Genomic DNA, 56,097 nt, shown 5'->3' with positions numbered 1-56,097 from the left:
AGCGCCGACGGCGGCAGCCAGGTCACGATGGCCATGGCAGTTCGGCCGATGCCTTGGCAGGACCCGGCAACCGCAAGCCGCATCGACCTGCTCGGTACGCAGATGGAACAGGCTGCCCAGGAAACCCTCGACAACCTCTGCCACTGAGCTGATTGCACAGCCGGGAGTTGAGGGAGGTCTTCCCACCGTGAACGCGGCAACCTCAGCCAGAGGCCGCTCGGCACGAGGGCCTATCCCATCCCAACAATCCCAGCCCAGGCGCCACTCGCGCCGGTTCCGCCACCGCCACGGTCATCGTCCTTACCGCAACGCCTGCAGCGCGGCGATCCGCCAGTTCTGCTCCCGCGGAAGCGCCGCCGAGTAGCCAGTGGAATGCTCCGCCGGTTCGAAATTAGCAATTGCTACGTTACTGAATATCTCGAAAAGGAATTGTTAATCTACGGACATACTGGACAACCAGACCATTGGTCCGAACTAGGCCAGCGGGACCATCAGCAGCAAAGACAGAAAAGTGAATTCCACCACCGCGCTCCCCCGCTCAGAGCCGTTGTCCCCGATGGCATCGTCAGGGCCGGATGGCTGTTTGCCCTCAGTGGAAGACTTCTGACTGGACGAGGAAGAGTGCACCCACATAGGTCGGGACGGGTTCTTCCACTTACGCGCCATCTCACCTGAGGCGCCAGATTCGGACCAAGTTGCACCGAGGTCAGGTTGACCAGAATTGGTCCAACTTGGTCCGAAAGAAATCAACTAGCTCCGAATTTCACACACACCGCCAACTAGGCCAGTCTTCGTGTCAAGACTAGAAGTCCCAGTCGTCATCCTCAGTGTTGACAGCCTTGCCAATCACATACGACGAACCCGAACCCGAGAAGAAGTCGTGGTTCTCGTCAGCGTTGGGCGACAAGGCCGAGAGGATGGCCGGGTTCACGTCGGTGACGGAAGCCGGGAACATGGCCTCGTAGCCCAGGTTCATCAGGGCCTTGTTGGCGTTGTAGTGCAGGAACTTCTTGACGTCCTCGGCCAGGCCGACGGAGTCGTAGAGGTCGTGCGTGTACTGGACCTCGTTCTCGTACAGCTCGAAGAGCAGCTCGAAGGTGTAGTCCTTGATTTCCTGCCGGCGTTCCTCGGAGACCTTCTCCAGGCCCTTCTGGAACTTGTAGCCGATGTAGTACCCGTGGACGGCCTCGTCGCGGATGATCAGGCGGATCAGGTCGGCCGTGTTCGTCAGCTTGGCCCGGGAGGACCAGTACATCGGGAGGTAGAAGCCCGAGTAGAACAGGAAGCTCTCCAGCAGCGTGGAGGCCACCTTGCGCTTGAGGGGGTCATCGCCCTGGTAGTAGTCCATGACGATCTGGGCCTTCTTCTGAAGGTTCTCGTTCTCGGTGGACCAGCGGAACGCCTCGTCGATCTCCTTGGTGGAGGCCAGCGTGGAGAAGATGGAGGAGTAGCTCTTGGCGTGCACAGACTCCATGAACGCGATGTTCGTGTAGACAGCCTCTTCATGCGGGGTGAGCGCGTCCGGAATCAGCGAGACGGCGCCGACGGTGCCCTGGATGGTGTCCAGCAGGGTCAGGCCCGTGAACACGCGCATGGTGAGCTGCTGCTCGTCCGGGGTCAGCGTCGCCCACGACTGCACGTCGTTGGACAGCGGCACCTTTTCCGGCAGCCAGAAGTTGTTGACCAGGCGGTTCCAGACATCCACGTCCTTGTCGTCCTGGATGCGGTTCCAGTTGATCGCCTCGACGTGGCTAAGCAGCTTGACCTTCTCGGTCATGTCATCCCCTAAATGTTGGGTTTAGTTCTTAGTAAAAGCGTACGACGGCGGGCGGGCGCCCGCCGTCGTACTGTCACGATTTAGTTGAAGCTACAGCATGCAGCTGACGCAGCCCTCTACCTCGGTGCCTTCCAGCGCAAGCTGGCGGAGACGGATGTAGTAGATGGTCTTGATGCCCTTCTTCCAGGCGTAAATCTGGGCCTTGTTGATGTCGCGCGTGGTGGCGGTGTCCTTGAAGAACAGCGTCAGGGACAGGCCCTGGTCCACGTGCTGCGTAGCGGCCGCGTACGTGTCGATGACCTTCTCGTAGCCGATCTCGTACGCGTCCTGGTAGTACTCCAGGTTGTCGTTCGTCAGGTACGGCGCCGGGTAGTACACGCGGCCCAACTTGCCTTCCTTGCGGATCTCGATCTTGGACGCCACCGGGTGGATCGAGGAGGTGGAGTTGTTGATGTACGAGATTGAGCCGGTGGGCGGCACAGCCTGCAGGTTCTGGTTGTAGATGCCGTGCTCCATGACGGAGGCCTTCAGCTCGCGCCAGTCATCCTGGGTGGGGATGTGGATGTTCTTGAACAGCTCCGCGACCTTCTCGGTCTGCGGGACCCATTCCTGCTCGGTGTACTTGTCGAAGAACTCGCCGGAGGCGTACTTGGACTTCTCGAAGCCGCCGAAGGTCTGGCCGGTCTGGATGGCCAGCAGGTTCGAGGCGCGGACCGCATGGAACACCACGGAGTAGAAGTAGATGTTGGTGAAGTCCAGGCCCTCTTCGGAGCCGTAGTGGACCCGCTCGCGGGCCAGGTAGCCGTGCAGGTTCATCTGGCCGAGGCCGATGGCGTGGCTCTGGTCGTTGCCGCGGGCAATCGAGGGCACCGAGGTGATGTTGGACATGTCCGAGACGGCCGAGAGCGACCGGATGGCCGTCTCGATGGTCAGGCCGAAGTCCGGCGAGTCCATGGTCTTGGCGATGTTCAGCGAGCCCAGGTTGCAGGAGATGTCCTTGCCGGTCTGGTCGTAGGACAGGTCATCGTGGTACGTGGTGGGCTGGGAGACCTGGAGGATCTCCGAGCACAGGTTGGACATGATGATCTTGCCGTCGATCGGGTTTTCCCGGTTCACGGTGTCCTCGAACATGATGTACGGGTAGCCGGATTCGAACTGGATCTCGGCGAGGGTCTGGAAGAACTCGCGCGCCTTGATCTTGGTCTTCTTGATCCGGGAATCGTCCACCATCTCGTAGTACTTCTCGGTGACCGAGACGTCGGAGAACGGCATGCCGTAGACCTTTTCGACGTCGTACGGGGAGAACAGGTACATGTCCTCGTCCCGCTTGGCGAGCTCAAAGGTGATGTCCGGGATGACGACGCCGAGCGAGAGAGTCTTGATGCGGATCTTCTCGTCCGCGTTCTCGCGCTTGGTGTCCAGGAAACGGTAGATGTCCGGGTGGTGCGCGTGCAGGTACACGGCACCGGCGCCCTGGCGGGCACCGAGCTGGTTGGCGTAGGAGAAGCTGTCCTCAAGGAGCTTCATCACGGGGATGACGCCGGAGGACTGGTTCTCGATCTGCTTGATCGGCGCGCCAACCTCGCGGATGTTGGTCAGCGCGAAGGCCACGCCGCCGCCGCGCTTGGAGAGCTGCAGCGCGGAGTTGATGGACCGGCCGATCGACTCCATGTTGTCTTCGATGCGGAGCAGGAAGCAGGAGACCAGCTCGCCGCGCTGGCGCTTGCCGGCGTTCAGGAACGTCGGGGTGGCCGGCTGGAAGCGGCCTTCGATGATCTCGTCGACCATCTGGGTGGCGAGCTTCTCGTCGCCGCGGGCCAGGTGCAGGGCCACCATGCAGACGCGGTCCTCGTAGCGCTCCAGGAAGCGCTTTCCGTCGAACGTCTTCAGCGTGTAGGAGGTGTAAAACTTGAACGCGCCGAGGAAGGTCTCGAAGCGGAACTTCTTCTTGTATGCGCGGTTGTAGAGCTCGCGGATGAAGTTCATCGTGTACTGGTCGAGGGTTTCGCGCTCGTAGTACTCGTTCTTGACGAGGTAGTCGAGCTTTTCCTCGAGGTCGTGGAAGAACACGGTGTTGTTGTTCACGTGCTGCAGAAAGTACTGGTGCGCGGCCTCGCGGTCGGCCTCGAACTGGATTTCTCCGTTGGGGCCGTAGAGGTTCAGCATGGCGTTCAGCTCGTGGTAGCCCAGGCCCTTGTAGGCGGCCGGCATCTCGTGCTTCTTCTCAACAGCGGCGGCGCCGGTGCCCGTGTTCAGGCCTGCGCCTTCAGTTACTGCTTTGTCTGCGACAGTCGTGTCCAAAACTCTTCCAATCCTTGTTGTACGCGGTTGACGTCTTCCGGCGTCCCCATGAGTTCGAAGCGATATAGGTGCGGGACCTTGCACTTGGCGGCGATGATGTCCCCTGCCATGCAGTAGTTGTCCCCGAAATTGGTGTTTCCCGCGCCGATTACTCCGCGGATCAGCTTCCGGTTGCCCGGATCGTTCAAAAACCTGATGACCTGCTTTGGAACAGATCCCTCTCCCCCGGTGCCGCCATAGGTCGGGAGCAACAAAACGTAGGGCTCCCGGGCCACCAGCGGAGCGTCCCTTGGGTAAAGGGGGATCCTGGCGGCGTCGACGCCCAGCTTCGCAACGAAGCGTGCGGTGTTTTCGGAGGTGGAGGAAAAGTAGATGAGCCGGCAGTGCGTTGTGGTGGCCGGTGCTGCCGTGCTGACCGCTTCCCCGCCGTCAGCCGTGGCAGCCACCTGATCTTCAGTTGTTACAGCCACGGTGGTCACCTCATCTACCGTGAATTCTTGCCTGGTAGCGGCGTCCTGGGCTTTTCAGGCGACAGGGCGTTTCAGGCTACAGCGACGGCGGCAGCCTGCGCCAGTTCTTCGATCTTGTCCGGGCGGAAACCTGACCAGTGGTCCTGGTCGGTGACGACAACGGGAGCCTGCATGTAGCCCAGGGACTTCAGGCGCTCAAGGGCTTCCGCGTCCTGGGAAATGTCGACGCTCTGGTAGGCGATGCCCTTCTTGTCCAGCGCGCGGTAGGTCGCGTTGCACTGAACGCAGGCCGGCTTCGTGTAAACCGTAACGGTCATGGTCCTGTCCCCTTTGTTGAAGTCTTCTGTGGAGCGCAATCCCGGCTCCGGATGTCCCGCGCTGATTCTCTGCTGGAACTGTATGTCGATACTACATGTAGTGCAAGAGTCTCATGTGGACCCCAAGATGATGTATTACAAGTATGTCATTTAACCCACCTTTAATCCACAGGAGGGGGCCCGCCAAATGTCCGGATTTCCGCCATTTTGGCGGACGAAATCCACACCCTGTGGAGTAGTTAGCCACATTAATCACGCCCGCGTGTCGCACCGCAGACGGCGTGTCGCGCGCCGCCGCGGGGACCCGGATCGGTGGCGCCGGCCACTACATCTGGTGTCCGGGCACACGAAAGAGGCGGGCACCGTGGTGCCCGCCTCAAGCGATTCGTGATTGTTCTAACACCGGCGCTAGGAGGCGGAGTCGAGCACGATCTGCTGCACGTCGAGGTAGCCCGTTTCAAACCCGGCCCGGCAGTAGCAGAGGTAGAACAGCCACATCCGCTGGAAGACCGCGTCGAAGCCCATGGCCCCCACCTCGTCTTCGCGGGCCATGAACCGTTCCTCCCAGAGCCGCAGGGTCTGGGCGTAATGCTCGCCCATGGCGAGGCGTTCGCGGACGCGCAGTCCAGTCTGCTTCGCGGTGATGTCCTCGATGGCGCGGACGGACGGAATGACCCCGCCCGGGAAGATGTACTTGTGCACCCAGGTGTAGCTGGTGCGGGTGGCCATGAGCCGGTCGTGGGCGATCGTGATGGCCTGGATGGCCACCTTGCCACCCGGGGCCAGGACCCGCTCGATGGTCTGGAAGTAGGTGGCCCAGTATTCGAAGCCGACTGCCTCGATCATTTCGACCGAGACGACGGCGTCGTACTCGCCCTCCACGGCGCGGTAGTCCTTGAGCTCGATCGTGACGGCGTCGGCGTAGCCGGCCTCGGCCACGCGCTGGCGGGCCAGTTCCTGCTGCTCGCTGGAGAGCGTCACGGAGTAGACGGTGGCGCCGCGGGCGGCGGCGCGCAGGGCGAGCTCCCCCCAGCCGGTGCCGATTTCCAGGACCCGGGTGCCTTCCTTCACGCCGGCTTTGTCCAGCAACCGGTCAATCTTGGCCTGCTGCGCGGCGGCCAGCCCGTCCCAGGCCACGTGCCGCAGGGCGTCGCCGCTTTCCGGGAAGAGGGCGCTGGAGTACGTCATGGTGCTGTCCAGGAACGAGGCGAAGAGCTCGTTGGAGAGGTCGTAGTGCCGGGAGATGTTGGAGCGGGTGTTCTTCTCCGTGTTCCGTTCCCTGCGCGGCTGGCGCGGCAGGTACAGCCCGCGCAGCTTCTGCAGCGGCCCGGGAACGAGCGTGCCGACGCGGGAGGCAAAGACCTCCATGACGGCTGTGAGGTCATCGGCGTCCCAGTCGCCGGCCATGAAGGACTCGCCCAGGCCGATCAGGCCGCCGTCGCCGAGGCGGGTGGCGAAGGCAACGGGTCGGTTGATGGTCATGACGGGGTAGGCGGCGGCAGGCTCATCAGACGCGGTGCCGGCGGGTACCTGGTCGGAGGGAGCCGTGCCCAGTGCTGCTTTGCCCAACACTGTGCCGTCCGGGTACCGGACTTCCAGCGGCAGCCTGCGCACGGCCGCCTTGAAGATGGCGTCCGCAGCGCGTCCGGCCACACGGGCCTTGAGGCTCGAGGGCACCGTGGCGATGCTGGGCCAGATGGCGGCGTCGATGCTGGCGGGAGGCTGGGGAACGGTGTACGGCACCCTGCCGGTGACGAGCCCGCTGTCGACGGCGCTGCTGGCAACTGCGCTGCTGTGAGTGGTGCCCTGTGCCCGTCCCGTACCGGATCCGGTCGCTTCGGTCGTTGTCACTGAACTGCCTCCTGTGAAGGGTGGTGTGGTTTTTTGATGATGGGCAGGCGGCGCGCCCACAGTTTGATGCCCTGCCAGCGGATCTGGGCCGCGACACGCAGCGGGGCCGCGGGTACGGCGAGCGCCGCGGCCACGATGGTCCGCACGCTTGCTTCGTGCCGGACGCCGTCCATGGTGGCGATGAAGGGCTGCTGTCCCTCCCGTTCCAGGACGATCGATACAGCGAGCCGTTCGCCGGGTTCGGGGAGCTTCATGCGGTACTCGCCGTCGACGTCGTTGAACGGGGAGACGTAGAACGCCTTCGGGACGCTCGCCCTGTCCGTGGCGTCGGTTTCGAGGAGGTAGCAGTGCCGCTCCCCGTACGTGTTGTGGACCTCGGCGACGACGCAGCGCAACTCACCGGAGGCACTATGGCACCAGAACACGCTCAGCGGGTTGAACACGTGCCCGAACACCCGGGCGCTGGCAAGCATGGTGATGCGTCCGCCGTCGAGCTTTATCCCCTGGGTGGCAAGGTAGCTTTCCACGTTGCCGCGCAGGGTGCCGTCCGGATCGCCGAGGTGGTCCTCCACCCGGAATCCCGCCAGCGGCCGCAGCAGGCGCGGCAGCTGCGGGAGATGGTCGACGTCGACATACCAGCTGTAGCTGCGGTAGGTAAACGCGTTGCGCAGCGGAGTCCGCCGCACATGGGCGATGGCAGTGCGGTAGATGGCAGCGCCGTGGAGTGCGGCCGGATGGATGGTGGCCGGCGCGCTCATGGCACCTCCACCGTGGCCGGCTGAACTGCGGCCGGCTGGACTGTGGCCGGGGCGGGGTCCGGGTCCACGGCCCCTGCGCCGATGTTGACCGTGCCGATGTTAACAGCGTCGCTGTTGACCGGGTCCCAGTCGCGGCCGAGCCGGGCGGCGGCCTTGAGGCCGGACAGGGCGCCGTCCTCGTGGAATCCCCAGCCGTGGTACGAGCCGGCGAAGGCCAGCCGCCCGTCGCCGAGTCCGAGGATCCGCTGCTGCGCCACCAGCGACTCCGGGGTGTACTGCGGGTGTTCGTAGACCATCCGGTCCAGGACCGTGGCGTCGTCGATCAGCTCGGATTCGCCGAGGCTGACGATGTACCGGCCGCCGTCGACGGGTTCCAGCCGTTGCAGCCGCGTCATGTCGTAGCTGACCAGGACCTTGTCCGGCCGGGCGTCGCAGGACGGCAGCCGGTAGTTCCAGGAGGCCTGGGCGTTGGGGCTGGCCGGCAGCACGGCCTCGTCACGGTGGAAGAGCGTCTGGTTCACCGAATACGGCATGCCGCCAAGGGCGGCCCTCTCGGCAGCCGAGGCGTCGGTGAGCATGCGCAGGGCCTGCGCCGGGTGGGTGGCGATGACGACGGCGTCAAAGGTCTCGCGCACGGTCCCGGCACCGAGCGCGGACGTGACGTCGACGCCGTCGGCGTGCCGGTGCACCGTGGTGACCGGGTTGGCGAGCCGGATGTCCGGGAGGGTCGCGGCGACTTTGTCGACGTAGCTGCGCGAGCCGCCGGTGACGGTCCGCCATTGCGGGGAGCCCTTGACGCCGAGCAGGCCGTGGTGGCCCAGGAAGGTGAACAGGTAGCGGGCCGGGTAGGCCAGCGCGGTGGTGGGGTCGCAGGACCAAACGGCGCTGACCACGGGGGTCATGAAGTGCGAGATGAAGTAGCTGCTGAACTTCTCCTGGGCCAGGAACTCCCCCAGGGTGAGCTCGTGTCCGGCGGCTGCCGTGCCTGCGGCGGGTTCGGCCAGCAGGGCGCGGGCCCGGCGGTGGAACCGGGTGACTTCCAGCAGCATCCGCAGGTAGCGGCCACGCAGCAGGGTGGATGGCCGGGGAATGATGCCGCGCCCCTTGGCCCGTGCGCCGGCGTATTCCAGCCCGCAGCCGTCGCAGCGGACGGACATGCTCATTTCGGAGTCCTGGGTTTCGACGCCGAGCTCGGCGAACAGGCGCAGGAGCGTGGGATACGTCCGTTCGTTGTGGACGATGAAGCCGGTGTCCACGCCCAGCGGGGGTCCGTTCTGCTGCGGCACATCGTGGGTGTGGGCGTGGCCGCCGAGCCGGGAGTCGGCCTCAAAGAGCGTTACCCGGTCCTGCCCGTTCAGCACGTACGCGGCGGTCAGCCCCGCCACTCCGCTGCCGATGACGGCGACGCGCCGGCCTGCCGGAATCCCTGCTGCTTGCGACACTGATCTGCTCCTGTTGTCTGGCCCGAAGTCTCTTATGGGCAATTCGAGGCTGTCGGGTGGCCGGATGAGTATGAATGTGGAATTTTTCAGTTCTGCTGTCAGACCGTCGCCAGTGACGCCGTCATCTGCCACGTGAGCTGGGTTCCTCGGATTCTCCTGCATGGGCCCGGCCGCGCAGCGCAGACTTTCCGTGCGGACATTCCGCCAGACACATCAGCACGCAGACCGGCACGGCCGCGGGAGGGCCGGATATGCCACAATGAAGCGGGAATTCCGGTCCTGTCTCCGTGGACCCGCAACCAGGCGAAGGGCAGCCCTTGATCAACCCCGTCCATCTCCGGACCCTTGTGGAAGTGATCCGGCTTGGCTCGTTTGCGGCCGCCGCCACCCGGTTGGGCTACACGGCTTCGGCCGTCTCCCAGCAAATGTCGGCACTGGAACGCGACACCGGCGTCACTTTGTTCCAGCGGGCGGCCCGCAGCATCCAGCCGACGGATGCCGCCGTCGTCATGACCCGGCACGCCGCCAAGGTCCTGACGGACATCGAGACGCTGATGGCCGCCGCCTCCCGGGCGCAGGAGAGTCCCAGCCAGGAGCTGCGGCTGGGCATCTTCCCGAGCCTCGCCACCTATGTGCTGCCGCCGATCCTGCGGAACCCGGCCTGGAAGAAGCTCGGCATCGACCTGCGTGTCTCGGTCGCGGAACCGGCCCAGACCATCCAGGGGCTGCGGACCGGCGGCGAACTCGACGTCGCCCTGGTGTACCAGGTGGGACAGTCCGGCCTGGCCTGGCCGCACACCGTGGACCGGCAGTGGATCGGCGACGACGACTTCCGCGTGGTGCTGCCGGCGGCCTGGGGCATCGGCACGGATTCCAAGGTGGCCGCGCCGCACCTATCGGACATGCCGTGGATCATGCACCACCCCGGCACGTCCGACGCCACGGTGATTGAACGGCTCTTCGCGAGCTGCAACCTGCACCCCCGCGTGGTGGCCTACAGCGATGACTTCCACGCGAGCCTGGAGATGGCCGCCGCCGGGCTCGGCGCCGCTCTGGTCCCCGACCTCGCCCTGCGGCACCGGCCTGCCGGCGTGGTGGTCCTCGATGTGCCGGAGATCCGGCTGGCACGGAATGTTTTCGCCCTGCTGATCAACGAGAAGCGGACGGCCCAGGTCCAGCTCTTCGTGGAGCTGCTGGCCGAGACGATGCACCGGTCCGGGACCGCGCGAAAGGACTGAGCTGAAGCCCCCGTTAGCCCGGCGGGCGTTCAGCGCTTCCTGGCCCGCTTCCCGACCGGCGCCACCAGCGCGTCGATGATCCGGTGCTTGGTCCGGGTGTACGGCGGATAGATCAGTTCCAGCGTGTCCGGCCACAGCGGCTTGTCCAGGGTGGGGCGCTCATGCGAGAACGTCCGCACCGAATGTTCCCCGTGATATGCCCCCATGCCGCTGCCGCCGACCCCGCCGAACGGCAGCCCGGGGACTGACAGGTGGGCCGCCGGAACATCAAAGCACAGGGCCCCCGACGAGGTCCGCCCGGCGAAGGCGCGGCGCGTCTGCGGATCGTTGCTGAAGACGTAGAGTGCCAGCGGCTTGGCGCGCCCGTTGACCTCTTCGATGGCCTCGTCGAGCCCGTCCACGGGCACCAGTGGCAGCAGCGGTCCGAAGATTTCTTCCGCCATGACGGCGTCGCCGGGCGCCGGGCGCAGCAGGGTCGGCGCAAAGTAGCGGCTGGCGGCGTCGCGCTGTCCGCCGTGCACCACGGTGCTGGCGTCGGCGAGGGCAGCGAGCCGTGCGAAGTGGCGGTCATCGACTATCCGGCCGTACGACGGGCTCGCCGCCGGGTCCGGTCCGAAGAGCGCCGTAACGGCCTTGATCAGCTCGGCCTGCAGCGGCTCCAGGATCTCCTTCCGGGCCAGGACGTAGTCGGGTGCGACGCACGTCTGCCCGGCGTTCTTGAACCGGCCCCAGGCGATGCGTTTGGCCGCCGTGGCCAGGTCCGTGGATGCATCGACGTAGGCCGGGGACTTGCCGCCGAGCTCCAGCGTCACCGGGGTCAGGTGCTCGGCCGCCGCGCGCATGACCACCTTGGCCGCGGCTTCTCCCCCGGTGAAGAAGATGTGGTCGAAGCGTTCCGCCAGGAGGGCGGTGGTCTCCGGGATGCCGCCCTCAACCACTTCGGCGGCGCCGGCCAGGTATTCGGGAATCCAGCGGGCCAGTACGGCCGAGGTGGCCGGGGCATGTTCGCTCGGCTTGAGGACCACGGTGTTTCCCGCGGCCAGGGCGCCGGCGAGCGGGGCGAGCAGCAGTTGCAGCGGGTAGTTCCACGGCCCGATCACCAGCACCACGCCCAGCGGGGTGAGTTCGGTCCAGGCGCGGGCCGGCCGCACTGCCAGCGGCGCCGGCACGCGGCGGGGCCGCAGCCAGCCTTCGAGGTGCCGCTCCAGGTGCGCCGCCTCGGCGTCCACGAACCCGATCTCCGCGAGCTGCGCCTCGGTGTGGTGCTTGCCCAGGTCGCGGGCGAGGGCTTCGGCGAAGTCCGCGTGCCGCTCCGCGAGCATGCGCCGAAGCCGGCGCAGCTGATCCAGCCGCCAGGCGAGCGGGCGGGTGGTCCCGGCGTCGAACGCGGCCCGGGCACGGCCGACGGGTGAGACTACATGCTGCATCCGATCAATGTACAGTCATGCGGCCGTCCGCCGGTCCGGTACCGGATATTGCTCCGGCAGGGAAAACTCTTCAACGCTGGAATGGTCCGGTTTTCAGGACTATGTTGAAGATATGAACAAGGTAGCGAGCAAGCACTTCGGAGAGGTCGAGCTCAACCACGGACGGGAGCATAATCTCACCGCCACGCATGAGCTGGCGGGCCAGACCGTGGAGCTTGACCTGAACGTCAACGCGCATGACCATTTCGATGAAGCGGCCATGCATAAAGTTGACTACCGCCTGCGCTTTCTGCCCGAACTCGTGGACCAGGTCCGCGAAATGATCGCCGAGGAACTGGACCAGGAAGGCACCAGTCCCCAGGAGTACCGCCACTTCCATTGCAACGCGATCAAGGACGAACACCTCAAGAAGGTCTTCGGCGTCGAGGACAAGAGCCAGCTGACCGACGAGGTCTTCCTCAAGGCGCTCAAGCTCGGCCACGTGGGCATCTACCCCGGCCAGCCGGAACGCTACTTCGTCCTGGACTTCACGCTGGGCCAGCATTTCACCGACGAGGTCCTCGTCGCCTCCGCGGATGAGGACGGCGTCGTCGACGACGAAATCCTCTGGGAGTCCTGACCCGGGAATCCCGAGTCGCTGGTAGTCCTGCATCGACTGCTCCGCAGGCGCCGTTTTGGGCGCTCAAAACGGCGGCTGCTCAGCAATCGATGACTAAGAACGTACGACGCCGGCCGGTCACCTTGTGAGGTGACCGGCCGGCGTCGTTTGTGTGTGGAGCGGGCTCCCTGTCGGCTGCTTGCCTGGTGGCCTGTTACTTGGCGGCTGAGAGCAGTTCGGCGCGGACCGTCCTGGTGGCCGTGACGAGGTTGCGCAGGGACTCTTCAGTCTCGGCGTAGCCGCGGGTCTTCAGGCCGCAGTCGGGGTTGACCCAGAGCTGGCGGGACGGGACGTGCTTGACGGCGGTGCTGAGCAGTTCGGTGACTTCCTGTTCGCCCGGGACGCGGGGCGAGTGGATGTCGTAGACGCCCGGGCCAACGCCGCGGCCGAAGCCGTGGGACTCGAGGTCGTGGACGACCTCCATGCGGGAGCGGGCGGCCTCGATCGAGGTGACGTCGGCGTCGAGGCCGTCGATCGCGTCGATGATGGCGCCGAACTCGGAGTAGCACAGGTGTGTGTGGACCTGGGTGGCGTCCGCGGCACCTGCGGTGGAGAGCCGGAAGGACTTCACGGACCAGTCCAGGTACCTGGCCTGGTCGGCCTTGCGCAGCGGCAGGAGCTCGCGCAGGGCGGGCTCGTCCACCTGGATGACCTTGATGCCGGCCGCCTCGAGGTCGGCGATCTCGTCGCGGAGGGCCAGTGCCACCTGGTTGGCGGTCTCGCCAAGCGGCTGGTCATCGCGGACGAAGGACCAGGCCAGGATGGTGACCGGGCCGGTGAGCATGCCCTTCATCGGCTTGCTGGTCAGGGACTGCGCGTACTCGGCCCACTTCACCGTGATCGGGGCGCTGCGGGTGACGTCGCCCCACAGGATGGACGGTCGGGTGCAGCGCGAGCCGTAGGACTGGACCCAGCCGTGGACGGTGACGTCGAAGCCTTCGAGGTTCTCGGCGAAGTACTGGACCATGTCGTTGCGTTCGGGCTCGCCGTGGACCAGGACGTCGAAGCCGAGCTCTTCCTGCAGCTCCACGACGCGCTTGATCTCGTCCTTCATGAGCTGCTCGTACTGCTCCGTGGTGAGGTCGCCGCGGTTGGCGCGGGCCCGGGCGGTGCGGATTTCGCCGGTCTGCGGGAAGGAGCCGATCGTCGTGGTGGGCAGCGGCGGCAGGTGCAGCGCCTTGTCCTGGGCTGCCTCGCGGACGGCGTAGGCGGAGCGGTTGAAGTCGGCGCCGGTCAGGGCGGCGGTGCGGGCCCGGACGTCGCCGCGGCGGACGCCTTCGGCCTCGGCGCGGGAGGCGATGACGCGGGTGGCCTCGTCGATTGCGGGCTGGACGGCTGCCTCGTCGGTCAGCAGACCGGCGAGGGTGACGACTTCAACGGCCTTCTGGTCGGCGAAGGCCAGCCAGCTGCGAAGCTGCTCGGAGAGCTGGACTTCCTCGTCGACGTCGTGCGGGACGTGCTGGGTGGAGGTGGAGGTGCTGATGGCCAGCTTGGCCACCGACTTCTTCAGTTCGGCGATCTTCTTCGCGGAGGCGGCGAGGTCGTTGCGCCAGATGTTGTGGCCGTCCACGACGCCGGCGACGAGGGTCTTGTTGCCCAGCGCGGCCAGGGCCGCTGCGGACGGGACCGCGCCCTTGAAGACGTCCAGGTGCAGGGCGTCGATGCCGGTGGCGGCGAGGGTTCCGAGCTGGCCGTTGAGCGCGCCGTACGGGGTGGAGACGAAAAGCTGCGGGCGCTGGGCCGCGGCGGCCAGAGCCTCGTAGGTGCGGGCGACGGCGGCCTGGATTTCCACGGCCGGGGTGTCCTGGTCCACCACAAGGGCGGGCTCGTCGAGCTGGACCCAGCTGGCGCCGGCGGCGGCGAGCTTCTGAAGCAGCGCCGTGTAGACGGGGAGGATGTCCTCCAGGCGGGACAGCGGGCTGAAGCCGGCCTGGGCGTCGTCGGAGGCCTTGCTCAGCAGCAGGAACGTGACCGGGCCGACGATGTACGGGCGCGTCTCGACGCCGTTGGCGAGGGCGTACTCGAATTCCTCGACGATCCGGTTCGAGGTCAGCGCAAAGTTGGTTTCCGGCCCAATTTCCGGCACGAGGTAGTGGTAGTTGGTGTCGAACCACTTGGTCATTTCCAGCGGCTGCTGGTCCTTGTTGCCGCGGGCCAGGGTGAAGTAGCCGTCGATGTCGAGCTGGCCCTGCGCGTTGAGGAGGTTCCCGAAGCGGGCCGGCACGGCGCCGAGGTGGGCGGCGGCGTCGAGCACCTGGTCGTAGTAGGAGAAGGTGCCGGGCACCGCGGCGGCTTCGGTCAGGCCCAGGCCCTGGAGCCGCTTGGCGGTGCCGAGCTGGATTTCCTTGGCGGCCGCGTCCAGGGCTGCGGCGTCGATCTTGCCGGCCCAGTAGGCCTCGACGGCCTTCTTGAGTTCGCGGCGGCGGCCGATGCGCGGGTAGCCCAGGATCGAGGCAGCCGGGAACGGAGTGGGGTTGGGGGTGTTCAGTGCAGTCATGGGAAGTCCTAAGTGTTGGTGGTGTGGTGCGGAGGGAAGTTGTGTTGTCCTGGCGCGGTCAGCTGGCGAGCTGGCGGCGGCTGGCCGTGTGCCGGTTGCCACTGTGCCGGTTGCCGCGGTGCGGGCGGGGCAGCGCGAGTTTGTCCAGCACATCCAGGGCCGCGGCGTGCTCATTGAACGTGTAGAGGTGGATGCCGGGGGCTCCGGCGTCCAGGGCTGCGTTGGCGAGATCAACGGTGGCGCTGACCCCGATCCGGGTCCGGTCGGCGTCGGTATCGGCAGCCGCGAGGCGTTCGATCAGTTCCGGGGCCGGTTCGACGCCGGTCAGTTCGCCGAGCCGGGCGAGCCGCCGGAGGCTGGTGAGCGGCATGACCCCGGGAATGATCGGGATGGTCACCCCGGCCCGGCGGGCCCGGGCGAGGAGGTCGGCGTACTGCTCGGTGTGGAAGAAGACCTGGGTGATGGCGAAGTCGGCGCCGGAGCGCTGCTTGGCCAGCAGGACCTCGACGTCGTGCGCCTCACTCGGGGATTCCGGGTGCCGCGTCGGGTAGGCGGCGACGCCGACCGCGACCCTGCCGGCGCACAGCAGCGCCGAGCGGCGTTGCTCCACGCGGCGGATGAGTTCGATCAGGTCCTGGGCGTACCGGAGCGATCCCGGCGGCGGGGTTTCTCCATCCTTGGGCCGGTCGCCGCGGAGGGCGAGGATGCCGCGGACGCCGACGTCGAGCAGTTCGCCGATGATCTCCGCCAGTTCCTGCGGGGAATTCCCCACGCAGGTCAGGTGGGCCAGGGGCCGGAGCGTCGTTTCCTGCACGAGCCGGTTGACGAGATCGACGGCGGTGCTGCGGTTCGAACCGTTGGAGCCGTAGGTCACGGACACGTAGTCCGGGTCCGTGGCTTCCAGTTCGCCGATGGTGGTCCAAAGGGATTCCGCGGCTGCGGGAGACCGCGGCGGGAACAGCTCGTAGGACAGCGCAACAGGCGCCGCGCCGGCAAGATTGGGATGGGTATCGATAAGGCTTGGTGGTGACATTTGCGTCCTTGGCTTTGAACACTGCCGCCGGGAGATCCGGAATCCCGGAGGACCGGAACCAGAAACGGAAACTCCGTCGTCAGTGAATTGAGTTTGGGGAACACGGAGGGAACTTCAGCAGGGCGCAGCCGCGACTGTTACGCCTGATACGAAGTTGTCCGTGAGCAAATGTCAGGCCCACATGGGGGCACCCACACCCTCCTGGGCCGCCCGGGGGCAGCTTTCAGCGGAGGATCGCTGACACGTTACTGAGGTAACTTGTATAGAACTCTAAGGCCGGGCCGTGGGACCCTTCAAGTCGGTCCCCGAATTAAGACGCACCTTTACGGCCGTTTGCGGCGCCGGGCAGAACAATGTTCGCCCACGACGGCATTTTCGCCCCGCGCGGCTGCTCTCCCCAACGCACCCCGGCAGGACTATCCTGTTGCCATGATCCAGCTTCCAGCCAGCTACCAGCAGTACCTCGCCGGCAAGAGCGAGAGCTTCATCAACACCGTCCGGCCCGTGCTCATGCAGTCGGCCGCAGAGAGGTTGCACGGGGTCCGGATTCTCGTGCTTCCGCATGGCCACCAGGCGCATCTGGATGACACCATCCCGTATGGGACGGTGGTTGAGGACATCGACTGACGCCCGGTTAGCCCCTGTCTAGTCGCCCAGGAGCAGGCGCTGGGAACGCGGAGCCAGCGTGTGTTCGAGCACCAGGCAGGCCGCACCGACGGCGCCGACGTCCTCGCCTACCCCCGTGCCCACAACTTCGATCCCATGAATCCTCCGGGTGGCACTGTTCGCCTCAACCAGTCCGGGGACCAGCTCGAGGTAAGCCGCTGAGAGGCAGGTCCAGAACGGGCCGCCGAACACTACCCGGTCCACGTCCAGGGCGTTGGTGACGACCGACACCGCACGGGCCACGAGCACTGCGGACCCGCGAATGATTTCCTTGGCCGCGTCGTTGCCGGCTTCGGCGATCGCGCACAACTCGGCGAAACGTTCCTGAACTGCCGGCGCGCTCCTGTCCTGGAGTGAACCATTCAACATCCCGGCCGCCTCAGCCTGCGCCACGAGGACCTGCGGAATGGCAGAGGACTTCACGCAGCCGTGCTGCCCGCAGTCGCAGAGGGCACCGCCCGGGTCGACGATGATGTGCCCGATTTCCCCGGCGTTGCCCGAGGTCCCGCGGACGACTTCGTCGTTGAGGACGATCCCGCAGCCGATCCCGGTCCCCATGTACATGAAGACGAAGCTGCCCTCGCCGCTGGGGCCCCCGGCCCAGGTTTCGGCCACGGCTGCGCTGGTGACGTCCTTGTCCATGAGTGTCGACAGGCCCGTGGCCTCCGCGAGGCCATCCCGCAGCCCCACGTGGTCCCAGCCCGGCAGCAGCGGCGGGTCCACGACGGCGCCCTCGTTGAGGTCGATGGGCCCCGGCGACGCAACCCCGAGCCCGGCGATCCGGTCCGGGTCCACCCCGGAGTCCAGGATGATTCTCTTGATTTCGCCCGCGATGGTGTCAATGACAGCCCTGGGGTCGGTGCCGGGCGGGGTGGTGATCCGTGAGTGCCGGACGACGGCACCGAGCAGGTCCAGCACGACGAACGTGAGGACGGCCGGGTCCAGGTGGACGCCCACGGCATACATCCCCGAGGGATTCAGCCGGAGCATGGTCCTGGGCTTGCCCGGCCCGGTGCCTTCCTTGCCTGCCTCGACGATCAGGTGCTGGTCCAGCAGGCGGCGGGAAATGTTGGAGATGGTCTGCGGCGAGAGTCCGACAATCTGGGCGAGTTCCACCCGGCTCAGCCCGCCCGGCGTGCGGCGGATGGCGTCGAGGATGACTGTGAGGTTGAAGTCGCCCATCTTCGGTAGGTTGGTCCCTCGCCTCGGCGAGGGTTGCCGGAACTCGGTCACTGATACCTCTAAACGTTTTGGCCACGCACAGCAGTTGTCAGAATCGTACGTTACGTGCAGGCGTGCGCCCACACTTGCGCTTTACCGACACAAAGTTTCTTGCGTCAAGGCCGCCGGGTGCTGGCCGTGACGGTGAATTTTGGATTCCTGCCGGCCTCGCGGGTGGGACCGATCAGCCGTTCCAGAGCCGGCCGGTAGTGCAGGTGGCTGTTGAACACGGTCCAGAGCTCCCCGCCCGGGGCAAGCACCCTGCCGGCCGCTTCGATCAGCTTGATCCCCGCGCCGGAGTGGACCGCCGCTTCCAGGTGGAAGGGCGGGTTCAGCAGCACCAGGTCCGCGCTGGCGTCCGGGAGGGAGCTCATGGCGTCGTCCTGAAGCACGTCGATCCGACCGTCCAGGCCGTTGGCCCGGGAGGTGGCCAGGGCTGAGTCGACGGCTGCGGCGGACCGGTCGGTCGCGGTGACGCGGGCGCCGGGGTTGGCGCGGGCGTACATCGCGGCGAGGATTCCGGTGCCGCAGCCAAGGTCGACGGCATGGGTGGCGTGCGGCATCCGGGGCAGGAAGTCCAGCAGGAACCTGGTCCCGATGTCCAGCCCGGTGCCGGCAAAGACGGCCCCCCGGGCGCAGACCGTGAGCCCCAGTTCGTCGTTGACCTCAGTGACCGGGAAGGGCAGCGCGGCGGGGACCGGCCTGGGGCTCCGGGCCAGCAGGAGCCGTGATTTCTGCCGCGCCAGCTGGGGCTGGACATCCTCGAAGTAGCGCGCCAGGACGGCGTTCATGCCCAGGCTCATGTGTTTGACGCGTCCGCCCGCGACCAGCACCACCTCTGGCGCCGCATAGCGGGCCACGGCGTCGGCGATTTCCTCAAGTTCCGCCAGGGACCGCGGCAACTGCAGCAAGACCAGGGAGGCTCCCTCCAGCAGTTCGGCGCCCAACGGGAGGTGCTCGAAGCCGCCGTCGATGCCCAGGGCCTCGGCGTTCGCCCGCAGTGCCCGTTCACCGGTGATGAGGTCCTGCTGGACGCGCACGGCGTCCGCTCCGAGGGTCAGGGCGCCGAGGGTGAGGGCACCGTACCGGTCCCCCACCACCGCGAGCCGGCCCCCGGGCTGCAGCAGGGCGGCCGCGGGCATCTCCAGGGCAGAGTCGAGAAGGAGCCTGTCCGTGGCGTCCCAGGCCTGCAGGTTGTCGGCCTCGACGTCCGGGAATCTTCTCAGCCGGGCAAAGAGGGATTCGAAGCTGTTGTCCGCCACGCGCGTTGTGCCGCCGTTTCTTCTCGGGCTTGGGTATGGGTGCTGGCAGTGGGAGCCGGGTGTGAGGCCTCCCCCGGTGCTGCTCTGCAGGTCTTTCGTTTTACGTTATACCGGACCGGGCCAGCAGGTTGACGATTCCGGCGACGGCGGCCCGGCCTGCCCGGTTGGCGCCGATGGTGGATGAGGAAGGCCCGTAGCCGACGAGGTGCACCCGCGGCTCGCCCGCGACCTGGGTGCCGTTCATCGCGATGCCGCCGCCGGGTCCGCGCAGGTGCAGCGGGGCGAGGTGTTCGAGTTCGGCACGGAATCCCGTGGCCCACAGGATGACCCCGGCGGCCAGGAAGCTTCCGTCAGCCATCCGGACCCCGTAGGGTTCGATCGCGGTGAACATGGGGTGCCGGTCCAGGGCGCCGCGCGCGGCGGCGGCGCGCAGGGCCGGGGTCCAGATCAGGCCCGTCACGGAGACGACGCTCTGCGGCGGCAGGCCCTGGCGCACCCGCTCCTCGACGAGGGCGACGGCGTCGTGGCCGGCCTGCCGGTCGAACGCGGCCTCGCGCCAGACCGGTAGCCGGCGCGTGAACCATGTGGTGGTGGTGACCTTGGAGATCTCATCGAGCAGCCCGACGGCCGAGATGCCGCCGCCGACCACAATGACGTGCTGCCCGCGGAATTCGTCGGCGGAAACATAGTCGGCGACGTGCAGCTGCCGGCCGCGGAAGCTGGCTTTGCCCGGATAGATGGGCCAGAACGGCCGGGTCCAGGTGCCGGTTGCGTTGATGAGGGCGCGGGCAGAGAAACGGCCGCGGGAGGTTGCGATGCTCAGCCGCCCGGCGGGGTCATCGTCCTCGCGGCTCACCGACTGCACTTTGACCGGCCGCTCAATCGCCAGGCCGAGGTCGTGCTCGTACCCGCCAAAATAGCGGGTGAGATAACTGGAGCTGGCCTCGGCGGGGTCCACATCGGGCTGCGGGATTCCCGGGAGGTCGCTGATGCCGTTCACCGTGGCCATGAGCAGGCTCTTCCAGCGGTGCCGCCAGGCTCCGCCGGGCCCGTCCTCGCCGTCGAGCACGATGTACGTCCCGGCCGGGGCAGGGCCGGTCGCGTCAGCGCCGGCCATGTCAGCGCCGGCCGGGACGAAGCCGCGGCGCTGAAGGTGGTAGGCCGCCGACAGGCCCGCCTGGCCGGCACCAACCACGACGACGTCGGCCGCCCGCACCGTCTCTGCGGTCACGGTCGTGTCCCCAGTCAGATCTTCTTGACGACGCTGGACTTGAGCTGCATGGGGCCCACGCCGTCCACCTTGCAGTCGATGTCGTGGTCGCCAACACCGTTGACCAGGCGGATGCCGCGGACCTTGGTGCCGACCTTGATGACGGTGGAGCTGCCCTTGATTTTCAGGTCCTTGACCACGGTGACGGTGTCGCCGTCGGCGAGGACGTTGCCCACCGCGTCCTTGATGACGGCGGCCGCAGGGGCGTCGGCCTCTGTGTCAGTCTCCGCGGATGCGGACCATTCGTGCGCGCACTCCGGGCAGACCAGGAGCGCCCCCATTTCGTAGGTGTATTCGCTGGAGCATTCGGGGCACGGGGGCAGGGAGTCGTTCACCCGACCAAGTTTAGTCGCCGCCTGTGCCCGCGCGAATTCCCGCCGCTTATTCTCGCCGCTTATTCTCGCCGTGGGCGGGGCGCCTTAGAACGGGTTCAGCAGGCGGTCCACGAACTGCCGCGTGCGTTCCTCCCGCGGGTCCCGCAGTACGGTGTCGGGGTGGCCGCGTTCGACCACCACGCCGCCGTCCATGAAGATGACCTCGTCGGCCACCTGACGGGCGAACGCGAGCTCGTGGGTGACCACCACCATGGTCCAGCCTTCGTCCGCAAGTTCCTTGATGACTGCCAGGACCTCGCCCACGAGCTCGGGGTCCAGCGCAGAGGTGGGCTCGTCGAAGAGCAGCAGTTGCGGGCGCAGGGCGAGGGCACGCACAATGCCGACGCGCTGCTGCTGGCCGCCGGAGAGCTCGAACGGGTAGCTGTTCTCCTTGCCGGTCAGGCCGACGCGGGCCAACAGGTCCCGGGCCTCCTGGATCGCGTCCGCCTTGGGCCGCTTCTGCACCTGGACCGGGCCCTCGATCACGTTCTCCAGGACGGTCTTGTGCGGGAAGAGGTTGTAGTGCTGGAACACCATGGCGCTGCGGTCCCGCAAAGCCAGCACCTGCTTCTTCGCCACCGGTGTGGCAAAGTCCACGGTCAGTTCCCCTGCGAATTCGGCGACGCCGGCGTCGGGGACTTCGAGGCCGTTCAGGCAGCGCAGGACCGTCGTTTTTCCTGATCCGGACGGCCCGATCAACGTGACCACTTCGCCGCGGCGGACTTCAAGGTCGATGGATTTGAGCACAACATGGTGGCCGAACGACTTGCGCAAGCCGGTGACGGTCAGGAGCGGCTCGTCCGGGACAGGAACGTCAGAGGGTTGCGGTTCAGTGGGCGACATAGCGGTCCAATCTCTTCTCCAGGGCGGACTGTCCGCTGGCGAGAACGAGGCAGATGATCCAGTAGATCACGGCCGCCTCCAGATACAGCAGCATGAACTCCTGGCTGAAGGCCGCCACCTGCTGCGCCACGCGGAACAGTTCGGTGACGAGGATCAGCGACGCCAGCGACGTGTCCTTGACCAGGCTGATGAAGGTGTTCGACAGCGGCGGAACCGAGACCCGGGCGGCCTGCGGCAGGATGATCCGCACGAGCGTCTGCCGGCGCGACATTCCGATGGTGTGGCCGGCCTCCCACTGGCCCTTCGGAACCGACAGGATGGCCGCCCGGATGACCTCCGCGGCATAGCCGCCGACGTTCAGGGAGAACGCGATGATGGCGCTGGGCCAGGGGCTGATGGTGATTCCGACGGAAGGGAGCCCGTAGAAAATGACGAACAGCTGGACCAAAAGCGGGGTTCCGCGGATGACGGAGATGTAGGTCCGCGCCACCGCCGAAACCAGGCGGTTGCGGCTCAACCGCATGAGGGCCACCACCAGTGCCAGCAGCAGGCCCAGGCTGAACGAGGCCAGCGCCAAGGGAATGGTGCCGAAGATCGCACCCGTCAGGAGCGGGCCCAGCGATGACCACACGAGTTCCCAGTTGATGCTCATGCCCGGACGCGGCGTTTCTCTGCGGCTTGCACAGGGCTACTTCGAGACGTCGGCGTCGAAGTACTTCTGGGAGATCTTCGTCAGCGTGCCGTCGGCCGCCAGCTCGCCGAGGGCCTTGTTGATGGCATCGGTCAGGCTGGTGGATCCCTTGCGCAGGGCGAACGCGCTCAGCGACTTGTCGGTGGTCTCGGCGGCAATCTTGATGCCGGCGTCGTGGTCGGTCTTCTGGGAGTCCAGGTAGGTCAGCTTGTCGTTGATGGTGGCATCGACGCGGCCCTGCTTGAGCAGCGTGATCGCCTGCGCCCAGCCCTCCACGGCCTCGACATTCGCGCCGCTCTGCTGCGCCAGCTTGTACCAGTTGCTCGTCAGGGACTGCGCCGTGGTCTTGCCCTTGAGGTCGTCAAAGGAGTGGATGCTGTCGTTGTCCGACTTCGTGACGATCACGCCGGTGCTCACCGTGTACGGGGTGGAGAAGTCGTACTTCGCCTTGCGCTCGTCGGTGATGGAAACCTGGTTGGCGACGACGTCGAACCGTTTGGCGTCGAGGCCGGCGAAGATGGCGTCGAACTGCGTCTCCTGGTAGGAGGGCTTGACGCCCAGCTTCGCGGCGACGGCGTTCATGATCTCCACGTCGTAGCCCGTCAGTTCACCGCTGCCGTTGGCGTGGAACGTGAACGGCTTGTAGGTGCCTTCCGTGCCGACCTTGAGCACGCCTGCGCTCTTGACGTCGCTGAGGGAGGTGTCCGCACCGGCTGCCGGCGCTGAGCTGGCCGGGGTGGTGGACGCCGACCCGCAACCTGCCAGGGCGAGTCCTGCAGCAGCGATGAGGCCAATAATGGAAAGTCGTGTGCGCTTCATGATGTTCCTTAGTCGTGGAGCCGGAAATGGCCTTCCAGCTAAGCCGCATGGCGGCTGTCTCCTAGCGACGATAGCAAGGTCCAGCTCAGGGTGGAGAGCCTAAATGACAGTTTATGACGTCCGGTCATGAGACGGTCTTGACGGATGCGGCTTTCGAAGTCCCGCATAGCTGCGGAGGGTACGAAAAAGGGAACCACCGCCTAGCGGTGATTCCCTTTCTAGTGGAGCTGAGGGGACTCGAACCCCTGACCCCCTGCATGCCATGCAGGTGCGCTACCAGCTGCGCCACAGCCCCTCATTTGCCTGGAAGTTTCGTCCTCCCTGAAGCAACCTGAATAGCCTAAACCACAAATCGCGTTCGCGCTAATCGGCGCGCTGACTCATGGAACAGGGTGCGGAACAGGGCACAAAAAATCCGCCGGAATCTTTCGATTCCGGCGGATTATCCGGTGGAGCTGAGGGGACTCGAACCCCTGACCCCCTGCATGCCATGCAGGTGCGCTACCAGCTGCGCCACAGCCCCGAATTTTCGCTGCTCCGAGCATGTCTTCCGACGTGCGATGTTCCGGTTTTTTGTCCGGATTTCTCCGAAGCAACTCAAATATCTTAGACCAGCCCTCCGGAAAATTCCAAATCGCGCATATTCGGCTCGGTTTAGCGTCCGGAGGTGGCCTGAACGCGGGGGCTACTCCGTGTCGGTGCCGGCGGTGGCTTTGGCGGAGGCGTCGTCGCCGAGCTGCAGATCGACGACGGGGCAGTCCTTCCACAGGCGCTCGAGGGCGTAGAACACGCGGTCTTCCTCGTGCTGGACGTGGATGACGACGTTGGAGTAGTCCAGCAGCACCCAGCGACCGCCGGAGCGGCCCTCGCGGCGGACGGGCTTCTGGTCAAACTTGGAGAGCTCGTCCTCGATGCCGTCCACGATCGCGTTGACCTGGCGTTCACTCGGGGCCGAGGCAATCAGGAAGACGTCGGCCAGGGCCAGCCGTTCGCTGACGTCCAGGGCCACGATGTCCTCGGCGAGCTTCTCCGAGGCAGCGCGGGCTGCGTGGCGGGCGGTAGTGATGGATGAATCGGTTGCAGTCACGGGACTCCTTGTAGTGATGAAAAATTATGGTGTTGAAAATGTGGCGCCAGTGGCGGCCTGAGACCTAGTGGGCCAGCCCGGTGACGATCAGCGTGATGCCGGCGATGAGGGCAACGATCCCCACCGCCAGGACGCCGAGCTGGAGCATGCGCAGGCGGCGCGCCCGGCCGAGACCGGCGGTAGCGGCATCCAGGGGTTCGAGCCCGTAGGCGGCATTCGCGGCTACGGGTTCCCCGCCGACGAGTCTTTCCTCGGCCTCCCCCGCCGAATTTGCCGTGTTTGCCGCGTTTCCCGGCCGTGCCGTTCCGGCTTTTGCGGCTGCTTCCGCACGGGCCAGGACGCCGGCCCTGCCAGCTGCAGAACCCGTCGCGGGACCTGCGGCCTTCTGGCGGGAGATGCCCGGCCGCCGCAGGCCGGGTTTCCTCGGCGCGTCCACGCGCGGACCCGGGTTGGTGACAACCGGAACGTACGACGTGGCAGGGCGCTTCATGACGGGCCGCTCCACGCCGGGAACCTTCTCGAATTCCAGGGGTGTGACCATGGCCAGGTTGTTGGCCGTGGTCGGATCGTTGCGGGGCGCCGCCGGCTGGTTGTTTTGTTCGGCAAGCTTCTGCTTGGCGGCGGCGCGGCGGTTCAGGATCGCGGCACGCTCGGCGAGGGCGATCTGCTCGGCCAGGACGGCCGGATCAACGGCATCCGGATCCGTGGCCGCAATGTGTTCCATCTTGGCCACTTGGTTCTTGGCCTGCTCCGCGAGGAGTTCGCGGGCGGCCAGCGCCTGCTCCACGGTCATGCCCTCGGGCGTCGCCCCGCCCGGTCCGGCGCCGTCGGCCGCGGGAGCCTTGGGCGCAGCGGGGGCCTTGGGCGCCGGGGCGGCCGCCCCAGCCGCGGCAGCGCCCTTCGCGGCCGCATCCGTGGAGGCGGCGTCCTTCGGGGCCGGGGAAACCACCGGGGTGGCCCGGGTCCGCGGCGACACCGGGACAATGGTGTTGGCCTGGGTGGCCGGGGCCGCTTCGGTCGCCAGCTCCAAAAGCCTCAACTGGCGTCGCGTGGGCGGCCCTCCGCCGGCCAGCTGGCCTTCCTTCTCTGCGAGTTCCTTGATGGTGCGCAGCGCGGCGCGGTCCCGTGCCCGGACCTGGGAAGACCGCTCCGTGCCAGCGGGCACAGAATCAGCGGACACAGAATCAGCACGCACAGAGTCCACCGGGGCGTCGGCAACGCGACGGCTCCGGCCGGTGATTTCGGCCTCCGTCGGCTCGCCCGGGCCCGGAGTCTCCAGACGTTCATCTCTGGCCTGCCGCAATTCGCGGCGGCTGCGGATGGGAGGCTGTTCCTGACTCATGGCAAACTCATTCAGTGCTGGCTGGTTGGGTTATCTCAAAGGCTGGATCGTGCTGTGCGGGGGCAGTCCCGGCCGCGCCGTTTCCGGCGTTGGCTTTCGCGGCGTGTCCGGCTTCGAGGCGATCGGCGTCGGGGCTGGCGTGGTACAGGCCGTACTTGGCGATGTACTGGACCACCCCGTCCGGTACGAGGTACCAGACCGGGTTGCCTTCGGCCACCCTCGTGCGGCAATCCGTGGAGGAAATGGCCATGGCCGGGACCTCCAGGAGGCTGACGTCTTTGCGGCCCATGCCGTCCAGGACGTGGCCCGGCCGGGTTACGCCCACAAAGTGCGCGAGGGACCAGAGTTCATCGATGTCTTTCCAGGACAAAATCTGGGCCAGGGCGTCCGCGCCGGTGATGAAGAACAGATCGGCGTCCGGACGCAGGGTCCGCAGGTCACGCAGGGTGTCGATCGTGTAGGTCGGTCCCGGACGGTCCACGTCCACCCGGCTTACGGTGAAGCGCGGGTTCGAGGCCGTGGCGATAACTGTCATGAGATACCGGTGCTCGGCTTCGCTGACCTTCTTGGCCATCTTCTGCCAGGGCTGGCCGGTGGGCACAAAAACGACTTCGTCGAGGTCGAACTTGGCCGCGACCTCACTGGCCGCGACAAGGTGTCCGTGGTGGATGGGGTCGAACGTGCCACCCATCACACCCAGACGCAGGCGGCGCTGGGCGCCGCGCTGCTTCGTGGGGGCGGAAATATTAGTGACCTTGGCCGTGATCGTGCTTGTTCGGGTGCTGGCGGTGCGGGTCCGAGTGCTCCTCGACAGCCACGTGGCGCCGGCCCAGGTTGGAGTAGGACAGGGTGATCATCAGCAGGACCACCAGGATCGCGAACATGGTGCCGCCAATGACAAACGGCGGTGCAATGAGCGGTGCGAGTTCCTCGTGGCCCGATTCGCCGGCGGCGGCGACGAAAGTGGCGATCTGCTGCGACAGCATGTTCTCCCCTAGTGAGTTCAAAATTTGACGACGGCGGAGGTGTCCGCCGTTCCGGTCTTCCGTTCCATGTTACAGCGTTGCTAGCCCCGGATCTGGCCCTCGCCCTGCACGATCCACTTGGTCGTGGTCAGCTCGGTCAGTCCCATGGGGCCGCGGGCATGGAGTTTTTGGGTGGAGATGCCCACTTCGGCGCCGAGGCCGAGCTCGCCGCCGTCGGTGAAGCGGGTGGAGGCGTTCACGATCACGGCGGCCGAATCGACATCGGCGATGAAGCGCTCGGCGTTGGCGAGGTCGTTGGTCAGGATCGCTTCGGTGTGGCCGGTGGACCACTTCCGGATGTGCCTGACGGCCTCGTCCAGGCTGTCCACCATGGCCACGGCCAGGTCCAGGTTCATGTATTCGGTGGCCCAGTCGTCGTCCGTGGCCGGCACGGTCTGGATCGAGGCCGGCAGTGCGGCGCGGACGCGTTGGTCCACGTGCAGGGTGACCCCGGCTGCCCGCAATGCGGAGGCGACCGCGGGAAGGACGGTGGACTTGGAGTGCACCAGGAGCGTTTCGACGGTGTTGCAGACGCTGGGCCGCTGGGTCTTGGCATTGAGGAGGATGTCCACGGCCATTTCCTCGCCGGCGGAAGCGTCCAGGAAGATATGCACGTTGCCTTCACCGGTCTCGATGACCGGCACGGAGGAGTTCGTCACAACGGTCTGGATAAGGTCGCGCCCGCCGCGGGGAATGAGCACGTCCACCCGGCCGCGAGCCCGCATGAGCGCGTTGGCGCCGTCGCGGCCGTATTGGTCAACGGTCTGGACGGCATCAGCGGGCAGGCCCACCGATTCCAGCGCATCCCGCAGGATGGTGATCAGCGCGGCGTTGGTGGCAGCGGCGGCGGATCCCCCGCGCAGGATGACGGCGTTGCCGCTCTTGAGGGCCAGTCCGGCGATGTCAACCGTGACGTTCGGGCGGGCCTCATAGATCGCGGCCACCACGCCCATGGGTACGTTGATCTGGCGCAGGCGCAGCCCATTGGGGAGGGTCTGGCCCCGCACGACGTTTCCGACGGGGTCGGGCAGGGTGGCGAGGTTTTCCAGTGCGGCGGCGAGGGCCGTGATGCGTGAGTCGGTCAGCGTCAGGCGGTCCAGCAGGGCGGCGCTGGTACCGGCGGCCCGGCCGGCCGCGACGTCCTTGGCGTTGGCGGCCAGGATCTGGTGCTTGTGATCCACCAGCGACTTGCCGACGGCGCGCAGGCCCCGGTCCTTCCAGGCCCGGTTGGCGCGTGCCATCCTGTGGGCGGCGTGGCGTGAGCGGTCTGCGATCGCGTGGACGGCTGCTTCGGTCTCCGTTGCCGTGCCAGGGGCAGCTGCCGGATCCGGCGCCGCGGCGAACCCTTGGGCGGGCGCGGCGGTACCGGCGGGAACGGTGCCGGCAGGCACATCAGTCACGGCAGCGGAAGTCAGGGCCTCAGTCATGCTTCCAGTTTAGGCGCCGGGGGAACCTAGACCAGCACCAGGTCGTCAACATGAACAACTTCGCGGTCATATCCGCGGCCCAGTGCCTTGCCGAGCTCATGGGTGGAGCGGCCCAGCATTTGGGGCAGCTCGGCGGCCGAATAGTTGACCAGCCCGCGGGCAATCACGGTGTTGTCCACGGACACCATCTCCACGGCGTCGCCGGCCTCGAAGTCGCCCTTCACCGCGGCGATTCCGGCCGGCAGAAGCGAGGTGCGGCGGTCGCGGACGGCCTTGACGGCACCGTCGTCGAGCACCAGGGTGCCGCGCACGGATGCCAGATGGGCCAGCCACAGGAGCCGGATCGGCTTGCGCGCCCCGTTGACGGAGAACCATGTGCCCACGTCCTCGCCGGCCAGCGCGGCGGCCGCATTGGCCGTGGATGTTACGAGGGCGTGGATGCCCGAACCAGCGGCGATGCTGGCGGCTTCGACCTTGGTGACCATGCCGCCCGTGCCCACACCGGCCTTTCCGGTGCTGCCGATCGAGACGCCGTCGAGGTCGTGGGGGCCGGACACATGCGGAATCCGCTTGGCGCCATGCGACGGCGGACCGTCGTACAGGGAGTCGACGTCGGACAGCAGCACGAGTGCGTCGGCGCGGACCAGGTGTGCCACCAGGGCCGCGAGGCGGTCGTTGTCGCCAAAGCGGATCTCGTGGGTGGCTACGGTGTCGTTTTCGTTGACCACCGGGACAACGCCGAGGTTCAGCAGCCGGTCCAGCGCGCGGAACGCGTTGGTGTGCTGGCTGCGGCGCATGAAGTCATCGGCGGTCAGCAGCACCTGGCTGACGGTAACCCCGTGCGCGCCGAAGGCGTGGGTGTAGCGGGCCATCAGCAGGCCCTGGCCCACACTGGCGGCGGCCTGCTGGGTGGCGAGGTCGCGGGGGCGCTTCTCGAGGCCGAGCGGGGCGAGGCCGGCGGCGATCGCACCGGAGGACACCAGGATGATCTCCGCGCCCGCGTTGCGCTTGTGCGCCAGGGCGTCGGCGAGCCCGGTCAGGGCCTCTTCGGAGATCCCGCCCTTGATGGAAGTCAGCGAGGACGAGCCGACCTTGACGACGATCCGGCGCGCCCCGGACAGCGCGGTGCGGTCCGGGGCGTTGATGGTCTGGGCACCGATGTTTTGGGCACCGATGTTTTGAGCGCTGAGCGGCTGGGACCCGTGCTCGACGACGGTCTTACTCGTCATCGGCTTCGCCCAGTCCACTCTCCTTGAGCGGCTGCCGCGCGCGGCGGCCGCTGACGGATTCGGTCCAGATGCCGGCCTTGCGTTCGGCTTCGAGCTCGGCGCGGGCGGCGGCCTTGGCGTCGCGGCGTTCCTGCTGTTCGTCGCGCTTCTGGCCACGCGTCGGGCGGTCGCCGATGTCGGCGAAGCGCACGTCGGTGCCGCGGGGCGAGGCGAGCAGCTCGGCGCCGGCCATCATGGTCGGCTCCCAGTCGAAGACGACGCCGTCGTCCTCGCCGATGACCACCATGTCGCCCGGCTTGGCGCCTTGCTTGAACAGTTCATTTTCGACGCCGAGCTTGGCCAGGCGGTCGGCGAGGTAGCCGATCGCCTCCTCGTTGGTGAAGTCTGTCTGCTTGACCCAGCGCACGGGCTTGTCGCCCAGGACGCGGAAGAGCGGCTCGAGGTTCTTTTCCTCGCGGCGGATCGTGAAGCCGGTCTCGTTGACGGCGCGGGGGCGCAGCACGGGGGCGTGTACCTTCGGCGGGGTCGCGGCGACGGCGTCGCGGGCGGCCTGGACGATTTCGGCCATGGCGAAACCGAGCTGGCGGAGGCCTTCGTGGCTCGTCGCCGAGATTTCGAAGACCTTGTAGCCCCTGGATTCGAGCTCCGGGCGGACGAACTCGGCCATGTCCTTGCCGTCCGGCAGGTCAACCTTGTTCAGGGCCACGAGGCGGGGGCGGTGGTTCAGCGGAACGACCTCGCCGTCGGACCCGCTGTAGCTCATGTCCACAGCGTACTTCTCCAGCTCGGCCTCGATGATGGCGAGGTCGGAGAGCGGATCGCGGTCCGATTCGAGCGTGCCGCAGTCCAGCACGTGCACCAGGGCGGCGCACCGCTCGACGTGGCGGAGGAAGTGGTGGCCCAGGCCCTTGCCCTCGCTGGCGCCCTCGATCAGGCCGGGGACGTCGGCGATGGTGAAGCGGACTTCACCGGCCTGGACGACGCCGAGGTTGGGGATGAGGGTGGTGAAGGGATAGTCCGCGATCTTGGGCCGGGCGGCGGACATTGCGGCGATCAGGCTGGACTTGCCGGCCGAAGGGAAGCCGACGAGGGCGATGTCGGCGATGGACTTCAGTTCCAGGACAACGTCGCTGGATTCGCCTTCGATGCCGAGCAGCGCGAAGCCGGGCGCGCGGCGCTTCTGGGAGGACAGGGAGGCGTTGCCGAGGCCGCCGATGCCGCCGGCGGCGGCGATGTATTCGTCGCCTTCGGCCACGAGGTCGGCGATGACGTCGCCGGACTTGGACTTCACTACGGTGCCCACCGGCACCGGAAGGATCAGGGTTTCGCCGTTTTTGCCGCCGCGCCAGTCGCCCATGCCGGGGCCGCCGTTGGTGGCGTGCCGGTGGGGCGCGTGGTGGTAGTCGAGCAGGGTGGTGGTCTGGGGGTCAACGCGGAGGATGACGTCGCCGCCGTTGCCGCCGTTGCCGCCGTCGGGACCGCCGAGGGGCTTGAACTTCTCGCGGTGGACGGAGACACAGCCGTGACCGCCGGTACCGCCGGATACGTGCAGTACTACCCGGTCTACAAAGCTCGCCACGTGGATCTCCTCAGTGCTGTTCCCCGGCCCCCCAAAGGGGCCCAAGATGATTGTAATGCGGTTAAAACACCGGTGGAGCGGACCTAATGGCCCGCCCCACCGATTTAGAACTTATTGTTACTCTGCAGCTGCAGCAGCCACGATGTTCACAACGCGGCGACCACGGCGGGTGCCGAACTCGACAGCACCGGGGGTCAGGGCGAACAGGGTGTCGTCGCCGCCGCGGCCTACGCCGGCGCCCGGGTGGAAGTGGGTGCCGCGCTGGCGGACGATGATCTCGCCTGCGGAAACTACCTGGCCACCGAAGCGCTTGACGCCGAGGTACTGGGCGTTGGAGTCACGACCGTTGCGAGTGGAACTCGCGCCTTTTTTATGTGCCATTTGAAATGCCTGCCTTCAAAAATTCTGGGGAATCTGCTGGAACCTGAACAGTAACGAGGAGTTACTTGATACCGGTGATCTTGACCTTGGTCAGTTCCTGACGGTGGCCCTGACGCTTCTTGTAACCGGTCTTGTTCTTGAACTTCTGGATGACGATCTTCGGACCACGGAGGTCTTCGAGGATCTCAGCCGTAACCGTTACCTTGGCCAGGTCCGCAGCAGCAGACGTGACTTTGTCACCGTCCACCAGGAGCAGTGCGGGCAACTCAAAGGTGCTGCCGGCTCCACCGGGGACGCGGTTCAGGGTAACGAAGTCTCCAACGGAAACCTTCTCTTGGCGGCCGCCTGCGCGGACAATCGCGTACACCACTGGGGAACTCACTTCTCTCGACGTTTATTACTAGATTTGCGTGCGGAACCAGGGGCCAAATTGTTTGGACCGGCTCACGCTGTGCCTCAACGCCGGTGGATTCCCCGGGGGAACCCATGAGCTACCCCCGGAACAAATCCATTTGGAATTCCAAGTGGACTGTTCTCAGGGTCATAACCCAAGTGTTGGCGTAAGCACCGAAGATCTAGAATACGCTAATTTTGCCTTCGGCCGCAAATGAGGCTGGTTCCGGCGGGTAGTCCGTGATAGGCGCCACAGCGTCTTGATGCAAAGTCCCCGCCAATGTTCTTGGCCGGGATCTTGACCATCCTGAGCTGTGTTGCCGCAACGACTTCCGGAACCGTGCCCCACCATCGTACCGGTAGTCCGGACCAGCTCGCGTCAGGCGTACAGCCGCGGCGCGTCGAAGAAGTCCACTTCGTAGCGCGATGACTGCCGGAAGGCCAGGGCCATGGCCTCCCGCTCGCTCTCCGATGCCCGCCCGGCCGCCGTGTCCGTGTACGCGATGGCCTGCCGGGTCGCGGCGGCGAAGTCCTCGTCGGCGTAGGTCCGCAGCCAGCCGGCGTAGGGGTGCTCCCAGGGGGCGCCGCCGGCCAGGAACTCCCGGTGCAGCGTGGAACCGACCTCGGCGTAGAGCCAGAAGCAGGGCAGCGCCGCCGCCACGAGGACGCCATAGCTGCCGGAGACCGAGGCGGCCAGCAGGTGGTCCACATACGCTTTCGTGACCGGGCCCAGGGTGGAGGCCGTGGGGCGGGCGCTAAGCCAGGACCGGTGCAGCTCGGATTCGACTTCCAGGCAGGTCTGCGCCGAACGGGCCCAGAACAACTGCTCGGCCTCGGTGGGGGCAATCGCCGCGGCCCGGGCCAGGACCCGGGAGTAGCCGTTGAGGTAGATGGCGTCCTGGGCGAGGTAGTACGCGAACTCGTGTTCGGGCAAGGTGCCGTCGGCCAGTCCGCGGACGAAGTCGAGGGCGTAGATCGCCTCAAGATCGCCCGCGGCTCCTGCGCGCAGGGCTGCGGCGAACTCCCCCGCCGCAGGACCGTGCCCGGCCGGGCGGTGCTGGCCGCGCTGGCCGTCTTTGAGGGCCTGCCCGCCCTGGAGGTGCTGGAGGTGGTGGAAGTGGTGGACCGGGCCGTTGCCGGTGCCGACGTCCAGGGCCGAGGCTTCTCGGAGCGCGCCCAGCAGCCACGGTTTGACTTCGCGCAGCGCCGCTTCCCAGTCCCCCACCCGGGCCTGCACGGTGGCCATGGCCGAGGACAGGGAGCAGCCGGTGCCGTGGCTGTTGCGCGTCGCGATCCGCTCCCCCGGCACCACCACCGTTTCCTGGCCGAGCAGGCCGCCGGTGTTGACCAGCGCGTCCGGGCAGCCGTCCGCGGCGCCGTTGCCGGCTTCGGCGTCGTGGCCGGCGTCGTGGCCGTCGACGTCGTGGGCATGCCCGTCCCCCGGTCCGCCGCCCTGGAGGTGTCCGCCCTTAACCAGGACAGTGGTGCCGGTCAGGGCGGCCAGCCGCTTGCCCTGCGCCAGGGCCTCGGACCAGTCGGCCGCGACGGGCTCCTTGAGCAGGATGGCGAGTTCGGCGAGGTTGGGCGTGATGAGGTCCGCCAGCGGCAGGAGGCCCTGCAGGGCGGCCTCGGCGGATTCCTGCAGGAGCCGGTCCCCGCTGGTGGCGACCATCACCGGGTCCAGGACCACGACGGCGGGGCGCATCTTTTCCAGCCAGACGCGGACGGCGTCGATCACGGCGGCGTCACCGAGCATGCCGATCTTGACGGCGTCGATGCCGATGTCGTCGCTGATGGCGTCCAGCTGCGCCGTGAGGAACGCCGCCGGGGGAACGTGGACGGCACGCACGCCCTGGGTGTTCTGCGCTGTCAGGGCGGTGATGGCAGCCATGCCGTAGCCGCCGTTCGCCGCGATGCTCTTCAGATCGGCCTGGATTCCGGCCCCGCCGGAGGGATCGGAGCCGGCGATGGCCAGCACACGGGGAATGCGCGGCGGCGTCGGCAGAGACTCGCTGTGCAGAAAATTGGGCGGGAGGAACTCGGACGGATTCGGTCTCGCGGACAAGGCAGACATCCCTTCGCCGGTGCTAACCGGACAGGTTCAACGGGTCTGGATCTCAGCCGGCCCGATGCCCGGCACCCCGTGTCAGTGTTCCAGCCTAGCCGCTGCCACCCTGCGGACCCGTTAACGCACGAGCGGGCCCGGGCCCGGGCGGACGTATGTTACGTCTGCCCTGACCCGGACCCGCAGCCCGACCAGTCGAAATAATGACCGGACGGGGACGTGGTCAGTCGCGGAGGACTACAGCTCCGACGCCGGCACGCCGACGCCGAGGATGATCGGCTCGTTGCCGGCCGGGAGGGACGCAGGCCTGGCCGCAGCGGGAGCCTTGGCCTCGTGGACCGATCCGGCCGCGGCCGGCCGGGTTGCCTCGCGGTGCTCCACGGAGGTTTCGTTGGCTGCACCCTGGGCGCGGCTGGCACTCCGGTTGCGGCGTGCGCGGCGGCCGCGCAGCGTCGTGGTGTCAGCCGTGCGTGACGCCGGCGCCTCCGCAGCGCGGACGGCCGCCGGCGCCTCGGGCGCCGTGGCTTCCGGTGCGGCAACAGCCACTGCCTGACCGGCGGCCTGGCCGGCGGTCTGGTCCGGCTTGCCGGCCTCTGCTTCGCCCAGGTTTGCGAAAGCCTCGGTCAGCAGGTCCAGGGTCAGGGCCGGTGACGGCGCGTCCTCCGCGTGCTCGACGAAGGGCAGGGCCACCTGCTCGCCGCCAAACGTCAGCACCGTTGCGGGGCGGCCGGCTGCCTCGTCGGCGGCTGCGAGCTGCGTGACGGCGTCGACGGCGGCCTGGCGGGCCCCGGCGTCGCTGGCTGCGGCTGCTTCCCCGTCGTGCAGGTGCGCGGCGTGCGCTGCGGCAGCGATGTTGGCCAGCGCGGCCCGGGTGGCCTCGGCCTTGGCGTGGCGTTCGGCCTCGGTGGGTTCGGCGTGGACGGGCGCGGGTGCGGCCGGCGCGGTCTCTCCGCCCTGGCCTCCCCTGCCGCGGCGACGGCTCTTGCGTTCCGGTCGGGCAGCAGGCTGCGCCTCGGTGCGCGGCACATAGTGCTCCGCGGCGACCGTGTTGGCGCGGCGGTGCTCCACCGGCTCGTCGTGGGTGACGATGCCGCGGCCCGCACATGTTTCGCACTGTTCGCCGAAGACTTCCAGCAGCCCGGTGCCCATCCGCTTGCGGGTCATCTGCACGAGGCCCAGCGAGGTCACCTCGGCCACCTGGTGCTTGGTCCGGTCCCGGCCCAGGCACTCCACCATGCGGCGCAGCACGAGGTCGCGGTTGGATTCGAGCACCATGTCGATGAAGTCGATCACGATGATGCCGCCAATGTCGCGCAGGCGCAGCTGCCGGACGACTTCCTCGGCCGCTTCCAGGTTGTTCTTGGTGACGGTTTCCTCGAGGTTGCCGCCAGAGCCGGTGAATTTGCCGGTGTTGACGTCGACCACGGTCATGGCTTCGGTGCGGTCGATCACGAGCGAACCGCCCGAAGGCAGGAAGACCTTCCGGTCCAGGGCCTTGTGGATCTGCTCGTCGATGCGCCAGGCCGCGAAGATGTCCGTGTCCTTGGTCCACTTCTCGAGCCGGCCCACGAGGTCCGGTGCGACGTAGGTGACGTAGGCCTCGATGGTGTCCCAGGCTTCCTCGCCGGAGACGATCAGCTTGGAGAAGTCCTCGTTGAAGACGTCCCGGACCACCTTGATGGTCAGGTCAGGTTCGCCGTAGAGCAGCTCGGGGGCGAGGATCTTGGTGGACGTCGACTGGCTCTCGATGCCTTCCCACTGCGCGCGGAGGCGGTTGATGTCGTGCGTCAGCTCTTCCTCGGAAGCTCCCTCGGCCGCGGTGCGGACAATGACGCCCGCGTCCTCGGGCAGGCGGTCCTTGAGGATCCGCTTGAGGCGGTTGCGTTCGACGTCGGGCAGCTTGCGGGAGATGCCGGTCATGGAACCGCCGGGCACGTACACGAGGTACCGGCCGGGCAGTGAGATCTGGCTGGTGAGACGGGCGCCCTTGTGGCCGACCGGGTCCTTGGTGACCTGGACCAGCACGGAGTCGCCGGACTTCAGCGCGTTCTCGATGCGGCGCTGCTTGCCCTCGAGGTTGACGGACTCCCAGTTCACTTCACCGGCGTAGAGCACGGCGTTGCGGCCGCGGCCGATGTCCACGAAAGCGGCTTCCATGGAGGGCAGCACGTTCTGGACCTTGCCCAGGTAGACGTTGCCGATCAGGGAGTCCTGCTGGGTCTTGGACACGAAGTGCTCGGCCAGGACGCCGTCTTCAAGGACACCGATCTGAATTCTGTCGTCGCGCTGGCGGACGATCATCTGGCGGTCCACGGACTCGCGGCGGGCCAGGAACTCGGCCTCGGTGATGACGGTACGGCGGCGGCCGGTGTCGCGGGATTCGCGGCGGCGCTGCTTCTTGGCTTCCAGGCGGGTGGAGCCCTTGACGGATGTGACGCGGTTGTTCACCGGCGCCTCGGCCATGGCCCGCGGCGCACGGACGCGGGTCACCGTGTTGGGCGGATCGTCGCCTTCCCCGCCGGTCAGCTCCAGGTCCTGGTCTCCACGGCGACGGCGGCGGCGGCGGCGGGAGGTCACACCGTCTTCAAGGATTACCTCGGAGCCTTCGTCGCCCTCTTCTTCGGTGCCTTCCGACTCGGTGTCGGACTCGGCAGAGGTGCGGGTGCGGCCGCGCCGGCCGCGGCTGCGGCGCCGACGGCGGTTGCCGGCGTCCTCGTCCTCGTCGCCTTCCTCATCCTCGGGCTCAGCTGCTGCGGCGGCAACGGGGGCCGGACGCACCACAGTGCTCAGGTCCGGGGCCTGGAAGATGACGGAAGTGAGGGCACCCGGTTCCATGAACAGCGACGCGGCCGGGCTTTCCTCGGGGCGGGCTTCCGGCTCTTCAGGCTGGGCTGCGGCGGTTTCCGCGGTGGGTGCTTCCGCAGCGGCGGCTTCTTCGGCCGGGAGTACTGCCGCGGGTGCTTCTTCGGCCTTCGGGGCGGCCTTGGCACGGCTGGCACGGCGGCGGACCGGCTTCTCTGCAACCGTCTCTGCGGCCGATTCTGCGGCGGCAGCTGCGTCGGTGCCAGCTGCTGCGGGGGCCTCAGCCGCGGCAGGTGCGCCGGCTTCGGCGTCGCCGGCGAAGGCAGGCAACGGTTCCGGGGCTGCTACAGCTTTCCGGGTCCGGGTGCGCCGCGCGGGCGCCTTGGCCGCAGTCTCGGCTGCAGCAGTTTCAGATACAGCAGCTTCGGGTTCAACAGTGTCAGATCCGGCTGCTTCGACGTTGGCCGGCTTACGGCGGCCCCGGACGGGCTCATCTGAACCGGCCGCGTCGGCCAGGGCCGCGGCTTCGGCAACAGCCTCGGCCGCCTCCGCGGCGTTGACCCTGGCGGCGGGCGCCTTCCGGCGGGTCCGTACGGCCCTCTTCGGCGCTACCGGAGCCTCTGCTTCCGCAGTTCCCTGTGCTTCCCCGGTGACTACTAGTTCTTCATTTCCGGCTACTACCTGGTCATTATCCATATGTGGCGACACTCCTGCCCCTGATGCGCCGCCACATTCGGCGCCCCTTGGGGGCAAATATGCGTCAACACCCGCAGGCATTGACAGAAGTCAATTGAATACCCTCAGGTTCGCACCGGCAGTGGGGTGCGGCAGCCCTGGAGGGCCGGCGAGATTGTTTTGGAACCCGTTGACCTACACGCCACAACCAGGTGCCGTCCAATGGCATTGCGGGACAGCTGGAATCAGAGGATCCGCAGCTCCCTGCTCATCATTGGCGGTCTTGAAACAAAATCGCCGGACCGGAATCCGGATGTGGATCGGGTTCCAGCCACGATCATTGTCTCACAGGAGCCGTGAAAGCAGGGGCAGGCGGGACCGGAAGTGCAGCAGGTGCGGCCGGGCGCGGCCGGCGGGGCCGTTCTCCGGCGCTGCTCAGCCTCCGGCGTTACAATCGGGGCAAGAAGCACCCGGTCAAGACGACTAAAAAAGGACTCAATTTCCATGCCCAGCATCTCCAGCACTGCCGGCGACGCGACCGTGCACCAACCGGGTTCCGGCCCGGCCCCCACGGCGCGGCCCCTTCCCACGATGACCCGCGACCGCCCGTTCGCCTGGCTCCTGCTGATCACCGGCGTCATCGGCTGGCTCGCATCCGGGGCCCTGGTGCTGGAGAAACTGGAGGTCCTGAAGGACCCGAACCACGTCACGGTCTGCGACGTGAACCCGTGGATCTCCTGCGGCCAGGTCATGCAGACACCGCAGAGTTCCGTGTTCGGCTTCCCCAATATGTTCATCGGAATCGTCGCCTTCGCCGTGATCATCACCACGGCCATGGGTATCCTGGCCGGCGCCCGGTTTTCCCGGTGGTACTGGCTGGGGCAACAGGCGGGCGTGACGCTTGGCTTCGCGTTCGTGGTCTGGCTCTGGTCCCAGGCCCTGTACGCCATCCACATCCTCTGCCCGTTCTGCATGATCGTCTGGGCCGTGATGATCCCGCTGTTCGTCTGGGTGAGCGTCCGGAACATCTCCCACGGCGTGATTGCCCTGCCCGCCGGTCCCACCAAGGTGATCGGCGACTCCGGCTGGATCATAACGGCGCTGCTGTACGTCGCCGTCGTCGCGACGATCTTCTTCGCCTTCATCCAGGTTTTCATCGGTACCTCCGGCTACTAAACGCCCCAACCGCATCGAAGAGACTGTTAAGGCCAATGCTCGCGCCGGGCATTGGCCTTAACAGTCTCTTCGATGAGAGGCTCCGGGCCCATCTCGGGACTTATGGCACGACCCCGCGCGCGCAGGTTACATAAGGCTGGAGGAAGGAAGACCGGAGGCCTCTTGATGACTGTTCTTATTGCGTATGCAAGCGCTTTGGGGTCCACCCGCGAGATGGCACAACATATGGCATCCCGCATGGCGGGTGCACTGGGCGAGGTGGAGTGCCGGTCCGTGGAGGACGTAGGGGCCCTCTCCCGCTATGAGGCTGTCGTCGTCGGCAGCGCCGTCCACAACCAGGCCTGGCTGCCCCCGGCTTTGCTGTTCTTCAAACACCATGCCCGCGAGCTGGCCAGTCGGCCCGTGTGGGCCTTCAGTGTAGGGATGGCGGATGCGCTGCCTAAGCCCATTCGCCGGCGCGGCGCGGCAATGCAACAGGAACGTCTGGCAGAAGTCCTGATCAAAGAAGTTCCGCTTCGAGGCCACAAACTCTTCTCCGGCGTCTACCAGGCCGGCCAGATGCCGGCACCGCTCCGGGTGTTGTTCAGGCTCACCGGCGGCCGATTTGGGGATTTGCGGGACTGGGCGGCAGTCGACGAATGGACGGATCAGATTACGGCCCAACTCGCTAAACCTGCTTCGTCCACGTCTTCAGGCAGCATCACAGGCTAATGCCATCGAGACTGCGCATCCCGGCCGCGGCGCCCGGCGCGGTGGTGCGTGCACGGGAGGACCCATGACCGTTGTGAGCATTCACGCCGAACGAGGGGACATGCCTGCCTACGCGGCGACGCCGGCCGGTGCCGGTCCGTGGCCCGGCGTCGTCGTCATCCATGACGCACTCGGCCTGAGCCGTGACACCAGAGACCAGGCCGACTGGCTGGCCGGCGAGGGGTTCCTCGCCGTGGCACCTGACCTGTTTTACTGGGGCAGCAGGGCGGCCTGCTTGTGGTCCCTCATCCGCGGCTGGCGGCCCCTCGGCGACCTGGACCTCACCCGCGCGTGGCTGGCCGGACGGGACGGCTGCACCGGCCGGATCGGCGTGATCGGCTTCTGTATGGGCGGCGGGTTCGCCCTCATGCTGGCCCCGGACCATGACTTCGCCGCGGCAAGCGTCAACTACGGCGGACTCGATGACGGGACTGCCCGCGCACTGCCCCGGGCCTGCCCCATCGTTGGCAGCTACGGCGCCAGGGACCGCTGGCCCGGAGTGCGCAAGGTCCCGGCGCGTCTGGAGCCGCTGCTCGCCGACGCCGGGATAGACCATGACATCAAGGTCTATCCCGACGCCGGTCACGGCTTCCTCAACAGGCATGGCCCGTCGGAGCTCACATTCGGGGACAAGGTGCTCGTGAAGCTGGTTGCGGCCGGTTACCACGAGCCCTCCGCCGAGGACGCGCGCCTGCGCATCCTCGGCTTCTTCCGGGAACACCTGACCAATGAAGGGGAAGCGCGATGATGCACCCTGCACCGAGGGGAGCCCTGCTGGCAGCGGGCGCTGTGGCCGGTTTCACTGCCGGCTACCTGGCACTCGTGCGGCCACGCCTGCTTCGCTGGGGCGCGACCGCTGACGAAGTGCGGGGACCTTACCCGGGCGCGGGGTTGATTCCGGGCAGCACCCGAGGGGCGACCATGGCGGTGACCATCGATGCGCCCCCTTCGCACGTGTGGCCCTGGCTGGTGCAGATGGGAACGGATCGCGCCGGCTGGTACAGCTGGGACCGTCTCGACAACTTCGGGCGCCGCAGCACAGAGAGCATCCATCCCGAGTGGCAGGAGATCGCCGCTGGTGACCGACTGGCGGCGAAGCCCGACGGCAGCGAGTGGTGGGCGGTCGCGGCGCTTGAACCCGAGCGGTTCCTGGGCCTGCGTATGTCGATCGATCTCCGGGGGCGTCCCTTCGACCCGGCACGAACCCGGCCACGCTATTACACCGACTCGCTCTGGGGATTCGAGCTGCGGGAGTCCGCGGGTGAGCGCACCCGGCTGGTAGTCAGCGGGTACTGGTCGCTACAGCCGCAATGGCTGCAACCCATCCTGAGCATCACCATGCTGGAGCCCGCGCATTGGGTCATGCAGACCCGCCAGTTCTCGAATCTAGTGCGCCTCGCCAGCCGCTGAGAGGTCCCCGCGGCCCGGGGCGGGCCGCGAAGCCCCAACCGCCGCGAGGGGACAGTTAAGGCCAATGTCCGGTACGAACATTGGCCTTAACTTTCCCCTCGGTGGGGGTGTCCCGAAATTCGGGCTAGAACCAGATCTTGATCTCGCGCTCGGCGGATTCCGCCGAATCCGAGCCGTGGACCAGGTTCTGCTGGACCTTCAGGCCCCAGTCGCGGCCGAAGTCGCCGCGGATGGTGCCGGGCGCCGCCGTCGTCGGGTCCGTGGTACCGGCGAGAGTGCGGAAGCCCTCGATCACGCGGTGGCCCTCGAAGATCGCGGCGACCACGGGGCCGCTGAGCATGAACTCAACCAGCGGCTCGTAGAACGGCTTGCCGACGTGCTCCTCGTAGTGCTGCTCCAGCAGTTCGCGGCTCGCGTCGACTTTCTTGAGCTCGGCCAGGGTGTAGCCCTTGGCTTCGATCCGGCTCAGGATGGCGCCGGACAGGTTGCGGGCGACTCCGTCGGGCTTGATCAGGACGAGGGTGCGCTCAATGCTCACAGCTGCTCCAATGTGTTGGGGTGGGATTTGGGTCAAGTCTACGGGGTTCGGGCCAGGTGCCCGGGATGGACTTTCAGGCGCTGTTTCAGGCGCTGTTTCCCGGCGCGGGGCCCTGGCGGTGGGCGGCATCCCAGTCGGCCTGCTCGCGCTCCCGCTGGGCAGCTTCCCGGTCAATCCGGATGCCGGTCCGGATCCCGTACCACCACGCGACGGCGAAGAGCGCGCCGACGAGGTACATGGCCGGTTCCACGATGCCGCCCATGATCAGCACGAGCTGCAGGACCCAGCCCAGAGCCACTCCCCACGGCTTCGAGAGGACAGCGCAGGTGAAGACGAAGACCAGGCACAGGCCGATCCCGACCGAGAAGACCAGGGCCGCAGGGTATTCGTTCCGGTGCAGTCCAAAGACGGCCAGTGTCCCGAAGAGCACCACGAATGCTTCCAGCAGCAGGACCGTGGAGGCAAACATGACCTTCGTGGAACGTCGTTTCTTGGGCATGCCCGGGCGCCATTCACGTTGGGCTTTGGTGAGTTTCGCCATCGCTTACGCGTCCGCCTTTCCGAGCAGGATCCGGGCGTCCGCGACGAGCGTGATGGAACCGGTCACGAGGACCCCGCCGGCGGGCTCGTCGTCGGCTTCGGCCCGTTCCACGGCCCATTCGAGGGCGTCATCGAGCTTCCCGGCGACGTGGATGTTCTCCTCGCCGAAGCCCAGGTCAACCGCGATTTCGGCCAGGTCCTCGGCCGGGACGGCCCGGGGCGAGTTGGACTGGGTGAAGCAGTATTCGGTGGCGAGGCCGCCGAGGGATTCCTTGAGCTGGCGCAGGATCTCCTCGGCGTCCTTTTCCCGCAGGACTCCCACCACCACCACGAGCTTGGTGAAGTTGAAGGCCTCGTGGATGGCCTCGGCGGATACCCGGATGCCCTCCGGGTTGTGGGCGGCGTCCACGATGATGGTCGGCGCGGTGCGGACCACCTCAAGCCGTCCCGGGGAGGTAACGGAGGCGAAGGCCTCCTGCAGGATCGCGGCGTCGATCGCCTTTTCCCCGCCAAAGAACGCTTCCAGCGCGGCTATGGCGACGGCGGCGTTCTCGGCCTGGTGCGCGCCGTGCAGCGGCACCAGCAGGTCCTCGTAGCGTCCGGCGATGCCCTGGATGGTGACCATCTGGCCGCCGACCGCGACGGTGCGGGATTCGACGCCGAACTCCACGCCCTCGAAGCGGAACGGCACGTTGACTTCCTTGGCCTTCTCCAGCAGGACCTGGGCCGCGTCGACCGGCTGCGCCGCGCTGATGAGGAAGCTGCCGGGCTTGATGATGCCGGCCTTCTCGTAGGCGATGTCCCCGGTGGTGTCGCCCAGCAGATCGGTGTGGTCCAGGGAGATCGGGGTGACGACGGCCACCTGGCCGTCGCCGACGTTCGTGGCGTCGGTGATGCCGCCCAGGCCCACTTCGATCACGGCGACGTTGACCGGCTGATCGGCGAAGACCGCGAAGCCCAGGATCGTCAGGCACTCGAAGTAGGTCAGCCGGGGCTCGCCCGCCGCCTCGAGTTCGCCGTCCACGATCTGCAGGTAGGGCCGGATCTCGTCCCAGATCCGGACGAACGTCTCATCCGGCACCGGGGCGCCGTCGATGCTGATCCGCTCGGTGACCTTGGACAGGTGCGGGCTCGTGTAGCGGCCGGTGCTCAGGCCGTGGGCGCGCAACCCGGCCTCGATCATCCGGGCCGTGGAGGTCTTGCCGTTGGTGCCGGTGACGTGGATGATCGGGAACGCCTTGTTCGGCTCCCCCAGGATTTCCATGGCCCGGTGCAGCGGGGCGAGCCGCGGCTCCATTTTGTTTTCCGGCGCCCGGCCCAGCAGCTCGGCGTAGACGCTTTCAACGGAGAATTCGTCGGTCATGGTTTAGGCTCCAACTTTCTTGGCAACGCTGACCTGTGGGTCCTTGATGTCGGCCGCCAGGGTTTCCAGCTCGACGGTCAGGGTTTCAGTCTTGACCAGCTCCGCGTTGGCCAGCAGCGCCTCGACGACGTCCTGCTTCGCCGTGACGGACGTGCTGATCCGGTCGCTGACATTGAGTCCGGCGTCCTTGCGGGCCTGCTGGATGGCGCGGACCATGTCACGGGCCATGCCCTCGGCTTCCAGCTCCGGGGTGACCTCGGTGTTGAGCACCACGAACCCGCCGCCGGGCAGGACCGCCGCTGCGCGGGATCCTTCGCCTTCCGCGGCCTCGGCCACGACGGTTTCCAGGGTGTACTCCTGCGGTTCGAGGTCGAGGCCGCCGGCGGTGACCACCCCGGCGTCGCTGACCGACCAGTCGCCGGACTTGGATCCCTTGATGGCCTGCTGGACGTTCTTGCCCAGGCGCGGGCCGGCGGCCCGGGCATTGACCACGAGCTTCTGCTCGATGCCGAACTCCTCCGGGGAGGCGTTCTCGGCGTCCAGCAGGCGGACCGAGCGCAGGTTCAGTTCATCGGCGACGACGCCGGCGAAGCCGCCCAGCGCGTCCGCGCCCGGTGCCACGACCGTGAGTTCCTGCAGCGGCAGGCGCACGCGCAGGTTCGCGGCCTTGCGCAGCGAGGAGCCGGTGGAGCAGATCTGCTGCACCCGGTCCATCGCCTCGACCAGGCCCGGGTTGGCCGGGAACAGTCCGGCATCCGGCCAGTCGGCCAGGTGCACGGAACGCCCGCCGGTGAGGCCACGCCAGATCTCCTCGGAGATCAGCGGCAGCAGGGAGGCGGCCACGCGGGTGACGGTCTCCAGCGCGGTGTAGAGCGCGTCGAAGGCGTCCACACTCTCGTCGAAGAAGCGCTGGCGGCTGCGGCGGACGTACCAGTTCGTGAGCATGTCCAGGTAGCTGCGCAGCTCGTCGCAGGCGCCGGAGATGTCGTAGCTGTCCAGCTGGGCGGTCATGTTCCGGACCAGGTCCCCGGTGTTGGCCATGAGGTACTGGTCCAGGGTGTCGGCGTAGCCGTCGTAGCGGAGCTTGGCGTCGTAGCCCTTCGCTTGTCCTGCTGCAGCGTTAGCGGCGTTCGTGTACAGCGTGAAGAAGCTGTACACGTTCCACAGCGGCAGGATGACCTGGCGGACGCCGTCGCGGATCCCCTGCTCGGTGACCACGAGGTTGCCGCCGCGCAGGATCGGGCTGGACATCAGGAACCAGCGCATGGCGTCGGAGCCGTCGCGGTCCAGGACCTCGGAGACGTCCGGGTAGTTGCGCAGGCTCTTGGACATCTTCTGCCCGTCCGAACCCAGCACGATGCCGTGGCTGATGACGTTCCGGAAGGCCGGACGGTCGAACAGCGCGGTGGAAAGGATGTGCAGCATGTAGAACCAGCCGCGGGTCTGGCCGATGTACTCGACGATGAAGTCCGCCGGGTTGTGCGTGTCGAACCATTCCTCATTCTGGAACGGGTAGTGGACCTGGCCGTAGGGCATGGATCCGGAGTCGAACCAGACGTCGAGGACGTCCTCGACGCGGCGCATCACGGACTGGCCCTCTTCCGGGGTGCGCGGGTCATCCGGATTCGGGCGGGTGAGCTCGTCAATGAACGGCCGGTGCAGGTCCACCTGGCCGGCCTTGTTCAGCGGCAGGCGGCCGAAGTCGGCCTCGATCTCGGCCAGGGAGCCGTAGACGTCGGTGCGCGGATAGTCCGGGTCGGTGGACTGCCAGACGGGGATGGGGCTGCCCCAGTAGCGGTTGCGGCTGATGGACCAGTCGCGGGCGTTGGCTAGCCACTTGCCGAACTGGCCGTCCTTGACGTTGCCCGGGATCCAGTTGATGTCCTGGTTGAGCTCGGACATGCGGTCCTTGAACTTGGTGACCTCGACGTACCAGGAGGACACGGCGCGGTAGATCAGCGGGTTGCGGCAGCGCCAGCAGTGCGGGTAGCTGTGCTCGTAGCTGGCCTGGCGGACCAGGCGGCCCTGGGCGCGGAGCACCTGGGTGATGGGCTTGTTGGCCTCGAACACCTGCAGCCCGGCGATTTCGGCGAGGTCGCCGTGGCCGAACAGCGGCAGGAACTTTGCGCCTTCGTCGACCGAGAGGACCACGGGGATGCCGGCCTCTTCACAGATCTTCTGGTCGTCTTCGCCGTAGGCGGGGGCCTGGTGGACGATGCCGGTGCCGTCGGTGGTGGTGACGTAATCGGCCACGAGGAAGCGCCAGGCGTTCTCGGTGCCGTACTTTTCGGCGTCGTGGAAATAGTCCCAAAGCGGCTCATAGCTCAAGCCGTTTAGCTCGGCGCCGGTGTGGCGGGAGGTGATGGCGGCCTCCGCGGCGGCGGCGCCCTCGGCCCCGTCGCCGTAGCCGAGGTCCTTGGCGTAGGCGGCCAGGAGGTCAGCGGCGAGCAGGAAGCTGCCGGTGACTGGCGCGTCGGCCGCGGCGGCCTTGATCCCGTGCGGGCCAGCCGGCAGGACCACGTAGCTGATGTCGGGCCCGACGGCGAGCGCCAGGTTGGTGGGCAGCGTCCAGGGTGTGGTGGTCCAGGCAAGTGCCTGTACCCCGGCGAGCTGCCTGGACAGCTCCGAGTCCCCTGCCGTGATGGGGAACGTGACCGTGACGGTCTGGTCCTGGCGGTTCTTGTAGACGTCGTCGTCCATGCGCAGCTCATGGTTGGACAGCGGCGTCTCGTCCTTCCAGCAGTACGGCAGGACGCGGTAGCCGTTGTAGGTCAGGCCCTTTTCGTGCAGCTGCTTGAAGGCCCAGAGCACGGACTCCATGTACTCGACGTTCAGCGTCTTGTAGTCGTTTTCGAAGTCCACCCAGCGCGCCTGGCGGGTGACGTAGCTCTTCCATTCGTCGGCGTACTTCATGACGGAGGCGCGGCAGGCGTCGTTGAACTTGTCGATGCCCATGGCCTCGATCTGGGTTTTGTCCGTCATGCCCAGCTGCTTCATGGCTTCCAGCTCGGCGGGCAGGCCGTGGGTGTCCCAGCCGAAGCGGCGCTCCACGCGGCGGCCGCGCTGGGTCTGGTAGCGGCCCACGAGGTCTTTGGCGTAGCCGGTCAGGAGGTGGCCGTAGTGCGGCAGGCCGTTGGCGAAGGGCGGGCCGTCGTAGAAGACGAACTCGTTGGACCCGTCCTGACCAGCATCCCGCTGGTCGATGCTCGCCTGGAAGGTGCCGTCCTGGTCCCAGTATTTGAGGATGCGCTCTTCGATCTCCGGGAACTTCACGGAGGCGGATACGCCGGAGGTGTTGGACGCAGAAGTGTTGGAAGTTGCGTTTGACGCAGAGGTGGTGGAGCCGGCGCCTGAGGCGGAGGCCTTGGGGTAATAAGTCATCTCGACATCCTGGGTTGAGCTGGTGAACACATGCATTCAGGATGCGAGGACGGCCCTGTTGTCTTCCGACACTACGGACCGCGGTACCACCTCACTTACCGCCACCGGTCCGCTCCCCTTCGCGAAGGGTCGTGCACCGGCGTCGGCCGCTCATTACTGCTGTGACGGGCTTACCCGTCCGGTTCTACTGGCCCGCGCGCGCACCGTGGCGATTAAGTCTCCACCTCACGCGAGGGCGTTCTTCCGGAAGCTCACCGGTGATAGCCGGGTCAAAGCTGCTACGTCGATGGTACCGGAGAAAATAGTGCGTTTCACTGCCCCGCTGCAGCGACGTTCAGTGCCACTGCGTTTCCCGGTGCGGCAAACTCCGCTGACAGGGGGCGACGCCGGCGGTCCGACTGCATAGACTCATGCCATGACCGTCCCCCGGCCGCCCCGGGCCTACCCGTGAAGCGCCGCAGCGCCAGCCGCCGGTGGCACGTGTCCTCTGCCCTTTGCGCCGCGCCCGTTGCCGTGGTGTCCGTGTTCCGGGCGGTCCCGGCGCCGTGGCCTGCCCCGGTGGTCCAGCTCGTGGCCTTCACGCCCTGGTTCGTGCTTCCCGCGGGCGCGGCCTTCCTGCTGGGGCTGCGGGCGCGCCGTCCCTGGCTTGCCCTCCCGGCCGGCGCCCTCCTGGCCTTGCAGCTGCTCTGGCTGTTCCCGCCGGACCAGGTGGCGGACCGGCTTCTGGCCCGGCAGACGGATCCCTTGCAGGGAAGAGAAGAGTCCATCGGACAGGGCACGGGACAGCGGCCGTCGGCCGAACTGAAGGTCATGACCCTCAACGCCTGGAAGGGCCAGGCGGACGCCGCGGAAGTTGTCCGGCTGGTGCGCGAAAACGGCGTCGGGCTCCTTGCCGTCCAGGAACTCTCCCCGGCCCTGGAGAGACGGCTGGATGCGGAGGGACTGGGCGCGCTGCTTCCGCACCGGATCAGCCGCTCGAGGGACAGCGCGGGCGGCGGCGCCGTGTACTCCGCCCGCCCGATCATTCCGGTGGACTCCGTGGACGGTTCCGCCTTCCACATGCCCACGGTGCAACTGGAGCTCGACGCCGGCGGCCGGCTGGCCCCCCTCGCCGTGACCAACGTGCACACCAAGGCGCCCGTGTGGGGCCGGGCCGGGCAGTGGCGGAGCGAATTGGCCGCCCTGGGCCGCCTTGCCGCCCGTCCCGGCAACATGCTGCTGCTGGGCGACTTCAACGCCACCCTCGACCACGCCGAGTTCCGGCAGATCCTTCAGGGCCCTGACGGCACCGGGCCCGGCGGCCCCCTCATCGACGCCGGCGCCGCGGCCCTGGCGCGGCTGGTTCCGACCTGGCCGATGGCCGGGCCCCCGCTGCCGGGCGTGGTGATCGACCACATCGTGACCGGCCCGCAGGTGGGCAGCAGCGGCTATGCCGTGCTGCCGGTGGCCGGGTCGGACCACGCGGCGGTCCTGGCCACATTGTCCGTCCCCGCAGCGGACTAGCTGCGCGGCAGTTTCATGCCGGACTCGGCCATCACGTCCCGGAGCCGCTCCGGGTAATCCGTGATCAGCCCGTCCACTCCGGCACCGATGAGCGCCCGCATGGTGGGCTTGTCATCAACGGTCCACGGAATGACCTGCATGCCTGCCGCGTGGGCACGGCTGACCATGTCGGCGGTGACGTAGGGAACATAGCCCGGATCCGTCACGGCGCCGTCCTGCGGCGTGCCGTGCACGGGAGAGATGGCGTCGAAGCCCAGGGAGGAGGCTGCGGCGACGAGGTCACCGCCGAAGTCATCGGCGTCGATGCCGCCCAGCCACGGCGACTTGCCGGGCTGGCCTGCCTGGAGGAAGTCCTTGTTGGTCAGCGCCACGGTGCGGATCTGGGGATCCTGCTGCTGGACCAGGCGCAATGAGCCCCAGTCGAAACTCTCGATTGAGACCCGGCTCTGCATGTGGGCGGTCCTGATTTCGCGGAGCGCGACGTCGACGAACTGCTCCCGCGGGGCCGTTTCCTGCGGCGTCCCTGCCTCGACCTTGGTTTCGATGTTGAACTTCACCTGGCTGGCGCGGTGGGAGTCCGCCAGGGCGAAGACCTCGGCCAGCGTGGGCATCTTGGCGCCCGGCGAGGCCGCCTGGCCCGGGAACTGGGGCAGCGTGAGGGTGCCGCAGTCCAGGCTGCGGACCTGCGCGAACGTCAGGTCCTTGATGTATTTGCCCACGTAGGGGAACTGTGGGTCGTTCGGCGTGACAGGAGCCGTGTCCAGGCACTTCTGGCCGCTGATCTTGCGGTCGTGGGTGATGACCTCGTGGCCGTCCTTGGTGATCTGGAGGTCCAGTTCGAGGGTGGAGACGCCGGTCTCGATCCCCTTGGCGAAGGAAGCCAGGGTTGACTCGACAGTCAAGCCGATGCCGCCGCGATGGGCCTCGAGGTCAAAGTGGCTGCCCTGGCCGTTGGGGTTCGTGTCGGCCGCGTGAGCCTCGGCCGCGTTTGCCTGGCCAGCGTTTGCCTGGGCAGCGTTTGCCTGGGCGGCGGCGGTGAGGAGCAGGGCTGCGCTGAGTATGGCAGCGCCGAGCTTCGTCGGGGTTCGCATGGGAAAGTTCTCCACTCTGGTGGTGTGCAGTTGCATGCGCCACCTTGCCCAACCCCGGCCAACTCCGGACCAGCGCAGCCTGACCTGCGCCCCACGCCACGGTGAACGTCCGGTGTCGCCGCCGGACGTCCCGGCCCTTGGCCCCGCCCTTGGCCCCGCTCCTGGGCCGCCCTACGGGTTCTTGCGGATCAGCTTGTAGTTGGCCGCCTGCGCCACCGGGCGGATCACGATCTGGTCCAGGTTGATGTGGTGCGGCGCGACGACGGCGTAGCGGACCACGTCGGCGACGTCCTCGGCGGTCAGTGGCTTCTCGACTCCCTGGTACACCTTGGCCGCCGCGTCCTGGTCGCCGAGGCGGTTCAGGGCGAATTCCTCGGTCTGCACCAGCCCGGGGGCCACCTCTATCACGCGGAGGTTGTGCTCAGCCTCTTCGAGCCGCAGGGCGCCGGTCAAGGCGTGCTGGGCGAACTTGGCCGCGTTGTAGCCGCCGCCGCCCTCATAGGCCGAGAGCCCTGCGGTGGAGGTCAGGTTCAGCACGGTGCCCTCGCCGCAGGCACGCAGCATGGGCAGGAACGCGCGGATCAGCTTCATGCTGCCGAGCACGTTGACCTGGAACATCCATTCCCAGTCCTCGGTCTTGGCCCCGGCAACCTTGTCGGCGCCGCGGGCACCACCGGCGATGTTGATCAGCGTGTCGATGCCGCCGGCGCGGGTCACCTCATCGAGCAGCCGGGCCACATCGGCGTCGTCGGTCACATCGGCGGGAAGGGCGACGGCGCCGGTTTCGGCGGCGAGCGCTTCGAGCCGGTCGGCACGGCGGGCGACGGCGAACACGGTCCAGCCTTCCTTGCGGAGCGCACGCACGGTGGCCTCGCCGATTCCGGTGCTGGCGCCGGTGACTACTGCTGCTTTGGCTCCTGCTGCAGTGAATTCTTGTGTGTTGTTGTCGATTCCCTCAGTCATGGGACCACAGTAACGGCAATGCCGGGCTCATTTCCTGCTGTTGCTGCCCCGCTCGAGGAACTCCTGCAGCACCCGGGCATGGTTGGTCTCCGGGTCCCGGGCGCCGTAGAGCAGCGTCACTTTCCCGTGCTCCGCCGCGAGGTCCCGGAGTGTCTGCACGGCCGGGTTGCCCTCGAGCTCGGCTTCGTAGGCCGCCCGGAAGTCCGCGAACCGTTCCTGCATGTGCCCGAATTCCTTGCGCAGCGGCGGGGAGGGCGCCACGTCCTTGAGCCAGAGTTCCAATTGGGCCCGTTCCTTGCTGACTCCGCGCGGCCAGAGCCGGTCCACCAGGACCCGGCAGCCGTCGTCGTCGGCAGGGTCGTCATAGATGCGCTTGATCGCGAAGTTTCCGGCAGACGTCTCCATACCGCTGGACACTATTCCAGTGTTTTGCCCTCGCATAGTGCGGTTTACTGCAGCGGACTGTAGCGATTGGGTGAAACGGACTGTAAGGAACTGCAACAATTGACCCATGGCTGAAGACAATCAGGGTACAGACACGCCCACCACCGCCCCCATCAACGTTCCGGACAAGCCCGCCCTGGAGGGGCTGGAAGAAGCGCTCACGCAGCGCTGGCTTGACGAAGGGACCTACAAGTTCAACCCGGGCACCACCCGGGAGCAGGTCTACTCGATCGACACTCCCCCGCCCACGGCGTCGGGATCCCTCCACGTCGGACACATGTTTTCCTACACCCAGACCGACGTCCTGGCGCGCTACCAGCGTATGACCGGCAAGAACGTCTTCTACCCCATGGGATGGGACGACAACGGCCTGCCCACCGAGCGCCGCGTGCAGAACTACTACGGCGTGCGCTGCGATCCCGCGATCGCCTACGACGCCGTCTACCGTCCCCCGGCCGAGCCCGCTAAGAACCAGCGCGACTTCGACGTCATCTCCCGCAAGAACTTCATCGAGCTGTGCGAGGAGCTCGCGGTCGAGGACGAGAAGGTCTTCGAGCACCTCTTCCAGACCCTGGGCCTGTCCGTGGACTGGGACCTGACCTACCGGACGATCGATGACAAGTCCCGCGCCATCTCCCAGCGGGCCTTCCTGGCCAACCTGGCAGCAGGCGACGCGTACATGGCCGAGGCCCCCACCCTGTGGGATGTCACGTTCCGCACCGCCGTGGCCCAGGCCGAGCTTGAGGACCGTGAGGTCGCTGGCGCCTACTACCGCTACCCCTTCTTCACCGAAGACGGCGAAAAGATCTTCATCGAGACCACCCGCCCCGAGCTGCTGGCCGCCTGCGCCGCGCTCGTGGCGAACCCCGACGACGAGCGCTACAAGCCGCTGTTCGGCAAGAAGGTCACTTCTCCCCTGTTCGGTGTCGAGGTAGAGGTCAAGGCCCACCCGCTGGCCAAGGCGGACAAGGGCTCCGGCGTCGCCATGGTCTGCACCTTCGGCGACCTCACCGACGTCACCTGGTGGCGCGAGCTGCAGCTGCCCACCCGCGCGATCGTGGGCCGCGACGGCCGCATCATCGGCGAGACCCCGGAGTGGATCACCACCGAAGAAGGCCGCGCCAACTTCGCGGCCATCTCCGGCAAGACGGTGTTCAGCGCCAAGGAGTCCGTGGTGGAGCTCCTGGCCGCCGCGGAGCTGCTCGACGGCGAGCCCAAGAAGATCATGCACCCGGTGAACTTCTTCGAGAAGGGGGACAAGCCGCTCGAGGTCGTTACCTCGCGCCAGTGGTACATCCGCAATGGCGGCCGCGACGAGGACCGGCGCGAACAACTGATCGGCCGCGGCAACGAGATCGAGTTCCACCCGGCGTTCATGCGCTCCCGCTACGAGAACTGGATTTCGGGGCTCAACGGCGACTGGCTCGTGTCCCGCCAGCGCTTCTTCGGTGTGCCGGTGCCGGTCTGGTACCCCCTGGATGCCGACGGCAACCCCGAGTACGACGCGCCGATCGTCCCGTCGGACGCGCAGCTGCCCGTGGACACCGCGGCGGATGCGGCCCCCGGCTACGAGGAAGCCCAGCGCGACGTGCCGGGCGGCTTCACCGGCGACGCGGACGTCCTCGACACCTGGGCCACGTCCTCCCTGACCCCCCAGATTGTGGGCGGCTGGAGCACCGACGAGGCGCTCTTCGCCAAGGTCTACCCCTTCGACGTGCGCCCGCAGGGCCATGACATCATCCGGACCTGGCTGTTCTCCTCCGCCGTCCGCGCCGACGCGCTGCAGAAGACCGCACCGTGGAAGCATGCGGCCATCTCCGGCTGGATCCTGGACCCGGACCGGAAGAAGATGTCCAAGTCCAAGGGCAACGTCATTGTGCCCACGGATGTGCTGGAGGAGTACGGCTCCGACGCGGTGCGCTACTGGGCTGCCTCGGCCAAGCTCGGCGCGGACACCGCCTACGAGATCGCGCAGATGAAGATCGGCCGCCGCTTGGCCATCAAGCTGCTCAACGCCTCCAAGTTCGTCCTGAACCTGGGCGCCACCGAGGACTCGGTCGTCTCCGGCGACCTGTCCGTGCTGAGCAACCCGCTGGACCGGGCCGTCCTGGCCCAGCTCGCCGACGTCGTCGGGCAGGCGACCAAGGCATTCGAGGGCTACGACTACGCCCGGGCGCTGCAGATCACCGAGAGCTTCTTCTGGAACTTCACCGACGACTACGTGGAGCTCATCAAGGACCGTGCCTACGGTGCCGCCGGCGAGGAGCAGCAGGCATCCGTGCTGGCCGCCCTCGCGACGAGCCTGGACACCCTCCTGCGGCTCTTCGCGCCGTTCCTGCCGTTCGCCACGGAGGAAGTCTGGAGCTGGTGGCGCACCGGTTCCGTGCACCGCGCCCAGTGGCCCTCCGCCATCGCGGTCGACGGCGACACGACCCTCCTGGCCACGGTGGGCACCGCGCTCAGCGGCATCCGCAAGGCCAAGTCCGAGGCAAAGGTCAAGCAGCGCACCGAGGTGCTGTCCGCGACGATCACGGCCTCGGAATCCCTCACGACCCAGCTCAAGGCCGGCCTCGCCGACCTCAAGGCTGCGGCCAACGCCCGTGAACTGGCGCTTGTCGCCGGCGAGGGTGAACTGGCCGTCAGCGACGTCGTGCTGGCACCGGCCGAGCCGCCCGTCCAGGCGTAGTCTCCGGCGGAAACAACACGAAGGGGCCCTCGGTCCGGTTCAGAGAAGCAATTCTGATCCGGCGGGGCCCCTTCGGCGTCGCGGGGAGGCTCAGACCGCGAAGGACGTCTCGAAGTGCGTCAGCACCGGCGGGGCGGCCAGGAGTTCTGCCAGCCCGCTCGCGCCGTCGCCTGCGCGCCAGGCGCGATAGGCGGCGTCGTGTTCCATCGATACCCACTGTTCGACCACGAGAAAATGCGCCGGATCCTCGCTGTCGACCAGCACGTCGACCCCGAGGCAGCCGTCAAAGGCGCGCGTATCGGAGAGAATATCGCGGAGCACCGCGGGCGCCGTGGGCAGGGCTTCGGCTTTGACGTTCAAGTCGAGATGGGCTGTAACGGGCATGGCGCTCCAATGTTCGCAGGTGGGGACAGGGCAAAACCGGGTACAACCGGGCGGGTTGCCCGGAGATCACGGCACGGTGACCGCTGCCCCGTCATTGGAAGCAACAGCCGGGCCGCCGGGCTTGTTCCTTCGGCCCGGAACCCGGGGCAGCACAAGCAAGTCCTATCGCTGAGGCGTGAGGTCACCCGGCACGGGTGAGGCGCCGCACCTCACCGGGGGCACAGAATGAAGGTGCAGCGGTCCGTCGGATCGCCTCGAACCCCAAGAAGAAGCGGAGGTCATACGCATGACTGAGACACTCGATGAACTGGGGCCGGTCGACTGGATCGTCGTTGAATTCCCCGGACCCGATTTCGGCAAGGGCCAGATCGCCCCGTTCCTGGAGGACCTGGTCCAGCGTGACCTCGTCAGGGTGCTCGACATGGTGTTCCTGAGGAAGATGGAGGACGGCACACTCGAGACGGCGGAGATCTCCGACCTCGACCCGAGCGAGCTCGGCGAGGTGCGCACGGCCGAGGCCGACCTGGCCATGGTGCTCTCTGAACAGGACGTCATGGACCTGGCCGAGACGATCGCGCCCGGCCACTCCGCCGCGGTGCTCGTCTGGGAAAACCTCTGGGCGGCCCCATTCGGCACGGCAGTCCGCAAGGCCGGCGGCCAACTCGTGGCCAGCGGCCGGATCCCGACCCAGGCCGTCATCGCCGCCTTCCAGGCCGACGCTGAAGACCAGTCCCCTGAAGAAGCGATAGAAGGAGCCTGACATGCCACTGGCAGCACGACGCAGACGCAGGACCGCCGCCGCCGTCGGCGGGGCCGTTGTCGTCGCCCACGGGATCAACCGTCGCGGCGACCGGCGCGAAGACCGCCGTGACGACCGCGGCGACCGCCGGGAAGACCGCCGCGACTAACACCACGGAGCCAGTCCCCTGGCACCCTCAGGTGCGCATGACCCGCCCCGGGTCGTGCGCACCTGCACAATGCCCACTCTGCACCCGGGGAAGCGCCCTTGGACGGCGTTATTGGGCCCACTGTTTTTGGGCAAGGTGTTTTTGGGCAAAGGGGAAGCCCCATCAGCGTTTAGCGGTTGGTGGGGCTTCGACTTTTCGATTGTCACGTGACGTCTTAGACAATCTGGCGGGATCCTTAGACTTTCAGGTCTTCCTACCTCGTCACTGGTAGCCATCATCTGACTTTGCCGAAGGCTGCGTCGGATGAGTGTCACAACTACAACAGAGTAGTTCTGCCGGGGCTCCCGGGAGGCCGGGCAGCGGCCCGGCCTGTTCAGGCCTAGTTAAAGACCGGGCTTTCGGTACGGCTGCGCTTGATTTCGAAGAAGTACGGGAAGGATGCCAGGGTCACCGTGGCGTCCCAGATCTGTCCTGCTTCCTCGCCGCGCGGGATGCGCGTCAGAACCGGGCCGAAGAAGGCCGTGCCGTTGAAGGCGACGACGGGTGTGCCCACGTCCTGACCCACCAGCGAGATGCCTTCCTCGTGGCTGGCGCGCAGCTTTGCATCGAATTCGTCGCTCTGGCCCGCGGCCGCAAGCTCGGCCGGCAGTCCGGCCTCGGCCAGCGACTTGGCGATGACCTCGTCAATGTCCTTGATGCCTTCGTTGTGGATCTTGGTGCCCATGGAGTCATAGAGCGCCTTGATGAATTCGGCACCGTGCTGTTCAGCGGCGGCGGTGATGACGCGGACCGGAGCCCACGCCATCTTCATGAACTCGCGGTACTGCTCGGGCAGTTCCTCGCGGCCCTCATTGAGCACGGCGAGGCTCATGACATGCCACTCGGTCTTGATGTCGCGGACTTCTTCGACTTCGCCGATCCAGCGGGAGGTGACCCAGGCGAAGGGGCACATCGGGTCAAACCAGAAGTCGGCTTTGTTGGTCATGGTTTCAGACACAGGTGTTCTCCTTAGGGAAGTCTGCGGGGAAAGCGCCGGGGCGGATCACGCACACGGCGTGCTAAGGATTACAGCGACCTTGGCCGCGATAATATTCCGGATCAGGCGGACTTGCGCCGTTTGACCTCGTCGTGGGCGATCATCGTGGGCGTTGCCTTCTTGGTCACGACCTCTTCGGTGATCACGACGCTGGCGACGTCGTCGCGGCTGGGGAGGTCGAACATGACCGGAAGCAGGACTTCCTCCATGATGGCGCGCAGCCCCCGGGCCCCGGTGCCGCGCTCCAGCGCCTGGTCGGCAATGGTGTTGAGGGCCTCGTCCTCGAAGATGAGCTCGACGCCGTCGAGCTGGAACATCTTCTGGTACTGCTTGACAAGGGCATTCTTCGGCGTCGAGAGAATCTGGATGAGCGCGGCGCGGTCCAGGTTGGAGACGGTGGTGATGACGGGCAACCGGCCGATGAACTCAGGGATCAGCCCGAACTTGAGCAGGTCTTCCGGCATGACCTCGCCGTAGGAATCCGTGGTGTTCTTGACCTCGTTGAGCGGGGCGCCGAAGCCGATGCCCTTGCGCCCGGACCGCGAACCGATGATGTCCTCGAGCCCCGCGAAGGCGCCGGCCACGATGAAGAGCACGTTGGTGGTGTCAATCTGGATGAATTCCTGGTGCGGGTGCTTGCGTCCGCCCTGCGGCGGGACCGAGGCCACCGTGCCTTCGAGGATTTTCAGGAGCGCCTGCTGCACGCCCTCCCCCGAGACGTCCCGGGTGATGGACGGATTTTCGCTCTTGCGTGAGATCTTGTCGATCTCATCGATGTAGATGATGCCCTGCTCGGCCTTTTTGACGTCATAGTCGGCGGCCTGGATAAGTTTGAGGAGGATGTTCTCAACGTCCTCACCGACGTAGCCGGCCTCGGTCAGGGCCGTGGCGTCGGCGACGGCAAACGGAACGTTGAGGCGGCGGGCGAGGGTTTGGGCCAGATAGGTCTTGCCGCAGCCGGTGGGTCCGATCAGCAGGATGTTGGACTTGGCGATCTCGACGTC

General features: G+C 67.1%; 49 protein-coding genes, 2 tRNA genes and 1 riboswitch (1 of these 52 cut by a window edge). Of the genes, 11 read left to right on the top strand and 40 right to left on the bottom strand.

Annotated elements, in window-relative coordinates; all coding sequences use genetic code 11:
* Nucleotides 1–802: 802 nt before the first annotated feature.
* The 7 genes from nrdF to AC1DZV_RS17000 all read right to left on the bottom strand — a co-directional run bounded on the left by nrdF (nucleotide 803) and on the right by AC1DZV_RS17000 (nucleotide 8,916).
* Entirely contained in the window at nucleotides 803–1,777 is a 975-nt protein-coding gene (nrdF, locus tag AC1DZV_RS17030; protein ID WP_223916933.1) for a class 1b ribonucleoside-diphosphate reductase subunit beta, read from the bottom strand.
* A gap of 90 nt (nucleotides 1,778–1,867) precedes the next feature.
* Nucleotides 1,868–3,988: a class 1b ribonucleoside-diphosphate reductase subunit alpha gene (gene nrdE, locus AC1DZV_RS17025; protein ID WP_026537148.1), complete on the bottom strand. Its 2,121-nt coding sequence runs from the start codon at nucleotides 3,986–3,988 to the stop codon at nucleotides 1,868–1,870.
* A gap of 59 nt (nucleotides 3,989–4,047) precedes the next feature.
* Entirely contained in the window at nucleotides 4,048–4,452 is a 405-nt protein-coding gene (nrdI, locus tag AC1DZV_RS17020; protein ID WP_223916943.1) for a class Ib ribonucleoside-diphosphate reductase assembly flavoprotein NrdI, read from the bottom strand.
* Nucleotides 4,453–4,619: 167 nt separating this feature from the next.
* Entirely contained in the window at nucleotides 4,620–4,865 is a 246-nt protein-coding gene (gene nrdH, locus AC1DZV_RS17015) for a glutaredoxin-like protein NrdH (protein WP_018773329.1), read from the bottom strand.
* Nucleotides 4,866–5,273: 408 nt separating this feature from the next.
* The gene (locus AC1DZV_RS17010) at nucleotides 5,274–6,716 is read right to left on the bottom strand and encodes a class I SAM-dependent methyltransferase (protein ID WP_476954187.1); all 1,443 of its coding nucleotides are present in this window, start codon (nucleotides 6,714–6,716) and stop codon (nucleotides 5,274–5,276) included.
* Nucleotides 6,713–7,474, bottom strand: coding sequence for a DUF1365 domain-containing protein (locus AC1DZV_RS17005; protein WP_476954186.1), 762 nt, complete (start codon nucleotides 7,472–7,474; stop codon nucleotides 6,713–6,715). The genes AC1DZV_RS17010 and AC1DZV_RS17005 overlap by 4 nt, the downstream gene beginning before the upstream one ends.
* Entirely contained in the window at nucleotides 7,471–8,916 is a 1,446-nt protein-coding gene (locus AC1DZV_RS17000; protein ID WP_476954185.1) for an NAD(P)/FAD-dependent oxidoreductase, read from the bottom strand. The genes AC1DZV_RS17005 and AC1DZV_RS17000 overlap by 4 nt, the downstream gene beginning before the upstream one ends.
* A gap of 317 nt (nucleotides 8,917–9,233) precedes the next feature.
* On the opposite strand from AC1DZV_RS17000, the gene AC1DZV_RS16995 reads away from it, so the two are divergent.
* Nucleotides 9,234–10,154, top strand: a complete 921-nt coding sequence (locus AC1DZV_RS16995; protein ID WP_476954184.1) for a LysR family transcriptional regulator — start codon at nucleotides 9,234–9,236, stop codon at nucleotides 10,152–10,154.
* A 29-nt stretch (nucleotides 10,155–10,183) separates the two neighbouring features.
* Here AC1DZV_RS16995 and AC1DZV_RS16990 read toward each other — a convergent pair whose 3' ends face one another.
* A complete protein-coding gene (locus tag AC1DZV_RS16990; protein WP_476954183.1) occupies nucleotides 10,184–11,581 on the bottom strand; it encodes an aldehyde dehydrogenase family protein in 1,398 nt (465 codons plus the stop codon).
* Between the two features lie 112 nt (nucleotides 11,582–11,693).
* Between AC1DZV_RS16990 and AC1DZV_RS16985 the strand changes: the two genes are divergently transcribed.
* A complete protein-coding gene (locus AC1DZV_RS16985; protein WP_026537142.1) occupies nucleotides 11,694–12,200 on the top strand; it encodes a DUF2004 domain-containing protein in 507 nt (168 codons plus the stop codon).
* A 193-nt stretch (nucleotides 12,201–12,393) separates the two neighbouring features.
* On the opposite strand, the gene metE is transcribed toward AC1DZV_RS16985, so the two are convergent.
* Both metE and AC1DZV_RS16975 read right to left on the bottom strand, forming a co-directional pair.
* Nucleotides 12,394–14,736 carry a 5-methyltetrahydropteroyltriglutamate--homocysteine S-methyltransferase gene (gene metE / locus AC1DZV_RS16980; protein WP_476954182.1) on the bottom strand — a complete coding sequence of 781 codons (2,343 nt, stop codon included), beginning with the start codon at nucleotides 14,734–14,736 and terminating at the stop codon, nucleotides 12,394–12,396.
* 58 nt (nucleotides 14,737–14,794) lie between these two features.
* Nucleotides 14,795–15,769 (bottom strand): methylenetetrahydrofolate reductase, encoded by a 975-nt coding sequence (locus AC1DZV_RS16975; protein ID WP_476954181.1) that lies wholly within the window; start codon nucleotides 15,767–15,769, stop codon nucleotides 14,795–14,797.
* 429 nt (nucleotides 15,770–16,198) lie between these two features.
* Between AC1DZV_RS16975 and AC1DZV_RS16970 the strand changes: the two genes are divergently transcribed.
* On the top strand, nucleotides 16,199–16,396 hold the full coding sequence (locus AC1DZV_RS16970; protein ID WP_018773338.1) for a hypothetical protein: 198 nt from the start codon (nucleotides 16,199–16,201) through the stop codon (nucleotides 16,394–16,396).
* An 18-nt stretch (nucleotides 16,397–16,414) separates the two neighbouring features.
* Here the strand turns inward: AC1DZV_RS16970 and AC1DZV_RS16965 are convergent, their stop codons facing one another.
* From AC1DZV_RS16965 to AC1DZV_RS16870, 20 genes are all read right to left on the bottom strand, one after another.
* Nucleotides 16,415–17,617, bottom strand: coding sequence for an ROK family transcriptional regulator (locus AC1DZV_RS16965; protein ID WP_476954180.1), 1,203 nt, complete (start codon nucleotides 17,615–17,617; stop codon nucleotides 16,415–16,417).
* Between the two features lie 155 nt (nucleotides 17,618–17,772).
* On the bottom strand, nucleotides 17,773–18,918 hold the full coding sequence (locus AC1DZV_RS16960; protein WP_476954179.1) for a class I SAM-dependent methyltransferase: 1,146 nt from the start codon (nucleotides 18,916–18,918) through the stop codon (nucleotides 17,773–17,775).
* A 100-nt stretch (nucleotides 18,919–19,018) separates the two neighbouring features.
* Nucleotides 19,019–20,149: an NAD(P)-binding domain-containing protein gene (locus AC1DZV_RS16955; RefSeq protein ID WP_476954178.1), complete on the bottom strand. Its 1,131-nt coding sequence runs from the start codon at nucleotides 20,147–20,149 to the stop codon at nucleotides 19,019–19,021.
* A 14-nt stretch (nucleotides 20,150–20,163) separates the two neighbouring features.
* A complete protein-coding gene (locus AC1DZV_RS16950; RefSeq protein WP_028277874.1) occupies nucleotides 20,164–20,523 on the bottom strand; it encodes a zinc ribbon domain-containing protein YjdM in 360 nt (119 codons plus the stop codon).
* An 84-nt stretch (nucleotides 20,524–20,607) separates the two neighbouring features.
* The gene (locus AC1DZV_RS16945) at nucleotides 20,608–21,405 is read right to left on the bottom strand and encodes an amino acid ABC transporter ATP-binding protein (protein ID WP_476943509.1); all 798 of its coding nucleotides are present in this window, start codon (nucleotides 21,403–21,405) and stop codon (nucleotides 20,608–20,610) included.
* Nucleotides 21,392–22,057: an amino acid ABC transporter permease gene (locus tag AC1DZV_RS16940; RefSeq protein ID WP_018773344.1), complete on the bottom strand. Its 666-nt coding sequence runs from the start codon at nucleotides 22,055–22,057 to the stop codon at nucleotides 21,392–21,394. The genes AC1DZV_RS16945 and AC1DZV_RS16940 overlap by 14 nt, the downstream gene beginning before the upstream one ends.
* A 36-nt stretch (nucleotides 22,058–22,093) precedes the next feature.
* Nucleotides 22,094–22,915 carry an amino acid ABC transporter substrate-binding protein gene (locus AC1DZV_RS16935; protein WP_476954177.1) on the bottom strand — a complete coding sequence of 274 codons (822 nt, stop codon included), beginning with the start codon at nucleotides 22,913–22,915 and terminating at the stop codon, nucleotides 22,094–22,096.
* A 222-nt stretch (nucleotides 22,916–23,137) separates the two neighbouring features.
* A tRNA-Ala gene (locus AC1DZV_RS16930) sits at nucleotides 23,138–23,210 on the bottom strand.
* 155 nt (nucleotides 23,211–23,365) lie between these two features.
* Nucleotides 23,366–23,438, bottom strand: a tRNA-Ala gene (locus AC1DZV_RS16925).
* A 162-nt stretch (nucleotides 23,439–23,600) separates the two neighbouring features.
* Entirely contained in the window at nucleotides 23,601–24,002 is a 402-nt protein-coding gene (gene rsfS / locus AC1DZV_RS16920; RefSeq protein ID WP_018773346.1) for a ribosome silencing factor, read from the bottom strand.
* Between the two features lie 64 nt (nucleotides 24,003–24,066).
* Nucleotides 24,067–25,344, bottom strand: a complete 1,278-nt coding sequence (locus AC1DZV_RS16915; protein ID WP_476954176.1) for a hypothetical protein — start codon at nucleotides 25,342–25,344, stop codon at nucleotides 24,067–24,069.
* A 7-nt stretch (nucleotides 25,345–25,351) separates the two neighbouring features.
* The gene (gene nadD, locus AC1DZV_RS16910) at nucleotides 25,352–26,089 is read right to left on the bottom strand and encodes a nicotinate-nucleotide adenylyltransferase (protein WP_476954190.1); all 738 of its coding nucleotides are present in this window, start codon (nucleotides 26,087–26,089) and stop codon (nucleotides 25,352–25,354) included.
* A gap of 1 nt (nucleotide 26,090) precedes the next feature.
* Nucleotides 26,091–26,330 (bottom strand): hypothetical protein, encoded by a 240-nt coding sequence (locus AC1DZV_RS16905; RefSeq protein WP_476954175.1) that lies wholly within the window; start codon nucleotides 26,328–26,330, stop codon nucleotides 26,091–26,093.
* An 80-nt stretch (nucleotides 26,331–26,410) separates the two neighbouring features.
* Nucleotides 26,411–27,796, bottom strand: a complete 1,386-nt coding sequence (locus tag AC1DZV_RS16900; RefSeq protein ID WP_476954174.1) for a glutamate-5-semialdehyde dehydrogenase — start codon at nucleotides 27,794–27,796, stop codon at nucleotides 26,411–26,413.
* Between the two features lie 26 nt (nucleotides 27,797–27,822).
* On the bottom strand, nucleotides 27,823–29,025 hold the full coding sequence (gene proB / locus AC1DZV_RS16895; RefSeq protein WP_476954173.1) for a glutamate 5-kinase: 1,203 nt from the start codon (nucleotides 29,023–29,025) through the stop codon (nucleotides 27,823–27,825).
* On the bottom strand, nucleotides 29,015–30,604 hold the full coding sequence (gene obgE, locus AC1DZV_RS16890) for a GTPase ObgE (protein ID WP_476954172.1): 1,590 nt from the start codon (nucleotides 30,602–30,604) through the stop codon (nucleotides 29,015–29,017). Before obgE ends, proB begins: the two co-directional genes overlap by 11 nt.
* A gap of 117 nt (nucleotides 30,605–30,721) precedes the next feature.
* On the bottom strand, nucleotides 30,722–30,985 hold the full coding sequence (gene rpmA, locus AC1DZV_RS16885; protein ID WP_009372867.1) for a 50S ribosomal protein L27: 264 nt from the start codon (nucleotides 30,983–30,985) through the stop codon (nucleotides 30,722–30,724).
* A gap of 61 nt (nucleotides 30,986–31,046) precedes the next feature.
* Complete coding sequence (gene rplU / locus AC1DZV_RS16880) at nucleotides 31,047–31,355, bottom strand: 50S ribosomal protein L21 (protein WP_018773353.1); 309 nt, start codon at nucleotides 31,353–31,355, stop codon at nucleotides 31,047–31,049.
* Between the two features lie 402 nt (nucleotides 31,356–31,757).
* Nucleotides 31,758–33,452, bottom strand: a complete 1,695-nt coding sequence (locus tag AC1DZV_RS16875; protein ID WP_476954171.1) for a bifunctional hydroxymethylpyrimidine kinase/phosphomethylpyrimidine kinase — start codon at nucleotides 33,450–33,452, stop codon at nucleotides 31,758–31,760.
* Nucleotides 33,435–33,532: riboswitch (TPP riboswitch) on the bottom strand. It overlaps the preceding gene by 18 nt.
* Nucleotides 33,533–33,680: 148 nt before the next feature.
* A complete protein-coding gene (locus AC1DZV_RS16870; RefSeq protein ID WP_476954170.1) occupies nucleotides 33,681–36,941 on the bottom strand; it encodes an Rne/Rng family ribonuclease in 3,261 nt (1,086 codons plus the stop codon).
* Nucleotides 36,942–37,424: 483 nt separating this feature from the next.
* Between AC1DZV_RS16870 and AC1DZV_RS16865 the strand changes: the two genes are divergently transcribed.
* From AC1DZV_RS16865 to AC1DZV_RS16850, 4 genes are all read left to right on the top strand, one after another.
* Entirely contained in the window at nucleotides 37,425–38,096 is a 672-nt protein-coding gene (locus AC1DZV_RS16865; protein ID WP_476954169.1) for a vitamin K epoxide reductase family protein, read from the top strand.
* Nucleotides 38,097–38,261: 165 nt separating this feature from the next.
* Nucleotides 38,262–38,807 (top strand): flavodoxin domain-containing protein, encoded by a 546-nt coding sequence (locus tag AC1DZV_RS16860; RefSeq protein WP_043436539.1) that lies wholly within the window; start codon nucleotides 38,262–38,264, stop codon nucleotides 38,805–38,807.
* 64 nt (nucleotides 38,808–38,871) lie between these two features.
* Entirely contained in the window at nucleotides 38,872–39,594 is a 723-nt protein-coding gene (locus AC1DZV_RS16855; RefSeq protein WP_476950788.1) for a dienelactone hydrolase family protein, read from the top strand.
* A gap of 173 nt (nucleotides 39,595–39,767) precedes the next feature.
* Nucleotides 39,768–40,256, top strand: a complete 489-nt coding sequence (locus tag AC1DZV_RS16850; RefSeq protein ID WP_476954168.1) for a hypothetical protein — start codon at nucleotides 39,768–39,770, stop codon at nucleotides 40,254–40,256.
* Nucleotides 40,257–40,380: 124 nt separating this feature from the next.
* Here AC1DZV_RS16850 and ndk read toward each other — a convergent pair whose 3' ends face one another.
* The 4 genes from ndk to ileS all read right to left on the bottom strand — a co-directional run bounded on the left by ndk (nucleotide 40,381) and on the right by ileS (nucleotide 46,078).
* Entirely contained in the window at nucleotides 40,381–40,794 is a 414-nt protein-coding gene (gene ndk / locus AC1DZV_RS16845; protein ID WP_018773361.1) for a nucleoside-diphosphate kinase, read from the bottom strand.
* Nucleotides 40,795–40,879: 85 nt separating this feature from the next.
* A complete protein-coding gene (locus AC1DZV_RS16840; RefSeq protein ID WP_476954167.1) occupies nucleotides 40,880–41,335 on the bottom strand; it encodes a DUF4233 domain-containing protein in 456 nt (151 codons plus the stop codon).
* 3 nt (nucleotides 41,336–41,338) lie between these two features.
* Nucleotides 41,339–42,697, bottom strand: a complete 1,359-nt coding sequence (locus tag AC1DZV_RS16835) for a bifunctional folylpolyglutamate synthase/dihydrofolate synthase (RefSeq protein WP_476954166.1) — start codon at nucleotides 42,695–42,697, stop codon at nucleotides 41,339–41,341.
* A gap of 3 nt (nucleotides 42,698–42,700) precedes the next feature.
* Nucleotides 42,701–46,078, bottom strand: a complete 3,378-nt coding sequence (ileS, locus tag AC1DZV_RS16830) for an isoleucine--tRNA ligase (RefSeq protein WP_476954165.1) — start codon at nucleotides 46,076–46,078, stop codon at nucleotides 42,701–42,703.
* Nucleotides 46,079–46,558: 480 nt separating this feature from the next.
* Between ileS and AC1DZV_RS16825 the strand changes: the two genes are divergently transcribed.
* Nucleotides 46,559–47,581, top strand: a complete 1,023-nt coding sequence (locus tag AC1DZV_RS16825; RefSeq protein ID WP_476954164.1) for an endonuclease/exonuclease/phosphatase family protein — start codon at nucleotides 46,559–46,561, stop codon at nucleotides 47,579–47,581.
* Here the strand turns inward: AC1DZV_RS16825 and AC1DZV_RS16820 are convergent.
* The 3 genes from AC1DZV_RS16820 to AC1DZV_RS16810 all read right to left on the bottom strand — a co-directional run bounded on the left by AC1DZV_RS16820 (nucleotide 47,578) and on the right by AC1DZV_RS16810 (nucleotide 50,040).
* On the bottom strand, nucleotides 47,578–48,672 hold the full coding sequence (locus tag AC1DZV_RS16820; RefSeq protein WP_476954163.1) for a glycerophosphodiester phosphodiesterase: 1,095 nt from the start codon (nucleotides 48,670–48,672) through the stop codon (nucleotides 47,578–47,580). The two genes, AC1DZV_RS16825 and AC1DZV_RS16820, sit on opposite strands and share 4 nt — an antisense overlap.
* A gap of 171 nt (nucleotides 48,673–48,843) precedes the next feature.
* Nucleotides 48,844–49,635 (bottom strand): SDR family oxidoreductase, encoded by a 792-nt coding sequence (locus tag AC1DZV_RS16815; RefSeq protein WP_476954162.1) that lies wholly within the window; start codon nucleotides 49,633–49,635, stop codon nucleotides 48,844–48,846.
* A 27-nt stretch (nucleotides 49,636–49,662) separates the two neighbouring features.
* Complete coding sequence (locus AC1DZV_RS16810; RefSeq protein ID WP_476950904.1) at nucleotides 49,663–50,040, bottom strand: DUF488 domain-containing protein; 378 nt, start codon at nucleotides 50,038–50,040, stop codon at nucleotides 49,663–49,665.
* 106 nt (nucleotides 50,041–50,146) lie between these two features.
* Between AC1DZV_RS16810 and valS the strand changes: the two genes are divergently transcribed.
* Nucleotides 50,147–52,765, top strand: a complete 2,619-nt coding sequence (valS, locus tag AC1DZV_RS16805; RefSeq protein WP_476954161.1) for a valine--tRNA ligase — start codon at nucleotides 50,147–50,149, stop codon at nucleotides 52,763–52,765.
* Nucleotides 52,766–52,855: 90 nt separating this feature from the next.
* Here the strand turns inward: valS and AC1DZV_RS16800 are convergent, their stop codons facing one another.
* Nucleotides 52,856–53,149 carry a putative quinol monooxygenase gene (locus AC1DZV_RS16800; protein ID WP_028277852.1) on the bottom strand — a complete coding sequence of 98 codons (294 nt, stop codon included), beginning with the start codon at nucleotides 53,147–53,149 and terminating at the stop codon, nucleotides 52,856–52,858.
* Nucleotides 53,150–53,435: 286 nt separating this feature from the next.
* Between AC1DZV_RS16800 and AC1DZV_RS16795 the strand changes: the two genes are divergently transcribed.
* Nucleotides 53,436–53,909 carry a DUF6325 family protein gene (locus AC1DZV_RS16795; protein ID WP_243177222.1) on the top strand — a complete coding sequence of 158 codons (474 nt, stop codon included), beginning with the start codon at nucleotides 53,436–53,438 and terminating at the stop codon, nucleotides 53,907–53,909.
* Nucleotide 53,910: 1 nt separating this feature from the next.
* The gene (locus tag AC1DZV_RS16790; RefSeq protein WP_155855732.1) at nucleotides 53,911–54,057 is read left to right on the top strand and encodes a hypothetical protein; all 147 of its coding nucleotides are present in this window, start codon (nucleotides 53,911–53,913) and stop codon (nucleotides 54,055–54,057) included.
* Nucleotides 54,058–54,436: 379 nt separating this feature from the next.
* Here the strand turns inward: AC1DZV_RS16790 and AC1DZV_RS16785 are convergent, their stop codons facing one another.
* Nucleotides 54,437–55,042 (bottom strand): mycothiol-dependent nitroreductase Rv2466c family protein, encoded by a 606-nt coding sequence (locus AC1DZV_RS16785; protein ID WP_476954189.1) that lies wholly within the window; start codon nucleotides 55,040–55,042, stop codon nucleotides 54,437–54,439.
* A 113-nt stretch (nucleotides 55,043–55,155) separates the two neighbouring features.
* Nucleotides 55,156–56,097 carry the 3' portion of an ATP-dependent Clp protease ATP-binding subunit ClpX gene (gene clpX / locus AC1DZV_RS16780; RefSeq protein ID WP_476856918.1) on the bottom strand. 342 nt of this gene lie beyond the right edge of the window, so 942 of the gene's 1,284 nt are visible here — the last part of the coding sequence; its start codon lies beyond the right edge, outside the window; the stop codon is at nucleotides 55,156–55,158.

The sequence above is a fragment of the Arthrobacter sp. P1_D12 genome, from assembly GCF_056406175.1.
Note: the sequence above shows the minus strand (reverse complement) of the source record. Positions and strands in the feature narration are given on the sequence as shown.

Excerpts from the sequence above, each read along its gene's own strand:
- nrdF (WP_223916933.1), bottom strand. The coding sequence starts at position 1,777 with ATGACCGAGAAGGTCAAGCTGCTTAGCCACGTCGAGGCGATCAACTGG.
- nrdE (WP_026537148.1), bottom strand. The coding sequence starts at position 3,988 with ATGCCGGCCGCCTACAAGGGCCTGGGCTACCACGAGCTGAACGCCATG.
- nrdH (WP_018773329.1), bottom strand. The coding sequence starts at position 4,865 with ATGACCGTTACGGTTTACACGAAGCCGGCCTGCGTTCAGTGCAACGCG.
- AC1DZV_RS17005 (WP_476954186.1), bottom strand. The coding sequence starts at position 7,474 with ATGAGCGCGCCGGCCACCATCCATCCGGCCGCACTCCACGGCGCTGCC.
- AC1DZV_RS16990 (WP_476954183.1), bottom strand. The coding sequence starts at position 11,581 with ATGCAGCATGTAGTCTCACCCGTCGGCCGTGCCCGGGCCGCGTTCGAC.
- AC1DZV_RS16985 (WP_026537142.1), top strand. The coding sequence starts at position 11,694 with ATGAACAAGGTAGCGAGCAAGCACTTCGGAGAGGTCGAGCTCAACCAC.
- metE (WP_476954182.1), bottom strand. The coding sequence starts at position 14,736 with ATGACTGCACTGAACACCCCCAACCCCACTCCGTTCCCGGCTGCCTCG.
- AC1DZV_RS16975 (WP_476954181.1), bottom strand. The coding sequence starts at position 15,769 with ATGTCACCACCAAGCCTTATCGATACCCATCCCAATCTTGCCGGCGCG.
- AC1DZV_RS16970 (WP_018773338.1), top strand. The coding sequence starts at position 16,199 with ATGATCCAGCTTCCAGCCAGCTACCAGCAGTACCTCGCCGGCAAGAGC.
- AC1DZV_RS16965 (WP_476954180.1), bottom strand. The coding sequence starts at position 17,617 with ATGGGCGACTTCAACCTCACAGTCATCCTCGACGCCATCCGCCGCACG.
- AC1DZV_RS16945 (WP_476943509.1), bottom strand. The coding sequence starts at position 21,405 with ATGTCGCCCACTGAACCGCAACCCTCTGACGTTCCTGTCCCGGACGAG.
- AC1DZV_RS16940 (WP_018773344.1), bottom strand. The coding sequence starts at position 22,057 with ATGAGCATCAACTGGGAACTCGTGTGGTCATCGCTGGGCCCGCTCCTG.
- AC1DZV_RS16935 (WP_476954177.1), bottom strand. The coding sequence starts at position 22,915 with ATGAAGCGCACACGACTTTCCATTATTGGCCTCATCGCTGCTGCAGGA.
- AC1DZV_RS16915 (WP_476954176.1), bottom strand. The coding sequence starts at position 25,344 with ATGAGTCAGGAACAGCCTCCCATCCGCAGCCGCCGCGAATTGCGGCAG.
- AC1DZV_RS16905 (WP_476954175.1), bottom strand. The coding sequence starts at position 26,330 with ATGCTGTCGCAGCAGATCGCCACTTTCGTCGCCGCCGCCGGCGAATCG.
- AC1DZV_RS16900 (WP_476954174.1), bottom strand. The coding sequence starts at position 27,796 with ATGACTGAGGCCCTGACTTCCGCTGCCGTGACTGATGTGCCTGCCGGC.
- proB (WP_476954173.1), bottom strand. The coding sequence starts at position 29,025 with ATGACGAGTAAGACCGTCGTCGAGCACGGGTCCCAGCCGCTCAGCGCT.
- rpmA (WP_009372867.1), bottom strand. The coding sequence starts at position 30,985 with ATGGCACATAAAAAAGGCGCGAGTTCCACTCGCAACGGTCGTGACTCC.
- AC1DZV_RS16875 (WP_476954171.1), bottom strand. The coding sequence starts at position 33,452 with ATGTCTGCCTTGTCCGCGAGACCGAATCCGTCCGAGTTCCTCCCGCCC.
- AC1DZV_RS16870 (WP_476954170.1), bottom strand. The coding sequence starts at position 36,941 with ATGGATAATGACCAGGTAGTAGCCGGAAATGAAGAACTAGTAGTCACC.
- AC1DZV_RS16865 (WP_476954169.1), top strand. The coding sequence starts at position 37,425 with ATGCCCAGCATCTCCAGCACTGCCGGCGACGCGACCGTGCACCAACCG.
- AC1DZV_RS16860 (WP_043436539.1), top strand. The coding sequence starts at position 38,262 with ATGACTGTTCTTATTGCGTATGCAAGCGCTTTGGGGTCCACCCGCGAG.
- AC1DZV_RS16855 (WP_476950788.1), top strand. The coding sequence starts at position 38,872 with ATGACCGTTGTGAGCATTCACGCCGAACGAGGGGACATGCCTGCCTAC.
- AC1DZV_RS16850 (WP_476954168.1), top strand. The coding sequence starts at position 39,768 with ATGGCGGTGACCATCGATGCGCCCCCTTCGCACGTGTGGCCCTGGCTG.
- AC1DZV_RS16840 (WP_476954167.1), bottom strand. The coding sequence starts at position 41,335 with ATGGCGAAACTCACCAAAGCCCAACGTGAATGGCGCCCGGGCATGCCC.
- AC1DZV_RS16835 (WP_476954166.1), bottom strand. The coding sequence starts at position 42,697 with ATGACCGACGAATTCTCCGTTGAAAGCGTCTACGCCGAGCTGCTGGGC.
- ileS (WP_476954165.1), bottom strand. The coding sequence starts at position 46,078 with ATGACTTATTACCCCAAGGCCTCCGCCTCAGGCGCCGGCTCCACCACC.
- AC1DZV_RS16820 (WP_476954163.1), bottom strand. The coding sequence starts at position 48,672 with ATGCGAACCCCGACGAAGCTCGGCGCTGCCATACTCAGCGCAGCCCTG.
- AC1DZV_RS16815 (WP_476954162.1), bottom strand. The coding sequence starts at position 49,635 with ATGACTGAGGGAATCGACAACAACACACAAGAATTCACTGCAGCAGGA.
- AC1DZV_RS16810 (WP_476950904.1), bottom strand. The coding sequence starts at position 50,040 with ATGGAGACGTCTGCCGGAAACTTCGCGATCAAGCGCATCTATGACGAC.
- valS (WP_476954161.1), top strand. The coding sequence starts at position 50,147 with ATGGCTGAAGACAATCAGGGTACAGACACGCCCACCACCGCCCCCATC.
- AC1DZV_RS16800 (WP_028277852.1), bottom strand. The coding sequence starts at position 53,149 with ATGCCCGTTACAGCCCATCTCGACTTGAACGTCAAAGCCGAAGCCCTG.
- AC1DZV_RS16795 (WP_243177222.1), top strand. The coding sequence starts at position 53,436 with ATGACTGAGACACTCGATGAACTGGGGCCGGTCGACTGGATCGTCGTT.
- AC1DZV_RS16790 (WP_155855732.1), top strand. The coding sequence starts at position 53,911 with ATGCCACTGGCAGCACGACGCAGACGCAGGACCGCCGCCGCCGTCGGC.
- AC1DZV_RS16785 (WP_476954189.1), bottom strand. The coding sequence starts at position 55,042 with ATGACCAACAAAGCCGACTTCTGGTTTGACCCGATGTGCCCCTTCGCC.